This is a genomic window from Levilactobacillus fuyuanensis (genome assembly GCF_003946395.1).
Lineage (GTDB): Bacteria > Bacillota > Bacilli > Lactobacillales > Lactobacillaceae > Levilactobacillus > Levilactobacillus fuyuanensis.
In genome coordinates this window covers 1-57671 of sequence record NZ_RHNZ01000009.1, presented here as the reverse complement: position 1 = coordinate 57671, position 57671 = coordinate 1, and the positions used below count along the sequence as shown (strand labels likewise).

Annotated in this window: 55 protein-coding genes, 2 tRNA genes and 1 other annotated feature (1 of these 58 running past the window's edge); of the genes, 14 read left to right on the top strand and 43 right to left on the bottom strand. The window is 48.8% G+C overall.

Annotated features, from left to right (window positions below; genetic code table 11):
- From EKM73_RS06470 to ezrA, 6 genes are all read right to left on the bottom strand, one after another.
- Positions 1-119, bottom strand: the 5' end (the start) of a protein-coding gene (locus tag EKM73_RS06470; RefSeq protein ID WP_125701156.1) for a bifunctional folylpolyglutamate synthase/dihydrofolate synthase. Its footprint begins 1201 nt before the window's first position; the window shows 119 of its 1320 coding nt (coding positions 1-119); its start codon is at positions 117-119; its stop codon lies off the left edge, out of view.
- A gap of 484 nt (positions 120-603) precedes the next feature.
- A complete protein-coding gene (locus EKM73_RS06460) occupies positions 604-3270 on the bottom strand; it encodes a valine--tRNA ligase (protein ID WP_125701154.1) in 2667 nt (888 codons plus the stop codon).
- A gap of 125 nt (positions 3271-3395) precedes the next feature.
- Positions 3396-3608, bottom strand: a binding site (T-box leader).
- Positions 3609-3631: 23 nt separating this feature from the next.
- The gene (locus EKM73_RS06455) at positions 3632-4141 is read right to left on the bottom strand and encodes a thiol peroxidase (RefSeq protein ID WP_020088375.1); all 510 of its coding nucleotides are present in this window, start codon (positions 4139-4141) and stop codon (positions 3632-3634) included.
- Between the two features lie 298 nt (positions 4142-4439).
- Positions 4440-5657 (bottom strand): tRNA uracil 4-sulfurtransferase ThiI, encoded by a 1218-nt coding sequence (gene thiI / locus EKM73_RS06450; RefSeq protein WP_125701152.1) that lies wholly within the window; start codon positions 5655-5657, stop codon positions 4440-4442.
- 20 nt (positions 5658-5677) lie between these two features.
- The gene (locus EKM73_RS06445; RefSeq protein ID WP_125701151.1) at positions 5678-6823 is read right to left on the bottom strand and encodes a cysteine desulfurase family protein; all 1146 of its coding nucleotides are present in this window, start codon (positions 6821-6823) and stop codon (positions 5678-5680) included.
- A gap of 450 nt (positions 6824-7273) precedes the next feature.
- Positions 7274-9007, bottom strand: coding sequence for a septation ring formation regulator EzrA (gene ezrA, locus EKM73_RS06440; RefSeq protein ID WP_125701150.1), 1734 nt, complete (start codon positions 9005-9007; stop codon positions 7274-7276).
- A gap of 187 nt (positions 9008-9194) precedes the next feature.
- On the opposite strand from ezrA, the gene EKM73_RS06435 reads away from it, so the two are divergent.
- Positions 9195-9665 carry a GAF domain-containing protein gene (locus EKM73_RS06435; protein WP_125701149.1) on the top strand — a complete coding sequence of 157 codons (471 nt, stop codon included), beginning with the start codon at positions 9195-9197 and terminating at the stop codon, positions 9663-9665.
- Positions 9666-9863: 198 nt separating this feature from the next.
- The gene (rpsD, locus tag EKM73_RS06430; RefSeq protein WP_020088380.1) at positions 9864-10469 is read left to right on the top strand and encodes a 30S ribosomal protein S4; all 606 of its coding nucleotides are present in this window, start codon (positions 9864-9866) and stop codon (positions 10467-10469) included.
- Positions 10470-10882: 413 nt separating this feature from the next.
- Here the strand turns inward: rpsD and EKM73_RS06425 are convergent, their stop codons facing one another.
- Together EKM73_RS06425 and EKM73_RS06420 are read right to left on the bottom strand one after the other, a co-directional pair.
- Positions 10883-11374, bottom strand: coding sequence for a DUF2335 domain-containing protein (locus EKM73_RS06425; RefSeq protein ID WP_125701148.1), 492 nt, complete (start codon positions 11372-11374; stop codon positions 10883-10885).
- Positions 11331-11579 (bottom strand): hypothetical protein, encoded by a 249-nt coding sequence (locus EKM73_RS06420; protein ID WP_125701147.1) that lies wholly within the window; start codon positions 11577-11579, stop codon positions 11331-11333. The genes EKM73_RS06425 and EKM73_RS06420 overlap by 44 nt, the downstream gene beginning before the upstream one ends.
- A 197-nt stretch (positions 11580-11776) precedes the next feature.
- Between EKM73_RS06420 and EKM73_RS06415 the strand changes: the two genes are divergently transcribed.
- Positions 11777-11977 (top strand): hypothetical protein, encoded by a 201-nt coding sequence (locus tag EKM73_RS06415; protein ID WP_125701146.1) that lies wholly within the window; start codon positions 11777-11779, stop codon positions 11975-11977.
- 66 nt (positions 11978-12043) lie between these two features.
- On the opposite strand, the gene EKM73_RS06410 is transcribed toward EKM73_RS06415, so the two are convergent.
- Together EKM73_RS06410 and EKM73_RS06405 are read right to left on the bottom strand one after the other, a co-directional pair.
- Positions 12044-13090 carry an AI-2E family transporter gene (locus EKM73_RS06410; RefSeq protein ID WP_125701145.1) on the bottom strand — a complete coding sequence of 349 codons (1047 nt, stop codon included), beginning with the start codon at positions 13088-13090 and terminating at the stop codon, positions 12044-12046.
- 88 nt (positions 13091-13178) lie between these two features.
- Positions 13179-13778, bottom strand: a complete 600-nt coding sequence (locus tag EKM73_RS06405; RefSeq protein ID WP_125701144.1) for a DUF1054 family protein — start codon at positions 13776-13778, stop codon at positions 13179-13181.
- A gap of 76 nt (positions 13779-13854) precedes the next feature.
- On the opposite strand from EKM73_RS06405, the gene EKM73_RS06400 reads away from it, so the two are divergent.
- From EKM73_RS06400 to EKM73_RS06385, 4 genes are all read left to right on the top strand, one after another.
- Positions 13855-14307 carry a YueI family protein gene (locus EKM73_RS06400; RefSeq protein ID WP_125701143.1) on the top strand — a complete coding sequence of 151 codons (453 nt, stop codon included), beginning with the start codon at positions 13855-13857 and terminating at the stop codon, positions 14305-14307.
- 18 nt (positions 14308-14325) lie between these two features.
- Positions 14326-15600 carry a replication-associated recombination protein A gene (locus EKM73_RS06395; RefSeq protein ID WP_125701142.1) on the top strand — a complete coding sequence of 425 codons (1275 nt, stop codon included), beginning with the start codon at positions 14326-14328 and terminating at the stop codon, positions 15598-15600.
- Between the two features lie 401 nt (positions 15601-16001).
- On the top strand, positions 16002-16289 hold the full coding sequence (locus tag EKM73_RS06390; RefSeq protein WP_125701141.1) for a hypothetical protein: 288 nt from the start codon (positions 16002-16004) through the stop codon (positions 16287-16289).
- A 96-nt stretch (positions 16290-16385) separates the two neighbouring features.
- The gene (locus tag EKM73_RS06385) at positions 16386-16865 is read left to right on the top strand and encodes a universal stress protein (protein WP_125701140.1); all 480 of its coding nucleotides are present in this window, start codon (positions 16386-16388) and stop codon (positions 16863-16865) included.
- A 114-nt stretch (positions 16866-16979) separates the two neighbouring features.
- Here EKM73_RS06385 and EKM73_RS06380 read toward each other — a convergent pair whose 3' ends face one another.
- From EKM73_RS06380 to glyA, 22 genes are all read right to left on the bottom strand, one after another.
- Positions 16980-17837, bottom strand: a complete 858-nt coding sequence (locus EKM73_RS06380; RefSeq protein ID WP_125701139.1) for a helix-turn-helix transcriptional regulator — start codon at positions 17835-17837, stop codon at positions 16980-16982.
- A gap of 351 nt (positions 17838-18188) precedes the next feature.
- Complete coding sequence (locus EKM73_RS06375) at positions 18189-19808, bottom strand: glycerophosphodiester phosphodiesterase (protein ID WP_125701138.1); 1620 nt, start codon at positions 19806-19808, stop codon at positions 18189-18191.
- 86 nt (positions 19809-19894) lie between these two features.
- Entirely contained in the window at positions 19895-21037 is a 1143-nt protein-coding gene (locus EKM73_RS06370; protein WP_125701137.1) for a D-alanine--D-alanine ligase family protein, read from the bottom strand.
- Between the two features lie 85 nt (positions 21038-21122).
- The gene (locus tag EKM73_RS06365) at positions 21123-22094 is read right to left on the bottom strand and encodes a DUF2785 domain-containing protein (RefSeq protein ID WP_125701136.1); all 972 of its coding nucleotides are present in this window, start codon (positions 22092-22094) and stop codon (positions 21123-21125) included.
- Positions 22095-22344: 250 nt separating this feature from the next.
- A complete protein-coding gene (locus tag EKM73_RS06360) occupies positions 22345-23196 on the bottom strand; it encodes an SPFH domain-containing protein (protein WP_125701135.1) in 852 nt (283 codons plus the stop codon).
- A 490-nt stretch (positions 23197-23686) separates the two neighbouring features.
- The gene (locus EKM73_RS06355; protein WP_125701134.1) at positions 23687-23989 is read right to left on the bottom strand and encodes a glycine cleavage system protein H; all 303 of its coding nucleotides are present in this window, start codon (positions 23987-23989) and stop codon (positions 23687-23689) included.
- 17 nt (positions 23990-24006) lie between these two features.
- Positions 24007-25212, bottom strand: coding sequence for an FtsW/RodA/SpoVE family cell cycle protein (locus tag EKM73_RS06350; RefSeq protein ID WP_125701133.1), 1206 nt, complete (start codon positions 25210-25212; stop codon positions 24007-24009).
- A gap of 94 nt (positions 25213-25306) precedes the next feature.
- A complete protein-coding gene (locus EKM73_RS06345; RefSeq protein ID WP_125701132.1) occupies positions 25307-25531 on the bottom strand; it encodes a DUF2969 domain-containing protein in 225 nt (74 codons plus the stop codon).
- A gap of 12 nt (positions 25532-25543) precedes the next feature.
- Positions 25544-25837, bottom strand: a complete 294-nt coding sequence (yidD, locus tag EKM73_RS06340; protein WP_125701131.1) for a membrane protein insertion efficiency factor YidD — start codon at positions 25835-25837, stop codon at positions 25544-25546.
- A gap of 33 nt (positions 25838-25870) precedes the next feature.
- Positions 25871-26875, bottom strand: a complete 1005-nt coding sequence (mreB, locus tag EKM73_RS06335; protein WP_125701130.1) for a rod shape-determining protein — start codon at positions 26873-26875, stop codon at positions 25871-25873.
- Between the two features lie 239 nt (positions 26876-27114).
- Positions 27115-28422: a UDP-N-acetylglucosamine 1-carboxyvinyltransferase gene (murA, locus tag EKM73_RS06330; RefSeq protein WP_125701129.1), complete on the bottom strand. Its 1308-nt coding sequence runs from the start codon at positions 28420-28422 to the stop codon at positions 27115-27117.
- 30 nt (positions 28423-28452) lie between these two features.
- The gene (locus EKM73_RS06325) at positions 28453-28680 is read right to left on the bottom strand and encodes a DUF1146 family protein (RefSeq protein ID WP_020088401.1); all 228 of its coding nucleotides are present in this window, start codon (positions 28678-28680) and stop codon (positions 28453-28455) included.
- A 406-nt stretch (positions 28681-29086) separates the two neighbouring features.
- Entirely contained in the window at positions 29087-29506 is a 420-nt protein-coding gene (locus tag EKM73_RS06320; RefSeq protein ID WP_020088402.1) for a F0F1 ATP synthase subunit epsilon, read from the bottom strand.
- 13 nt (positions 29507-29519) lie between these two features.
- Entirely contained in the window at positions 29520-30935 is a 1416-nt protein-coding gene (atpD, locus tag EKM73_RS06315) for a F0F1 ATP synthase subunit beta (RefSeq protein ID WP_020088403.1), read from the bottom strand.
- 22 nt (positions 30936-30957) lie between these two features.
- On the bottom strand, positions 30958-31857 hold the full coding sequence (locus EKM73_RS06310; RefSeq protein WP_125701128.1) for a F0F1 ATP synthase subunit gamma: 900 nt from the start codon (positions 31855-31857) through the stop codon (positions 30958-30960).
- A 30-nt stretch (positions 31858-31887) separates the two neighbouring features.
- Positions 31888-33429: a F0F1 ATP synthase subunit alpha gene (gene atpA / locus EKM73_RS06305; protein WP_125701127.1), complete on the bottom strand. Its 1542-nt coding sequence runs from the start codon at positions 33427-33429 to the stop codon at positions 31888-31890.
- A 30-nt stretch (positions 33430-33459) separates the two neighbouring features.
- Positions 33460-34002, bottom strand: a complete 543-nt coding sequence (atpH, locus tag EKM73_RS06300) for an ATP synthase F1 subunit delta (protein WP_020088406.1) — start codon at positions 34000-34002, stop codon at positions 33460-33462.
- A complete protein-coding gene (gene atpF, locus EKM73_RS06295) occupies positions 33992-34507 on the bottom strand; it encodes a F0F1 ATP synthase subunit B (RefSeq protein WP_020088407.1) in 516 nt (171 codons plus the stop codon). The genes atpH and atpF overlap by 11 nt, the downstream gene beginning before the upstream one ends.
- A 48-nt stretch (positions 34508-34555) precedes the next feature.
- A complete protein-coding gene (gene atpE, locus EKM73_RS06290) occupies positions 34556-34768 on the bottom strand; it encodes a F0F1 ATP synthase subunit C (protein WP_020088408.1) in 213 nt (70 codons plus the stop codon).
- Between the two features lie 35 nt (positions 34769-34803).
- Positions 34804-35523, bottom strand: a complete 720-nt coding sequence (gene atpB, locus EKM73_RS06285; RefSeq protein ID WP_125701126.1) for a F0F1 ATP synthase subunit A — start codon at positions 35521-35523, stop codon at positions 34804-34806.
- 393 nt (positions 35524-35916) lie between these two features.
- Entirely contained in the window at positions 35917-36552 is a 636-nt protein-coding gene (upp, locus tag EKM73_RS06280) for a uracil phosphoribosyltransferase (protein WP_125701125.1), read from the bottom strand.
- Between the two features lie 93 nt (positions 36553-36645).
- Positions 36646-37887 (bottom strand): serine hydroxymethyltransferase, encoded by a 1242-nt coding sequence (gene glyA / locus EKM73_RS06275; RefSeq protein ID WP_125701124.1) that lies wholly within the window; start codon positions 37885-37887, stop codon positions 36646-36648.
- A gap of 216 nt (positions 37888-38103) precedes the next feature.
- On the opposite strand from glyA, the gene EKM73_RS06270 reads away from it, so the two are divergent.
- On the top strand, positions 38104-39906 hold the full coding sequence (locus EKM73_RS06270; protein WP_125701123.1) for a DUF5776 domain-containing protein: 1803 nt from the start codon (positions 38104-38106) through the stop codon (positions 39904-39906).
- 213 nt (positions 39907-40119) lie between these two features.
- Here EKM73_RS06270 and EKM73_RS06265 read toward each other — a convergent pair whose 3' ends face one another.
- From EKM73_RS06265 to EKM73_RS06250, 4 genes are all read right to left on the bottom strand, one after another.
- Positions 40120-41136, bottom strand: coding sequence for an L-threonylcarbamoyladenylate synthase (locus EKM73_RS06265; protein ID WP_125701122.1), 1017 nt, complete (start codon positions 41134-41136; stop codon positions 40120-40122).
- Positions 41137-41167: 31 nt separating this feature from the next.
- Positions 41168-42010, bottom strand: coding sequence for a peptide chain release factor N(5)-glutamine methyltransferase (prmC, locus tag EKM73_RS06260; protein WP_125701121.1), 843 nt, complete (start codon positions 42008-42010; stop codon positions 41168-41170).
- Positions 42003-43088 (bottom strand): peptide chain release factor 1, encoded by a 1086-nt coding sequence (gene prfA, locus EKM73_RS06255; protein ID WP_020090414.1) that lies wholly within the window; start codon positions 43086-43088, stop codon positions 42003-42005. Before prfA ends, prmC begins: the two co-directional genes overlap by 8 nt.
- 174 nt (positions 43089-43262) lie before the next feature.
- Positions 43263-43847: a thymidine kinase gene (locus EKM73_RS06250; protein WP_125701120.1), complete on the bottom strand. Its 585-nt coding sequence runs from the start codon at positions 43845-43847 to the stop codon at positions 43263-43265.
- Positions 43848-44053: 206 nt separating this feature from the next.
- Here EKM73_RS06250 and EKM73_RS06245 point away from each other — a divergent pair, with 206 nt between their 5' ends.
- Together EKM73_RS06245 and EKM73_RS06240 are read left to right on the top strand one after the other, a co-directional pair.
- Complete coding sequence (locus EKM73_RS06245; RefSeq protein WP_125701119.1) at positions 44054-45403, top strand: Mur ligase family protein; 1350 nt, start codon at positions 44054-44056, stop codon at positions 45401-45403.
- Positions 45400-46104, top strand: a complete 705-nt coding sequence (locus tag EKM73_RS06240; protein WP_125701118.1) for a type 1 glutamine amidotransferase — start codon at positions 45400-45402, stop codon at positions 46102-46104. The genes EKM73_RS06245 and EKM73_RS06240 overlap by 4 nt, the downstream gene beginning before the upstream one ends.
- A 464-nt stretch (positions 46105-46568) precedes the next feature.
- Here EKM73_RS06240 and EKM73_RS06230 read toward each other — a convergent pair whose 3' ends face one another.
- From EKM73_RS06230 to EKM73_RS06220, 3 genes are all read right to left on the bottom strand, one after another.
- Positions 46569-47579 carry a serine hydrolase domain-containing protein gene (locus tag EKM73_RS06230; RefSeq protein WP_125701117.1) on the bottom strand — a complete coding sequence of 337 codons (1011 nt, stop codon included), beginning with the start codon at positions 47577-47579 and terminating at the stop codon, positions 46569-46571.
- Positions 47580-48062: 483 nt separating this feature from the next.
- Positions 48063-49904, bottom strand: a complete 1842-nt coding sequence (locus EKM73_RS06225) for an ABC transporter ATP-binding protein (protein ID WP_125701116.1) — start codon at positions 49902-49904, stop codon at positions 48063-48065.
- A complete protein-coding gene (locus tag EKM73_RS06220) occupies positions 49897-51630 on the bottom strand; it encodes an ABC transporter ATP-binding protein (RefSeq protein WP_125701115.1) in 1734 nt (577 codons plus the stop codon). Before EKM73_RS06220 ends, EKM73_RS06225 begins: the two co-directional genes overlap by 8 nt.
- A gap of 169 nt (positions 51631-51799) precedes the next feature.
- Here EKM73_RS06220 and EKM73_RS06215 point away from each other — a divergent pair, with 169 nt between their 5' ends.
- A complete protein-coding gene (locus EKM73_RS06215) occupies positions 51800-52129 on the top strand; it encodes a hypothetical protein (RefSeq protein WP_020090429.1) in 330 nt (109 codons plus the stop codon).
- Positions 52130-52268: 139 nt separating this feature from the next.
- Here EKM73_RS06215 and EKM73_RS06210 read toward each other — a convergent pair whose 3' ends face one another.
- The 3 genes from EKM73_RS06210 to EKM73_RS06200 form a co-directional block, all read right to left on the bottom strand.
- Complete coding sequence (locus EKM73_RS06210) at positions 52269-52475, bottom strand: hypothetical protein (protein WP_125701114.1); 207 nt, start codon at positions 52473-52475, stop codon at positions 52269-52271.
- Positions 52476-52575: 100 nt separating this feature from the next.
- Positions 52576-53421, bottom strand: a complete 846-nt coding sequence (locus EKM73_RS06205; protein WP_225421323.1) for a GGDEF domain-containing protein — start codon at positions 53419-53421, stop codon at positions 52576-52578.
- Positions 53422-53475: 54 nt separating this feature from the next.
- Complete coding sequence (locus EKM73_RS06200) at positions 53476-53700, bottom strand: diguanylate cyclase (protein ID WP_125701112.1); 225 nt, start codon at positions 53698-53700, stop codon at positions 53476-53478.
- A gap of 286 nt (positions 53701-53986) precedes the next feature.
- Here EKM73_RS06200 and EKM73_RS06195 point away from each other — a divergent pair, with 286 nt between their 5' ends.
- Positions 53987-54664, top strand: a complete 678-nt coding sequence (locus EKM73_RS06195; protein WP_125701111.1) for an EAL domain-containing protein — start codon at positions 53987-53989, stop codon at positions 54662-54664.
- 372 nt (positions 54665-55036) lie between these two features.
- Positions 55037-56776 carry a SpaA isopeptide-forming pilin-related protein gene (locus EKM73_RS06190; RefSeq protein WP_125701110.1) on the top strand — a complete coding sequence of 580 codons (1740 nt, stop codon included), beginning with the start codon at positions 55037-55039 and terminating at the stop codon, positions 56774-56776.
- A gap of 503 nt (positions 56777-57279) precedes the next feature.
- Here EKM73_RS06190 and EKM73_RS06185 read toward each other — a convergent pair.
- Positions 57280-57352 (bottom strand) — tRNA-Gln (locus EKM73_RS06185).
- 180 nt (positions 57353-57532) lie between these two features.
- Between EKM73_RS06185 and EKM73_RS06180 the strand changes: the two genes are divergently transcribed.
- A tRNA-Glu gene (locus tag EKM73_RS06180) sits at positions 57533-57606 on the top strand.
- Positions 57607-57671 lie beyond the last annotated feature (65 nt).

Genomic DNA, 57671 nt, shown 5'->3' with positions numbered 1-57671 from the left:
TTTTCCTGCGGGTCACCCAGAATGTGCATAAACTGCCGCATCCGGTCCAGTGTCGGCTTCTTCTTGAAGCGGTCCCGACCGTGAATGAACTGCAGGGCTTCAGCATACGTTTCTACCAAAATGAAAACCTCCCGCTTGCGTCACTGTTTCTTAGTGTAGCAGATTTCCCCAGAGTGTGGAAGCAGGCGTCTAGCCGGCGAGCATTAACGCTATCAGGTGGAAAATCCCGGGCCTGGATTTTGTACCTGATGGGGTTAAGCGCAACTGGCTGCCTGCTGGAACACGTTTCGGCTATGTTGTCGATAATACAAGTCATTGTGGCCCCGTTATCTTCACCTACAATGGCGTCACAACAAAGCTATCACTTGCCAGCAAAGATTATCATCCTACTTACAAATAAACCGCAACTATTAGTTCAATCAACTCATAGCCTTAGATAAGCGCCCCAAGGCATTAAGAAACGTTAAACATCTCGCAAACACTGACACCAATTCCAGCATTTTTACATTAGTAATCAGTGTAGGCCTATTCTGTAACGCTGACCGCAAAAAAGTCACCACTCCCACACAGGAATGATGACTTCAGTAAAATCAGATGATTGTCTTACAGTTGAGCCTTAATATCAGCTAAACGTTGTTGCGTTGCTTCCAGCTTCTTTTGGTTATCCGTTTGCTTGTCGCGTTCGGCATTAACCACGTCTTCTGGTGCGTTGGCAACGAAGCGTTCGTTGCCTAACTTCTTGGTCGCGCGTTGCACTTCGGCCGTGAACTTGGCAACTTCCTTGTCCAAGCGAGCGGCTTCATCGTTCAGGTCGACCAATTCGGCCAGTGGTACGGAAACTTCGGCACCGGTGATAACGGACGTCATGGCCAGCTTAGGTGCGGTCAAGTCAGCACCAATTTCAAAGTCCTTTGGATGAACGAACCGGTCGATAAAGTCGCGGTTGTTTTCAAAGACGCTTTGTAACTTGGCATCGCTAGTCTTGATCTGCAGGTCGATTGGCGTGGACATTGGGGCATTGGCTTCGGCGCGAATGTTCCGGACAGCCTTGATCAGGTCGATCAGACTCGTCATGTCGCTTTCGGCTTCGGCATTGGTAAATTCTGGGTGATCTACTGGGTAAGCGGCAGTCACTAAGGACTTGCCATCATGTGGCATGGCTTGCCAGATGGCTTCGGTCACGAATGGCATGATTGGTTGGAGCAGACGCAAGGTTTGGTCTAAGACGTAGGCCAATAAGTCTTGCTTAGTCGCCTTGGCAGCTTCATCGTCGCCGGTCAGAACTTCCTTACTCATTTCAATATACCAGTCACAGAAGTCGTTCCAAATAAAGTTGTACAGGGAACGGCCGGCTTCACCGAATTCGAACTTGTCGAACATTTCGGTGACGTGGTTGACCGTGTCATTCAAACGACTCAGAATCCATTTGTCGGTCAGGTCCCACTTGTCGGCTGCGGGAACCACTGGCTTGGTGCTTTCACCCAAGTTCATGATCACGAACCGACTGGCGTTCCAGATCTTGTTGATGAAGTTCCAAGCGGAATCCATCTTGTCGTAACTGAACCGCACATCTTGGCCCGCCGTTGAACCGGTGGATAAGAACCAACGCAAGGCATCGGCACCGTACTTGTCGATGACGTCCATTGGATCGATCCCGTTACCCAGAGACTTACTCATCTTGCGACCGTCTTCGGCCCGAATCAACCCGTGTAAGAGTACGTGTTTGAACGGCCGCTTACCGGTAAATTCAAGACTTTGGAAAATCATCCGGGAAACCCAGAAAAAGATGATGTCATAGCCGGTAACCAAGGTGTCGGTTGGGAAGTAACGCTTGAGGTCGGCGCTATCTTCGTTAGGCCAGCCCATCGTAGAGAATGGCCACAGGGCACTGGAGAACCAGGTGTCCAACACATCGGGATCTTGTTCCCAGTTTTCGATGTCCTTAGGGGCTTCTTCGTTAACGTAAACTTCGCCGGTCTTCTTGTTGTACCAGGCTGGAATCCGGTGACCCCACCAGAGTTGACGAGAAATAACCCAGTCATGGACGTTTTCCATCCATTGCGTGAAGGTATTTTCGAAACGTTCTGGCACGAAGTCAACCGCGTTGTCGCCCTCTTGGTTCTTGATGGCTTCTTCAGCGAGTGGCTTCATCTTCACAAACCATTGGGTGGACAGCCGGGCTTCGACTTGAACCCCAGTCCGCTCTGAATGTCCAACGGAGTGGACGATTGGGTCAACCTTGATCAGCAACCCTTGGTCGTCCAAATCAGCAACCATGGCCTTCCGGGCGTCGAAACGGTCCATACCAGCGTACTTGCCGGCGCGGTCGTTCATCGAAGCGTCTTCGTTCATGGTGTTGATTCGTTCGAGGTTGTGGCGGTTCCCAACTAAGAAGTCGTTAGGGTCGTGGGCTGGCGTAATCTTAACCATCCCCGTCCCAAAGTTGATGTCAACGTATTGGTCGGCAATGATCGGAATTTCACGGTTGGCCAGTGGCAAGATAACCTTCTTGCCAACTAAGTCCTTGTACCGATCGTCATCTGGGTTAACGGCAACGGCCGTGTCTCCCATCATAGTTTCAGGCCGTGTCGTGGCAATTTCGATGTAGTGCTTGCCATTAAACGTGTCATCTGGGTTAGCAAATGGATATTTGACGTGGTAGAAGGCACCCTTGTCGTCCTTATGAATAACTTCGATGTCGGAGAGTGCGGTCCGGGCTTGCGGGTCCCAGTTGATGATGTATTCACCGCGGTAGATCAGGCCCTTCTTGTACAGAGCAACGAAGACCTTCTTAACGGCGTCGGATAAGCCATCATCTAAGGTAAAGCGTTCGCGGGAGTAGTCCATGGATAGCCCCATCTTGGCCCATTGCTTGTGGATGGTTGCGGCGTATTCGTCCTTCCATTCCCAAACCTTGTCGATGAACTTCTCACGACCGAGGTCGTAACGGGTAATACCTTGTTCACGCAGCCGGGCTTCAACCTTGGCCTGCGTGGCAATTCCGGCGTGATCCATCCCTGGAAGCCAGAGCGTATCAAACCCTTGCATCCGCTTTTGCCGGATGATCATGTCTTGTAAAGTGGTGTCCCAGGCGTGGCCTAAATGCAACTTCCCGGTAACGTTTGGTGGGGGTAAAACGATGGAATAAGGGGTGGCTTTCTTGTCACCACTAGGTTTAAAAACATCTTCGTCTAACCAAGTTTGGTACCGGCCGGCTTCAATGGCGGTCGGGTCATACTTGGTAGGCATGTCGGTTTGCTTGTCTGCCATATGAATCAATTCCTTTCTTTTCTCTTACTGGCTAACTGTCAATCACTTAACGTTCAGCTTCGTCTTTCACAACAACGACAACTAAGTTAACTGTCGGTGAACACAAAAAGACTCCTCATCCTAAAAATTAGGACGAAGAGTCTTCGCGGTACCACCTAAATTGGGCGTTTATGCCCCACTTAACTTCTTTGTTAACGGAGAGTGCTCCGGTCGGGCTTACTTTTGGTTCAGCCCAGCAGCTCACAAGCTACGTTCACGTCAGGTAATTCACCGGTTTCCAGCATTCCCGGCTCTCTGAGCAATTTCCTCGACGCTACTGACTTGTTCAACGCTACTTTTACATAGTCTACGCAATTTTGGCCTAAAGGTCAACACGTGGGACTAATTTTTCCAAAGCCTCAATGGCTTCCAGATAGTTCGGTTCGTCGGATTGTTCGGTGACGATTTGCCGGTAAACGATCTTACCCGCGTCATCGATAATCCAGATAGACCGGGCCAAGTTACCCAGGTTAGGAACGTACAGACCCATTTCGTACCCGAATGATAATTCTTCATCGGATAATAAGTCAACGTTTTCCACACCCTGAGCGGCACACCAGCCGGTCTGTTCAGCAATGGAATTGTTTGAGATCGTGCAGAACTTAGCTGCTGGATAATGGTCCGCCTGTTGGGTGAACTTCCGAGTTTGCAATGTGCAAACGGGCGTTTCAAGATCCGGGACAACACTGATCAAAGTTACTTTTCCAATCAAATTTGCCGTTTTAACTTTGACATTGTTCTGATCAAACACTTTAAACTTTGGTAACTGATCTCCAACCTCTGGCGGCGTGCCAGAGAGAGTCATTGTACTGCCGAGCCGTGTTACATCCACGCAGATCAACCCCTTCAAAATATACATCGGTACTATACCGATTGCTGGTTCAATTATCCCGCAACATAGGGGGTCATGACAAGCGTTTTGCTATAAAATCATGAAAAACTCACGTTTGGTCCCTCGGTTGGTCTAGAACAGCTCTACTTGTACCCTGGCTAAGTTGCGACAGCGCTTGCTGGACGGCCATTTACCTTCATCGTACCCTCTTAGCAACAATCTCACGACTACTGACCAACATAGACCACTAAAAAACGCCCCAAGCAATCTGCTCAGAGCGTTAAGTCTTAATTTGAGATTAAAGTAATTCTGCGAAAACGTCTTCGTTTTGATTCAGGTAGTTATCGCCTGGGCGAATTTCTGAGATGACAATGCCATCGAGAGCTTCCTTCATCAGGCCTTCAACGTCAATGTACCCTTCGTACTTCCGGGACTTTTCCAAGTCGGGATGCGTCTTAGGTGCTGGTGGCGTGAAGATGGTACAGCAGTCTTCGTATGGCAGAATGGAAAGATCGTAGGTGTCGATGTCCTCGGCAACCTTGATGATTTCCGTCTTGTCCATAGAGAGCAGTGGCCGCAGGATTGGCATGGAAGTCACATCGTTGATGGCCGCCATACTTTCCAACGTCTGTGAGGCCACTTGTCCCAGGGATTCACCGTTGAAGATTCCCTTGGCATGCCGCTTTTCAGCAATCGCCGCCGTCAGCCGCAACATTAAGCGCCGTTGAACCGTCATCAGGTAACCTTCGGGAACTTTTTCCTTGATGGTTTCCTGAATCTTGGCAAATGGCACCTGAATGAATTGAATCCCACCAGAATACCCAGCCAGCCGGGCCGTCAGTTCCTTGGCCTTAGCTAAAGCTTGTTCTGACGTGTATGGCGGACTGTAGAAGTGAACCATATCGATCTTTACCCCACGCCGCAAAGCGTAGTAGGACGCTACTGGCGAGTCGATTCCCCCAGAAAGCATCATAACGGCCTTACCACCGGTACCGACGGGTAACCCGCCGGCCCCTTGAATGGTTTCACCGGACAGGTAGACCCCGTTCATCCGGACTTCGACCCGCAGTTCCAGGTCGGGGTGCTTCATCTTAACGGTCAGTTCAGGAATGGCTTCCAGCAACGTACTCCCCATGATTTCGTTCATCTGGTAAGTGTCGTATTGAAATTCCTTGTCTTGCCGCCGAGTGTTGATCTTAAAGGTCATCCCTGGTTTGAAGACTTCTTTGACCATGGCGATGGCCGTCTGCTTGATCTCGTCGATGTCCTTAGCGACCTTGACCGAAGGCGAGAAATTTTCGATCCCAAAAACGCCCTTCAGTCGCTTCATAACGGCATCTGAGTCTGCCCCATTTAAGGTGACATGTAAGCGGTCGTGTTGTGCTTTGACTTCGATACCTTCAAAGGTGCCGAGTGCCTTACGCACGTTTTGGCCAAGCTGCTTGATGAAGTCTTTTTTATTCTTACCCTTCGTCGATAGCTCGCCGTAACGGACCATGATTTCGCTGTATTCCATTGCGCGACCCCTTTCGTAAATTAATTTAATTTTGCAAATTGTGTGTAGAGTTCGTCAAACACACGGTTGAATTCTGTGGCTTCCGCCATGGTGTTGTGTTCATCCAAGGAGATCCGTACGGCACTGGTTGCAATGCCGTCGTCGACCTTCATGGCTTGTAACGTACTGGATTCAACGTGCTTCTTGGAAGAGCAAGCACTGGTCGTTGAGATGTAAATATCGTGTTCCTCGAAGGCGTGAACGATGGTTTCCCCACGAACACCAGCAATCGCAAAACACAGAATGTGGGGTGCGAAGACGGGCAGGTCCTTGGAGAAAATCGTCACGTTCGGGAAGGTTTCCACGTGATGCAGAATGGCCAAACGAATGTCGCGTTGGCGCTTCACCTTGTCGGCTTCACCATCAAGCAACAACCGTAAGGCCTTAGCCATTGCGGCGATAGCGGGCAAGTTTTCAGTCCCGGAACGCAGGTTACGTTCCTGACCCCCACCAGCCATCAATGGGGCGATTGTCCGGCCTTGGCGTTTATACATGAACCCAATGCCCCGTGGTGCGTGGAACTTGTGGCCTGAGAAGGTCACGAAATCCACCCGGTCATTAAAAATCTTGTCGGCCAAGCCCTTACCGATTCCCTGAACGGCATCGATATGCCAGTGAATCCGGGGAAAGTCCCGCAAGACGTCGGCAATTTCATCGAGCGGTTGCACCGCACCAATTTCATTGTTGACGGCCATCGTGGACACCAGAATCGTGCTGGGTTTAATTGCGGCACGCAGGTCGGCTGCGGAGACCCGGCCGTTTTCATCAACGGGCAAATAGGTGACTTCAAAGCCATCTTGCTTCAATTGTTCCATGGAATTGTGAACGGCAGGATGTTCCACTTCGGTCGTAATCAAGTGGTTCCCGAATTCACGTTTGGCCATGGCCGTCCCCTTGATGGCCCAGTTATCGCCCTCGGTACCGCCGCTGGTGAAGAGGATCTCACTCAGCTTAGCACCAATCAGGTCGGCAATCTGCTGTCGAGACTGTTCCAACAAGTTAAACGCCTGTTCACCAAACTTGTGCAAACTTGAGGGATTACCCCAGTAATTCGCGCTTACCTTTGCATAAGTATCGACCACTTCGGGCGCTGCCTTGGTGGTCGCACTGTTATCAAAATAAATCATACTGAACCCTCTTATCCGTTTTCTATTGGTTCGACTCCGATAGAAATTCTTTCTCATTATAAACACAATCGTTCTTTCCCACAAGCCCCTTGCTTGGAAAACTAGTGAACGTTTGACCAAACGAAGGGTGAAAACTGTCGTCTGCGGCGGCCAGAGATTCTGCCGCTATGGGGAACGCCTGCAGCCAAAGTACGGGCTTCCGGCTCGGCTTGAAGCCTCGCTAGGATCTCGCGAGTCTCCAAACGCGTCCCGCGCTGTAAGCCCGGGGAAAACCAAGCGCCCGGACTAACACCGCCGTCACAGCCGGCGCCATCTCTGGCCGCCTCCGACTAGGCTAATTTTCATCCTTCGCTATTACCGTCAATCTTCCACCGAATTATCGCGTAGGCCATTAAAAAAAGCCACCATAACGGATTTACACCGTCACAATGGCTTTCTCAATTATTCAAATTACTTGGCGTCGTCCGTGTCGCGCTTGGGCTTTTCTTTACCTTTACTTTGGTAGTAAGCATCTTCCAAGCGTTTGTAGGAACCGGGTTCCACTTCGTCCAATACAGTGGCGATGGTTTCCAAAGCTTTAGCGTACTGGTGCTTATTCTCGAACAAATCGGCCGCTTCCTTGCTGGCAGTGGCGACATTCTCATGACTGGTCTGGTAGCGGTTGGCGTACTGTAACAACTGTTCCGCCAACTCGGAGCTATCGATCAGATCATCGGTCTTCTCTTGTAGCGTGTCCAAATCAGTCTGAATGATCAACAATTGCTTGGTGATCCGTTCCATGTCGATCTGGGGCTGATCCATATCCGTTGCTAGTTGGGCCACCTCGTCACGGACAACGAAGAAGTAGTCCAAATAAGTTTGAGGAATGCCCGGCAGATTTAAGTTCTCAACTTGCCGCCGCAAACTATGTAGATCAAAATCAAATTGTTGTAAAGTATCTCTAGCCTGCTTCTCTTCATCGGCAAGTCCAGCGACACTCTTCAGAATATCGGACTGTTGCTGTTCGATCTGTTCCAGGTCCTTTTGTTGCTGTTCTTGGTGAGCCAGCACTTGTGAGTACGTGGCCGTGTTACCGGTTAGGTCCTGCATATCGTGTTGATAAATACCATCGATGCCCCGCAACTGTTCGTTGAGTTCACGCGCCGTTTCAATTTCTTGGTGATCCAACGTATAGTTTTGACTCAGCCGGTCGAGTTCGGCCATCAGTGCGTGGCTTTGGTTCTGCGCGTGGGCAATAAACTTTGCGACACCATCCAGATTGGATTCAACCGGTGACTTGGCATCAATTTCCGTTTGCATCAAATCATAAATACTGTCGATTTGCGTGGCAATTCGGTCATTGACCACTTTGGCATCGTCAGGCCGCAAATCGCCTAGCGTATCGAGGTTGGCGCTGATGTGATCTTCGATAGTGCTAATCATCTCGGGAACGTTTTGATCACCAAAATGATAATTCTCAGCACTCAATTGTTGGTACCCACCCCGAAGTTCCTTGACTTGGTCGGGGAAGACGACGGTCAGATCCTTGTACAGAGGTGGGATAGCCTTGATTAGATCTTCCAATACTGCCGTGTCATCGTGTAATTGATTCAATACATCGGCAGCCCGTTGATGGTCCCCTTCCTGCGTTAACCGTGAGAAGGTGTCAAAGTTATCTTCCAATTGACTCAGTTGTTCCTCTAAGCCATCGATGCTGGGGCCAAAGGCGAAGTTCTTGGCCAACAATGTCTTCCGCAAGCCTTGATACTTCTGCTCCAATTCCTTCACAGCCGCCCGATGTTGCTTATCGACTTCTTGAAGATGGGTTAGCTGTTCTTGCACGGACTTGATCAATTCGTCGGTCTGGTCGACTAAGGTCGTGGCCTTGGTGAGGTTTTGTCGCAATTGAATCAGATTGACGCCTCGTGAGTCACTCAAGAGTTGGGCCAACTGATCATCGATTCGGGTAAATCGGTTCTCGGTAATTTCGGAAAAATCAGACTGCAAATTTTCGTAGTCCTCTAACGATTGTCCAGTTAGGCTCAATTGCCCCACCAACTTCAGCTCATCCTCTAGCGGAATAGCTTCCATCGCTTCCTTTTTCGTAGTTAGCGTCGCGACCTGTCGCCGAATCCGTTGCTGGTATACCAACAAGCCAATGTACGCGGCAATCGCAAGTATGACGATTCCTATTAGCACAATCATTATGACCCCATCCTTCATCAACATTTCAACGTTTAAACGAGTTGTAAAATAACTCGGTTCACTTTATAATTTAATCTAATCTTGATTATAGCATAAGTGACGCACTGGCTTCACTACGTTTTCATGATTCTCTTAACCTTTCTGACTATAATCAAATAATTAATATCAAAACAATGGAGGCCTTTTCATGAGTGACCGTATCAATCCTTTAATCACCGAACAACTTGACGCCCTCCTATATGAGGAAACGAACCTTGTGGCGAACCTCGCCAACGCATCTGCCCTACTCAAGCAAACCCTGACGGATGTTAACTGGGCCGGCTTCTACATGTACCAGCCTGAAACGGACGACCTAATTCTGGGCCCCTTTCAGGGTAACGTTGCCTGTGTCCACATCGAAAATGGTCATGGTGTCTGCGGCACTGGCTTAGCCACACAGGAAACCCAACTGGTCGCCGACGTCCACGAGTTTGCCGGCCATATTGCCTGTGACTCCGCCAGTAACGCCGAAATCGTGGTCCCCCTCACCCTGAGTGACGGAACCAAACTGGGCGTCATGGATATCGACTCCCCTACTAAGGGCCGTTTTACCCCTGAAGACCAAGAAGTATTGGAAGAATTCGCGCGCGTTTTGTTAAAACACATTGACAAAGCCTAGTGCTTCTAGTTATACTGGTGTTTGTGTAAAATAATGCAGCGATAAGTGGTAAGCTCGTCAACAGATTGTTGCCGTTCGATTGGTTCAGGAAGTAACCTGCGGCTGCATACGGTGAAACCTGCAAAGCAACCTGCACGAATACTAAACTTATATACAGCTTATTTTACTCCAAATAATATTTTATTGGAGGAACTATCTATGTCTCGTTACACTGGCCCAAGCTGGCGTATTTCCCGTCGTTTAGGGGTATCCCTTTCCGGCACTGGTAAAGAATTAAACCGTCGTCCTTACGCACCTGGTGATCATGGTCAAGGTCGTCGTCAAAAGTTATCTGAATACGGTACGCAATTGCGTGAAAAGCAAAAGCTCCGGTTCACTTACGGCATGACTGAACGTCAATTCTACAACTTGTTCAAGCGTGCCGGCAAGATCTCTGAAGGTACCCATGGTACTAACTTCATGATCTTACTCGAACGTCGTCTTGACAACATGGTTTACCGTTTAGGTTTGGCAACGACTCGTCGTCAAGCTCGTCAATTGGTTAACCATGGTCACATCACGGTTGATGGCAAGCGCGTTGACATCCCTTCATACGAAGTCGAAGTTGGCCAAGTTATCTCCGTTCGTGAAAAGTCTAAGGACATGGCTATCATCAAGGGCGCTGTTGAAGCCGTTGTTGGTCGTCCACAATACGTCCAATTCGACGCTGACAAGCTGGAAGGTTCCCTTACCCGCTTCCCTCAACGTGAAGAATTAGATGCAGAACTCGACGATTCTCTTATCGTTGAATACTACAACCGTTAAGATTAACTTCTTGATTGGTTTGAAGAAGTCTCGCCGGTTGGCGGGGCTTTTTTATTATGGATTTCATTTTTTAAATACTACCCGATTACCCCATGCGCTGTGGGAGATTTATAGGACAGCGTCAAGGATTATAGAAGTGCGTACCTTCTTTCTGTGGAAGGTGTTTTGTTCGCATGAAAATCACGCCTTCGCTATCAAACGGTGAAGTATGCTGCTTGACGGAATTCCTTTGCCATCCAAGCTCGCCAGTTTGCTGAGCGGTCAGTCGATTCCTGCCAGATTTTTCTATAAGAGTGATGCTAAGGATGAGTACTTTTAAGTTCTGGACATCCCCCTTTCCCCAGTATAAAAATATGCACCATACATTCTAGCTATTAATCACAACAAAGAATGCACGATGCATACAAAATTATTTAATTATCTTTATCACTTTTATCAGTTGAAATATCATCCTTGCCTGACAAAGCATTAACCTGATCGACGAGACTTCCTAAAAACACTAAGAATCCCCCTGCCCCAAATACTATCCCAATAATTCTGTGACTATGCATAATTAGGACAAATGAACCAACTAGCAGTAAAATTGTCACAAGAACTAAACTACCTAATGTAAACCATGCCAGACGTCCTCGGCGTGCCTGTCGCTTTGTTTCTAACTCGCGACGATGCTGGGACTCTTGAACGCCATTCTCAATAATCTCTTTTGCTGCCCCTGGATAAAGTTTTTCATATCCTTCAAGAATTGCTGGATGAGGTATAGGACCAGAATACATTTCCATTGTGGCAATGATTTTCTCTTGGTCCTCAGAAGGTAAGTTCTCCAGCTTATCAAGAATATCAGTTCTACTACCAACGTTATTTTTATCGCTTATCTTTGACTGCTTGTCTGGTAAGCTTTCTGTCATACTTGACTACCCCAAATTCTATGTCTTTACCAATCTTTTTCCAATCATTGGCAATCGCTTGCTGAGATGTCTGATTCTTTTGTGAACTTATGGTACGATTGGTAGATACTGAAAAACCTTTGGCGATTGATCTTATCACTTTTAACGTAACCAAGTTCGTTGCTTTAGTTAGGGTGGAAACACGAAACGAATTGAAATTTTGCATACATGATTTCTCCTTACAATTCCTAGTTTATTTGATTAAGATGTTATTAGCAAGTTAAGTATTTGATAAACAGCTAAAATATTATTCCCCATGTAAATAGCATTTGCATACATTTATTTAATAAGGTCATCATTGAAGCGCCCAACCATGCAGATCGGCGTTAAAAGCTGCAGAACCTACATATTGGAGGCTTCACCATGCCCATTCTGAATCTTGTCATGAGCCTATCATTGGTTTTAAACATTCTGCTTGGCTTGGCCGTCATCGCCTTGCTGGTCGTCTTTGTTCTGTGGCTTCGCGACCGTCATAGCAAGACGCCAAAGGTCACCACTAAAACCCTTGCCTATTACGCTGGCCTACTTGTGATTTTCGTTATTGCCAAATTAGTCATGCATTAGTCGCAAATGAATAAGCTCCGCATCCCCTACTTACTCGGGATGCGAAGCTTATTTTTTCACTTAAATTTAAGACTTATCAGACGTCGTTGGTAACGTCTCTGGTTTCGACTTCAACTGCACGTCGAACACGTCCAGGAAGAACGCCACCAGTGGCATCCCCACAATCAGTCCCCAAGCGCCGAAAATCTGTTCACTCACAATTAACGTAATGAAAGTCACGAAGATTGGCAGGTTGGTGGCATTGGCCATTAACCGCGGATGTAAGAAGTATGATTCGAACATGTGAATCACGACAACCAGCACTAATACCTCGATAACGCGGATCAGACCACCCGTAACAAAGGCAATGATCACCAGTGGAATCATCGAGATCAAGACCCCGGCCACCGGAATCAAGCCCAGGAAGAAGACCATGATCCCCAGAATCAGCAAGCTTGGCATCCCAATCAACCAGAGGCCCAACACCATCAGAATGGTATTGATCGTACAGATAATCAATTGGGTTTCAATGACCGTCCCGAAGATTTGGACGAACTTTAAAACCAAGTTTCCCATCGGCACGAAGAGTCCGGCAAACCGGCTCTTGGTAAAGGCGTGCACGAACCGCTGCAACTGTGCCTTAGTCAGGTTAAAGATAAAGCTGAAGAAGAACGCCAGAATCACCGTTTCAACACCGGAGCTGAAACGTGACAACTTCACCATCCCACTGGACAGCATCGCCTTACCATTGCTGATGACCGTTGCATTTTGCGTCAGATTTTTAACCAACTTAGTCAGCGACGACTCCAACTGCGGATACGTCTGGACTAATGAATTCAGGGTATGCGGCAGGCTGGAAGCCTCGGACACCAATGGCGGAATGATCTGACCGAATGCTGCAGCCAGGATTACCAGAAACAACAGATAAACCAGCAACGTTGCCAGCAGATGATGCAGATGCAAGTGCCGTTCGATTCCCACGATGGCCGCATTGCCTAAGTAAATGAAAATGATGGTGAACAGTGCTAGTGACAGGAATCCCCGAGCACACCACGCAATGATGATCAGTAAGATCAATGCCCCGTAGTAGGCCGTCAGTGGACTCTGCCACCACTTTTTAAGTATATTTATCACAAAAATCCTCCCCGATTATGCAAGCTAGTTTTAAGACTACCCGTCCCCCGTGGGGAATGCAACCAGCCCCACTAGTTTTCTGAAACAATTACAGTCGAATCAACTGGTCATAAATCGGCAACAGCGCAGTCACATCATCACGAATCACCTGGGCCTGCACGGCTGGTGTCAATGTGAAGAAAGTATCCCCACGCAGATAATTCCGCCCCACCTGCCACTCGGCATGCCGCTGTGTCTGCGTAGCCATTAACTCTTGGTAACTCCCCCGCGTCAACGGTACGCCCGCATTCTTATTGGTATGATCGCCACCGCATTCAAATCCAGCCGGCAACTGCAGCACCAAATCCCCCTTCAGACGACTCAGCAATGCCTGTCGTTCCTTGGCCTCTTGCAACACCGCCAGCCAGATAAAGAACCGGTCGTCCCAAAAACCAATCTCAATATGCGGTAACATCTTGTACCCCCGTTTGGACGTGCTGAAAGCTACCCAAGTATCGGTCGGTGGATTCTTCGTCCGACGTCGATGCTGAGAAATGTGGTCATAGATTGGCATACTTAATTTAGCAAAGACTGGCGCCAAATCGGCCACCGTCGCCGTAAACTTGGGGTCAATATACGTCCGAATTTTACCCAACCGGCCCGGCAACGTCTGATCGTCAAACACGTGAAAATCCTGGTCTTGATACATGATGAGTCCCCCTCACTGAAAGTCACTTTGATTCCATGGTATACTAACAACACTAACTTGAAAAGAGGGATTAGACATGGCTGAACAGAGTCAGATGGACAAGCATTTACAAAATTCTACCTTTGGGGTACCCAAAGTCAATCCGGATGAGCAGCGCCGCTACCTAGGCACCTTCCGAGAACGGGTGTCATTGGCCATGACCATCGATGAGGTCAACGACCGGAATAATCTGGACGCCTTCATCACTGAGATCACGGCCCATCCTGATTATCAAATCATCCTGAACGGTCACATCGAGCAGGCCGACCTCGCGCCTTACCTGAAGTTGGCGGCCCAACACAATCTAAAATTTACGATTCGTAACGATATTTTCTACGGAATGGCCGCCGATGACTACGGCTTGATTGTTGCTAGCGACCATGCTATCAATGACAATCCCGTCACCCTGGCTAAGAAGTATCCTAACCAGGCCCACACAGACACCGAAACTCAGAAGAAGTCCCTGTTGGATAAACTCCTGGGCAAGTAACGAAAGGAGCTTCGTTTTTTGGCACAACCACTTGCTTACCGCATGCGACCACAGCGTTTAGAAGACGTGGTCGGCCAACAAGACTTGGTCGGCCCGGGCAAGATCATTGCTCGGATGGTTGCGGCAAAATTACTCTCATCCATGATTCTCTACGGACCGCCGGGTACCGGGAAGACCAGCATCGCCAGCGCAATTGCTGGATCGACCAAGTATGCCTTTCGTAAGTTAAACGCGGCAACCGACTCCAAGAAGGACCTTCAAGTCGTAGCGGCCGAGGCCAAGATGAGCGGCACCGTCATCCTCCTGCTAGACGAAATTCACCGACTGGATAAGACCAAGCAGGATTTCCTGCTCCCCCACTTGGAGAGTGGTCGGATCATCCTGATCGGTGCGACCACCGAGAATCCCTACATCAACATCAACCCAGCCATCCGGAGTCGAACCCAGATTTTTGAGGTCCACCCGCTGTCCCTAGACGACATTGAAACGGCCTTACACCGCGCCATTACTGACAAGGAACGGGGGCTGGGCGAGCTTCCGTTGGACATTGACGACGATGCCTTCCACTTCATGTCAGGTGCAACCAACGGTGATCTGCGGAGTGCTCTGAACGGCCTCGAACTTGCCGCACAGTCGACACCACCTGGTGATGACGGCCGTATTCACATTACGCTTGAAGTTGCCGAGGCCTGCTTCCAGCGTAGAGCTCTGGTTGGCGACAAGAACGGGGATGCCCACTACGACGTGATTTCGGCCTTTCAGAAATCCATTCGGGGAAGCGACACTGATGCCGCCCTCCACTATCTGGGACAACTGGTGGCTGCGGGTGACCTGCCCTCAATCTGTCGTCGACTCATGGTAATTGCCTACGAGGACATCGGCATGGCCAATCTGCCAGCCGCTGCTCGGACCGTCCAGGCGGTCACCGCGGCCCAACAGCTGGGCTTACCCGAAGGTCGGATTCCGTTGGCCGACGCCGTCATCGAGCTCTGTCTGTCGCCCAAATCCAACTCTGGCATCACCGCGATGGATGAGGCCTTGGCGGACGTCATGAACGGGCACAACGGCGCGGTTCCCGACCGGCTAAAGGACGCTCACTATGCTGGCGCCAAGAAACTGGGCCACGGCACTGCTTACCAGTTCCCTCACGACTTTCCAAATGACTGGGTCAAGCAACAGTATTTGCCGGACACACTGCGGGACGCGCAGTACTACCACCCCAAGACAAACGGTCGTTTTGAAAGCCAACTGGCCGAACAATATAACCGTTTGCGCCGAGCCAATCGAACGTAACGAATTGAATTTTTTATAAAAATATGCTACTATACAATTGGTTCTAAGGTGTACGCGTTGTCTCACTACAAGTTGCCGAACAAGTAATTATAAAACGGGATTGCCTACGGGCAGAGAACATGACACGCCTTTTCACTTGGAAGTCAGACGCTCTGCCACGCTCTCCCCCCTGCATTTGTCATCGCGGGTCAACATGACTAGACAATTAACGGCACCACTTAGATCATCAAAAGCATTCGTGCTTTGAGGGCCATTCCATTGAATGGCCCTTTTCTTTTGGTGTCAGTGTGCTATTCTAAATAGATTGACGGCCGTCCTGCCTTTTCAAGCGTGACGCGTCATCACAACCTAAGACGTAACAATAAAAATACAAATTCCCAAAAAACTCAAGGAGGCCCCTCATGGTCATCACGATTCTCATGATTTGCTACACCCTACTCTCGTTCGGTATCGGCTATTTTGCTTTTAGCCATCGCCAACGGCCCTTCCTGGTCTTTCATCCAGAAGAATTTCCCAATCTAAGCCGCGTTCTTGTCATCTGCGGATCGATTCTCATGGTCATCGGGGTGCTGGCAGCCATTGCCACCATCATGAATAATACCATCTTTATTTCACTGACCTTACTAGCCGGGGTCATCGCAATTATGACTTTCCAACTGATGCTTTTGCATTGGTTTCCAAAGCGGTAACCGTTTCCAAGTTTTCCACCTTTTTTCACCATATTGCTTTTTATTTGGCGTTAAATAACGTATGATAAGAGTATAAAGTAATGAGAGGTGAACAATATGTTACAACAATACAAGCACATTTTAGTTCCAGTTGACGGTTCATACGAGGCCGAATTAGCCTTCAAGAAAGCGGTCGCTGTTGCTAAGCGTAACGATGCTGATTTACATCTCGTTCACGTTGTTGATACGCGGGCTTTCCAAAATATTTCCAGCTTCGATACCAGCATGGTTGAACAAGTTACGGAAACAGCGAAGAAGACACTGGACAAGTACGTGGCCGATGCCAAAGCCGATGGATTAGAAAGCATCGACTACGCCATCGAGTACGGTGCGCCAAAGACCATTATCGCCCGCGACGTTCCACGAGACAACGACACTGACCTTATCATGATCGGTGCAACCGGGTTAAATGCGGTGGAACGGTTACTCATTGGTTCCGTGACTGAATACGTTACTCGGACCGCTGTCTGCGACGTTATCGTCGTTCGGACCGACCAGAACAATCGGCCAGCTAAGAACACGAAGTCTGAAAGATAATTACAACACTATTTAAAACCAAGTACCGTCATCCTTATGGGTGGCGGTACTTTTTTACTGTTATTATCTTCCCAAAAAGCCGGCAGGCCCTACGACCTGTCGGCTTCAATTTACTCAGTCAGTTAACATTGTGCCAATCTGAGGCGTCAATCGTTCTTGCAAGGCCACGTTATGCGTCACCAAAGCCAGAGTCCGGGCAATCACCAGACTACGTTTAGCAGCGGCAGTTGCCAGCAAAGCTTGCTCTGCCTGCCCTTTTAGCTCATACAAGACATCAATTAAGTATAGCGACGTTTGGTGCTTGACCGCGCGGAGTGCTGCCTCAACATTTTCGATCACCATCTGGGGTTGATCCAAATCGAGGTACATCTTAGCGATCCGGTAGCGCGCCCAGATCATCCGCTGGAAGTTCTCTTCATCGTGCCACTCAAATTCGTCTAGATAGTTACTAGCCGCATTCAGATAGTAACGGGTCTTGTCCAACTCCTGTCGCGCCATATAAGCATCCGCCATGCCGACGTTACCCACAATTGCGTAAAGGTCCCACGGCATCCGGTGAGAACGATGTAATAATAAATTAAAATGAAAGATTGCTTCATCCGGTCGTTGCCGAGCGCCCATTTCGATAAATCCGCGATAGTAATGATACCGCTCGCGGTCAAAACCGTTCTGAACGTTGGTCATATTCATTTTGGCCAGCATCTCGGCTGCCAACGAATAATCTTCCCGCCGAACAGCTTGTGAAATACCACTGAATTGTTCATCTAATCCACTGCCAAGCCCCGACAAAACATCGTTTAATGAAATATTCAATCGCCGACAGATCTGTAAAATGATCTTAATGCTAGGCAACTTATCTTTCTTTTCCATCAAACTAACGGTTGCTTGGGTGCAGATTCCTTCAGCCAACTCCTGTTGCGACAAATTCTTCTGTTTCCGGTATTGTTTAACTTTATTCCCTAATAAACGCATCTCATCTCTCCCTACGATTCGTAACGTTAGGTAGCTGTCAACCGATAAATCCGAACATTACGCAAACGTCATCAACGCCGGTTCCCCGACCATAAATCATAATAGGCGTTAATATTCATCCCCTGGTAATGACTGGCCAGACTCGGCCTCTTTATCTTAATTACCATGATAAGTGATTCATTGGGAATTACAAGCATAATGCTAATTTATTAAGGAACTTTAATCTGTCTATACCATTTTATCATTTAAAAATAAAAGAATTAATAAACAGCCGCAATTGGTCGTATATTAATTCTTTAATTGTTAATATTATTCGTACTTTTAGTAAGCAGTTACTTCTTTAACGATTGGTTAATAGCTATAAATAAAATTCTGGAGCACCGCCCAGCCTTGACGCTGCGGTGACTGTTGTGTGACCGCCCGCAACCGCCGCAATTCATTGGTAATCTGGCCGTCCGCCCCTAGTGCCCACATCCGCGTCATCTTTGCCCGTGAATCCGGCGTCCAAATGTAGGCCGGCACCCCCATCTGATGAGCCGCCACGATGAATTGCTGGCTAGCCGATATCTGCTGGAAGGAATAGAAGTCCGCCGGCACCGACTGCGGCGCTACCCAGTTAAAGGGCAGAATGTAGCCAACCTTCAATTGGGGCTCCCGACACCGTAACTGAGCTACGACTCGGTAATCCAGGGAATGAACGACATCGTGATCTCGAATCAATCGCGGCCCGTACTGCTGCGCAAATCGCTTGGCCATCCCTGCTGAATCCTTCGGTGTTGTCTTGAGCTCAACCATTAGCGGCTGATTTAGCCGTTCTGCGGCCCGTAGATATGCGGGCCACCCTGCCAACTGCGTAGATTGCCCATTCTCGTGAACTGTCAGCCGTTCCAGCTGGCGAAGTGTCAACTGATGAGGCGTAACGTTTCGCGCTGCGAGAGCCTGCAAATTTTCATCGTGAAGCACGACCCACCGGTGATCCTTGGTCTCATGCAGATCCATCTCCACGTAGGTCGGATGCTCCCGACTCACGTGTCGCAGAGCCGCGATGGTATTCTGGACTCCCCACGCGTGATCGACACCCCGGTGGCTAATCAGAGCCGTCGTCGCGAACTGTGGTCGTTGCGTCATCGTCTGCTGAACAATGGCCCCGGCTAAGCCCAAACAAACCACACCACCGATAATGGGCCACCAACGCCGATGACCCTCACCAAAAGCAGGCATGAGTGATAACTCAGGCTGGCCACACCAACTCCACACGACCGTGAGCACCCCCAGGATACTGGTCACGGCAAAGAGGATGAGGACACCCGCCAACGAGGCCACCAGTAGCAGTCTTGCCAGTTGCGGCGAAGCCTTACTACCGACAACTGCATTGAGTCGAACCAAGCCCTCGCCGATTGCCCACCAACCAAACGTCAACAGACCGCAGATCAAGAGTCCCCCGGCCATTTGGCCCATCGTCCCCGGCCGCTTCAATTGCGGTGTCAGGCGCTGAAAGTGTCGCGGGCCCCACAACAGCAGGTAACCGGCTAGAAGTAGATAAATAAGGGCGGCCACTAGCACCACTGGTCGCCGGTGAAGTGAAACAAAGTTGACCCAGTTTGCCGCTAACGGCAGCCGAACGAGAATCCGGCTACTCAGGCCCCACGACCCCAGCGGTAATGCCAAGATGGCTACGCAAAATTCCACCACTAGCCAGTGCCACTTGTATCGCCAGACCAGTAGCCAACTCGTTTGCCAGTCAGGCATCGGCGTACCAGTAAATAAACGGGCTAACTGCGTAAACTGCCCTGCAATTGCCACTATCAAGGCCACAGCAGCCAACACCAAGCCGACCGACCATCCCGGACGCTGACCACACCATCGCACCAGTGCGAACAATCCGGCTACCATTTCCCAGCCGAGCAACATCCCTGGCGTTAATATTCCCACACGCCAGCTTCTCACCAGACGGCGTCCAAATCCTCGCAAAACAACGGCCTCCCCTTACACAGTCACGAACCAACAAAAAAAACCGGTATGAAACGTCTCCGCTCCATACCGGTCATCAGTAAAATCTACTTTTTCGGCTTGTAAGTTGATGCAGCCGAGTCATTATCTAACGGAATGAAATCGTAAGCCAATTCATCTTGATACTTGAATTCTTCCAAGGCCAGTTCAATCAAACGGTCAATTAAGTCCGCATAACTGATACCGGAAGCTTGCCACAGTTGTGGGTACAAGCTGATGTTGGTGAACCCCGGTAAGGTGTTGACCTCACCGACGTAAGGCACGCCATCCTTAGAAACCAAATAGTCGATCCGCGCCATCCCTTTTAAGCCCAGGGCAGCGTATGCTCGCAGACCCATCGTCGTAATTTCCGTCGTGAGCTCAGCTGGTAATTCAACTGGCACTTCGAAGGTCACACCACTGGCATCAACGAACTTGTTGTTGTAGTCGTAGAACACATCGGATTCTGGCACCCGGATAGCACCCAACTTGGATGCTTGGGGATGTTCGTTACCCAAAATGGAAATTTCGACTTCCTCGGGACCTGCAATCGTTTCTTCAACCATTACCTTGAAGTCATAACGGAAGGCATCAGCGACACCTGCGTTAAATTCTTCTTCGTTTCCGGCTTTATGAATACCGACTGAGGATCCTTGGTTGGCAGGCTTGATGAAGACGTTTGTCCCCAACTTTTCTGAAACCGTGGCGTAATCGTAGTCGTCGCGGTTTTCAGGTGTGATGACCACGTACTTCGTGTTCCGAATGCCGTGGGTCGTCAGAACCTGCTTCGTCATATCCTTATCAAAGGCCGTCGCTGATGCCAAGACGCCACTTCCCACGAAAGGCTTTTTCAGTAAGCGGAAAAGCCCTTGGATCGTACCGTCTTCACCCAAGTTACCATGAATAATTGGGAAGAAAACATCAATATCCTTTGCTTGAGATAAATTCCAAATGGGTGCCAATGGGTTCGTAGCGTCTACTTGGGTTTGTTCTTCAGCAGCGACTGTTGCCTCATCTTCACCATCAAAGACGCGCCGGGAAGCGGCATCGCTTAAAACGAAGCCATCACGCGTCAGTAAGAATAAACTAACGTTGTAACGTGACTTGTCCATTGCGTCATAGATGTTGTGGGCTGAACGCTTTGAAACGTCATGTTCCGAAGAATTACCACCGAATAATAGACCTACATGTAACTTTGTTTTTGTATCCATTTTGTCACTCATCCTATCGTTTATATTTCGGTTAGCCTACAGTATACCATTTCTCCAAAAAATTGAATATATTTTTCGGTAAATTTCAGCCTAAAAAATCGATAGTTGAGTTTAAATATTTCTTGAGCTTCGGACTGGTATCATTTCTCAGACGGAGGGCATCGGACAACCGCTTGCGGTTAAAGAACTGATTCCAGCCAGCCAGGCTATCCGGTCGCCGACGACGAGCCACAGCCAACCGCCACTGCTTCAGGGCGTTCAGTAGCGCCGTCTCATACAACGGATGCCGATTGGTCAACGTCACAAAGTAGTTGGCCATCCGATCATTTTCCCCATAGATCAGCGGTGTCGTCAGGCGCTTTAGACGTTCAATCAAGGTCATCAGCAGGAAGAGCTTGTCGGCTCGCGGCAAAATATCCGTCTCCGCCAACACTGTCAGCAGATCAATAATTGCGGCGTAAGCGTGCGCCCATCCCTGCTGATTGACAAAGCCTCGGGTATCGGTCTCCAGACAGATGTAGGTCGCCACCTGATTAACTAGGTGGTTGTAGTCCAACATCCCCTGGGCATCGTTCTCCGCGACAAAGTGAAGCGCGACCGCCAGTAAGGAAGCCGACCCGGCCCGGCCAAAGACGGCCGCGTTGGTGGGTTCAAGAATATGACTGAACAGGGCTTCGTCACGACTCAGGAAGTTAACCAAGGTCACCATGTCGTTAACGCCCAAAGCATTTTGCTGCAACGCATCGTAAACGGTAAAATTAATCCCGTTATACCGAATAGTAGGATTAGGTGACGCCAGGTGGTGAATCAGAAAGTCCAAGTCCTTGAGTGAAATCTCCAACGGCTGATTCTTTTCGAGCCGGCCGCGCAGGGTATTCAGGAGTTCCTCGATCCCATCCTGATCATCGGGTAACGTGACGGGGGTGCGTCGCCGCCGGTGGATACCATCCATCAATTGCCCCAGCCGCGGCCCCAGGGACTGGAAAACCGTCCCATTCTTTAACTCTTCGTTCAGGGTCGCGAGTTGCTGCTGCAACTCCCCTATCTGTTCATCCATCTTGTTACCCTCCAGTGATTTTTCTTTCTGCTTCCTGTGAATAAGCTTGCCGGTAATTATCGCCTGCGGCTGTCAGGGTTCCGCCTGCTAGGACTAGTGGTATCTTATAAAACTCGCCACCTAAAAAAATCACTAAAGTGTCCTGTCCAGTAATCCCTGCCGAAACGATTCAAATGTTTTCTAAATTCATTAGCTTCTTGAGTAGACTAAGTCAATTTTATCCGCAGACATATCATTTAACGACAATTCATTATGACTCTATTTTACCAGTATTAATGACCGGTTGGGATCCCCGTTCATTGATGATGGACACCATCATGTTGTTAATCAGTTGTAATTTTTGATTGTCGCTGAGTTCCAAATCGGTTTCATTGGCCAAGCGGCTGATAGCCCCCTCAGTAATCGATACGGCCCCTTCCACGATAATCTTCCGAGCGGACAGGATAGCCTGTGATTGTTGCCGCTGCAACATTGCTGAAGCAATTTCGGTGGCGTAGGCTAAGTGCGTCAAACGGGTTTCAATAATCTTGACTCCGGCCACATTCAACCGTTCCTGTAATTCTTCCGTTAAATGGTTGGAAACCTCGGTCGGATTGCTCCGTAACGTCAGGGCCTCGCCATCGCCAAAGTTATCGTAGGCGTATTCGGAGGCCACGTGGCGGATAGCTGATTCACTTTGAATCTCTACGAATTGTTCGTAGTCTTCCACGGAGAATAAGGCCTTACTGGTATCGACAACTTTAAAGACGATCACCGCCGCAATTTCAACGGGGTTCCCCTGGAGGTCGTTGACCTTCAAGATGGCACTATTGAAGTTCCGAACTCGCAGTGAGACCGTTGACTTATTTGTTAGTGGCACCGTTAAGTACAGGCCGGCCTCTCGAATCGTCCCAATGTAACGGCCAAAGAACGTCAGCACCTTGGATTGATTAGGACTAATAATCGTCAAACTGCTGGCAGCCAAGACGGCTAAGACTAAAATAATAATGGCTAATGGGACCATGATGCCTTCAAAAATCATCCAACCCCCACCGATGAACAAAGCCAGAACAATCAACAGGCCCAAGTAGCCGTTGATGTGAAACACATTCTTTTCTGCCATGTTACTCACTCCATTTCTATAATAGCTACTTCCATTATACCCGACTCGCAGGCAAAGGCCTAAGGAACCGGTTTCAGGGGTGGTGGCATGGTGAAGTTAGACATGATTAATCTTGGTCACCGGAGATCAGACCTGTTCTGGCAACCAAACGGATTGGCAACCACGCCAGTTGAACCAGTTTTGCTGATCTAGGTAAGTTCATCATTGTTGCCTAGCCGCAGGAGGCCAGGGGTGACGGTTGCTGTGACGACGGTGTTACCCCGGGCGCTTACTTCTCCCCGGGGTTACAGCGTGGGACGAGTTGGGAAACTCGCATGAACTTCGCGAGGTTCCCAACCGAGCCGGAAGCCCGCCCTTCGGCTGCAGGCGATCCCCATAGCAACCAGAACCCCTGGTAGCCGGAGGCGGTAGTCACAATCATGGGCTTCCCCTAGAAAACGCAAAAACCGGTTCAACTCCACGCGGGGCCGAACCGGTTCGATCACTCTAATTAAGCTTCTTGGACGTCCACAAACCAAGCGGCGTCAGTATCGCTTCCGTTTAAGGCATCGAAGTCGCTAGCTAACGCTGGGTTAACGGCGGCAACTTTACCAGAAACTGGGCTTTGGATGTCGGAAACAGCCTTATCAGCTTCCACGCTCAATAGGTTTTCACCCTTCTTGACCGTGTCGCCAACTGCAGGTAACTTGGCGAATTTGATGGTGCCTAACTCGTCTTGCCCTTCAGTGGTTAAACCAATTCGGGTGCCATCAGCAACTGATTTTGTCCAAAAATACTTTACCATTTCAGCCATATTATCTGATCTCCTCTTTATTTAAATGCGTCATTACGACTAAACATATAACTCTTATAATGATAACGCATCGACATGATTAAGCCAATTCCGATGAGGTTCCCAATCAGAGCTGACCCCCCTTGACTAACAAACGGCAATGGAATACCGGTCAGTGGCAGGAGCCCAATGCTCATCCCAATGTTTTCAAACACGTGGAAGAGAATCATCATGATAACCCCAGTGGAAATGTAGGCGTAGAAGACGTTCTTGGTATCGAAAGTCACGCGAACCATTTGATAGATCAACAGGAAGTACAGGAAGATCAAAATACAACCCCCGATGAACCCGAAGTTTTCACCGATCACGGAGAAAATCATATCGGATTCCCGAACGGGCACGTAGACGTGCGAGACATTGAATCCGGTCCCAAAGATACCCCCGGACCCAATCGCCTTCATACTTTGCCACAGCTGATACCCGTTGTTCGAGGTATCTTGTGAGGGGTGTAACCAGGTGTCAACCCGGGAGAATTGGTAGGCTTGAAAGCCAATCTTCTCCAAGATCTTTCGCCCGGCATCGGTGGTAACCAGCGCCAGCGCGGTTCCCCCGACACCCCCGACAATCGCAAACGCGGGGGCAATGATCTTCCAGGTAATTCCGGAGACCAGTAAAACCCCACCTACGATGGCGAAGAACACTAGCATGGTCCCGAAGTCATTTTGTAATTTCAACAGGACGGCTACCGGTAAGGTCCAGAGAATCAGCTTTCCGATCAACACCCAGTCCGTCCGCACCGTGTGCAGTGGATTCTGGTTGTTATGTTCCGTTACGACCCGCGCCAACATCAGGATGAAGGCGGGCTTCATAACTTCGGATGGCTGGAAGGTCAACGACCCGATGGCAAACCAACTCCGAGCACCGGTGTTGATATAGTACGCCCGACTGTAGAAAATCAGCACGGCCGCCAGCAGGAAAATTCCCAGCCCATATAGCACCGGCGCCACCTTCCACAACTGTTCGGAGTCGAATTGCATGATGATAATGATGGCAACCGTCCCAATAACGTACCAGACTAACTGTGAGACCACAGCAGATGTAATACTCGTGGCACTACTATCGTGGGTCGCCGCTACATAGATGGATGCTAACCCAATCAGGGCTAACATCAGGACACAGAAGATAATTCCCCAGTCGATCCGGGAATCCGTCTCGGTCCGTTGTTCTGTCGCATTCTTTGCCACAATGATTGCTCCTTATTTCAAACTAAGATACTCCTAAGTATAAAGGCCGCAGTGAATTTAAACGATTCACTGCGGCCAACTTTACTAAAAATTATTAACCGCGATGCAGGTGGTAGTCCCGTAAGAGCAGTTCGACACCTTCGTCGACCGTCTTTGCACGGTAGACGTCACCGTCATTGAGCTGCGCTTCAAAGCGGTCACCATCTGGCTTAACCGTCCCAATCGTCTCGTCGCCGATCTTTAAGATAGACATCGTTTCGCCTTCTGGCAATTTTTGTTCATCAACTGTGACTTGCACTGCTTTTTCTCGTTTACTCATGCCAACTCTCCTTTATTTAGTGGGGGAATTTTTATCAAGGCCCATTTCCTTGCGGTAAGCTTGTTCGGCCGCGAAGTTCCGGCGTAAGGTAAAGTGATCCGGTACGGGATCAACGCCGCCGCGGACGAAGGGGTGACAACGCAGGATGCGCGCCAGCCCCATCAGGCCGCCCTTAACTGCACCATGCTTGGTTAACGCCTGTAACATGTAATTCGAACATGTCGGGTAATACCGACAGGTCGGCGGAAACAGCGGTGAAATGAACCGTTGATAACCACGAACCAGCTTCGTCAGTAACCATTTCATCGCGATGCCCCCTCCTGTGTTAACCACAGACTGTTAGTTATTTTCCTTAGCAGTCTTGGTATCCATGTGCTCCAGAAGCACTCCAGCACCCTTGGCCACGTTATCCAGTGGATCTTCGGAAATGATGACTGGTACCGTCAGCTTTTCTGAGAAGAGCTTGTCGATCCCATCGAGCAAGGCCCCACCACCAGTCAGCATAATCCCGCGGTCGATAATATCCGCAGCCAACTCTGGCGGTGTCGTTTCCAACACGGACATAGCAGCAGACACAATCTGGTCAACGGAATCGTGGATGGCCAATTCAACTTCAGTAGCGGTAATCGTCGTTTCAGTAGGCATTCCACTGACAGAGTCCCGGCCACGAACATCCATGGTCTTTTCATCATTACCGGGTTCTGGGTAGGCCGTCCCAATCTTAATCTTGATGGTTTCAGCGGTCCGTTCCCCGATAATCAGGTTGTGGTGATGCTTCAGGTAGTTCACAATTTCAGTGTTCATCCGGTCACCAGCGACCCGAATTGATCGGCTAGCCACAATGTCCCCTAGGGAAAGGATGGCAATGTCACTCGTCCCCCCACCCATATCGATGACCATGTTACCGCTAGGCTTGAAGATATCCATTCCGGCACCCAAGGCAGCGACCTTTGGTTCGTATTCCAGGTAGACCTTGGCCCCACCAGATTTTTCGGCAGCCTGAATAATGGCCTTCCGTTCAATCTCGGTGATGTTCGTTGGGGCACAGATCATGATGTTAGGCTTGGATAGGAAGCCCTTCACACTTAATTTATTGATGAAATAGGAGAGCATGGCTTCAGTGATATCGAAATCAGAAATGACCCCATCCTTCAAGGGACGAATAGCCCGAATGTTACCGGGGGTCCGGCCAACCATTCGATAAGCTTCGGAGCCCACCGCTAATACCTTGTCAGTCTTCGTATCGATTGCAACGACTGATGGTTCATTTAATACGATACCTTTGCCGACCACGTAGATCAAAACGTTCGCAGTCCCCAAATCAATTCCAATGTCTTTCGCCATACTTATGCGTCCTCCTGATTTTTAATGCCAATTTTCAACATTTCATTATAACATAATCTCCGGCAACTCTAAATGGTTTCTCGTGCTCCGGCGGGAACTAAACAAATTGTTAACGTTTCGTCCCCTGATTTCACCATCCAAATTGCCGCGAGCTTCTTTCGGGTCAAACAGGTGCTGACGCGTGCCAACGCCCTTGGTGATAATAAAAAGGTGGCCACAAGTGCCACCCGAAATAAGTTCTAATTTTTGACGTGCGTGTTCTTTAAGACCACCGTGTCGTCTTCTGGGAAGTCGACCCGTTTGACCTGTGCTCCCAGAGCCGTCAACTTCTTGTGGAAGTCGTAGTAGCCCCGATCAAGATACTTCAAGTTCGTTACTTGGGTGTACCCGTCAGCAATCAAACCAGCCAAAACCAACGCTGCGGCTGCCCGCAAATCGGTAGCAGCCACTTCAGCACCGTTGAAGTCGGTTGGACCATGCATCACGACTGTCCGCCCGTTGATTTGGAACTGGGCATTCATCCGGCGTAATTCTTCCAGATGCATAAACCGATTTTCAAAAACAGTTTCGGTCATCGTGCTCGTCCCCTCAGCAGCCAGCTGTAAAATGGTCATTTGTGGTTGCATGTCGGTTGGAAATCCAGGATATGGCAAGGTTTTGACATCCGTTGGCAATAACTTTTTTGGACCAACGACCCGAATACCAGCGGCTTCTTCAGTCACTTGTACGCCCATTTCCTGCAATTTAGAGATTAAAGGCTTGTTATGTTCAACAATACCGTCCTTGATTAGCACGTTACCCTGAGTCAATGCCGCAGCGACCATGAAGGTCCCCGCTTCGATTCGGTCCTGAACCACATTGTGTTCCGTTCCGTGCATCTTCTCAACACCATCGATCCGCAACGTTTCCGTCCCGGCACCACGAACATGAGCCCCCATCTTGTTCAAGACGTTAGCTAAGTCCACGATTTCTGGTTCACGGGCAACATTATCAATCACAGTTGTCCCCTGCGCAAGGCAGGCGGCCATCATGATATTTTGCGTTGCGCCGACACTAGGAAAATCTAAGTAAATATGTGTTCCCTTCAATTGATCAGCGAAGGCTTCAATGTAGCCGTCATGCTGTTCAATCCGGGCGCCTAACGCTTCAAGCCCCTTTAAATGTAAATCAATCGGACGTGTCCCAATCGCACAACCACCTGGTAATGCTACCCGGGCATGACCTAGCCGTGCCAACAGCGGGCCCATCACAACGATAGATGCTCGCATCTTGGAAACGTATTCAAATGGTGCTTCACTTGATACTTGGTGGGTCGCATCGATGGTAACTTCCCGCCGCTCTTCGTTAAAATCAACGCGCAGGTTCAGGAAACGAAGGACCTTATTCATCGTATATACATCAGATAAAACTGGAACATTTGCTAAGTGGGTGAGTCCATCTTGACCCAAGATTGAGGCTGCCAGAATTGGCAAAACCGCGTTCTTTGCGCCTTCGATATTAACCTCACCAGTTAAGCGGTTCCCACCATGAACGATAATTTTTTCCATGGGATACCTCCAAAGAATTTTCGGGCTTGCCTATAGTAAATAGCCCAGATTACGAACATTATTGATGAAGTCCAGAAAGAACGAGCTGCAGCCGTACCCTATCGCTACCGACAACATCACGATAACGACCCGTGCCTGACGGGGGTACACCGACATTAGTCGTTCAATGTGTAACGCCGAGATTGCCCAAAATGCGAGGGCGATAAACGTCAAATGACTAACGATCGTTAGAATAGCTTGCAACCCTAGAAGTTTCATTAACTCAATCCTTTCTAAACATTCTCACCAACTATAGCATAATTTTTCGTGCTTGTCCTTGAAATTCCAGCAAAATCGGCGTTTGTAATATTACATTTGCTTTTATTAATAGCTATGACTGAACAAACTATAAGTAATTGCAGTGAATGACGTTTCCAGGGGGAGGCTTTCATTTAAAATTATAGAGTAAACGGCTCTGATTGCTAATTATTGGCGGAGCATGCATAAAAGGCCAATTCGTAAATTCCGAACTTTAGCTCCGCCTATCACCTAGACCAATCGACTACTATCTGGTCTAGACACTAGCTCTAGCGCCTATGAAGTCAAAGACCAATTTGAATTTTAAGTAAACAAAAAGGCAATTCCCGTTAGTGAGAATTGCCTTTTTTGACATGCATTAGTGTGCTTAATGGTTGGCGACGTTAATTCGGTTGATGGCCCGCCGCAAAGCGACCTCAGCCCGTGCCAAAGTGTCATCGTCATGAGCTTCTTGCGCCTTTTTAATGGCAGCTTGAGCCCGATCACGAGCACTTTCGGCCCGACCGACGTCAATATCGTCTTGACGTTCCGCACTGTCAGCAACAATGGTGGCAACATTGTCGGAGAATTCTAGGAAACCACCGTTAACGGCAATTTCATCCTCTTCACCATCATGTTTAACCCGTACTTCGTCGACTTCCAAAGAGGAAATGACGGGCACGTGATTGGGCATGATCCCGAGTTGACCCAACTTAGTCTTAATGACCAAGAGTTCACCATCGTTTTCATAGACCCGGCCATCTGGGGTTACGATACTAACGGATAATACTGATTGATTATCAGCCAATTAGAATCCCTCCCTAGTTGTTGGCAACGGCAGCGTTCATTTGCTTAGCCTTTTCGACAGCGTCTTCGATAGCACCACAGTTCCGGAAAGCATCTTCTGGTAGGTCATCATACTTACCATCTAAGATTTCCTTGAAACTCCGGACAGTATCTTCCAACTTAACATACTTCCCATCCATACCCGTAAACTGTGAAGCAACGGAGAATGGTTGTGACAGGAAGAATTGAATCCGCCGAGCACGGTTAACAATCGTTTGTTCTTCTTCGGAAAGTTCATCCATCCCTAAGATAGAGATGATATCTTGCAATTCATGGTACCGTTGCAAGACGTGTTGAACTTCCGTAGCAACGTCGTAGTGTTCTTGACCGATGATTTCAGGGGCCAAGGCAGTAGACGTTGAAGCCAATGGGTCCACGGCTGGGTAAATCCCTTGTTGCGTCAAAGCACGTTCCAAGTTAGTCGTGGCATCCAAATGGGCGAAAGTCGTGGCAGGAGCAGGGTCGGTATAGTCATCGGCAGGCACGTAAACAGCTTGGATAGAGGTAATAGACCCCTTCTTCGTTGACGTGATCCGTTCCTGTAACTGACCCATTTCAGTAGCCAACGTTGGTTGATAACCAACGGCTGAAGGAATCCGACCCAAGAGGGCAGAAACTTCAGAACCGGCTTGCGTGAACCGGAAAATGTTATCAATGAAGAGTAGCACATCTTGGCCCTTAACATCACGGAAGTATTCCGCAATGGTCAAACCAGTCAGGGCAACCCGCATCCGGGCACCAGGAGGTTCGTTCATTTGACCATAAACCATGGCCGTTTGCTTTAGAACCCCTGAACCTTTCATTTCCCAGTACATATCGTTACCTTCACGAGTCCGTTCACCAACACCGGTGAAGACGGAAATCCCGTTATGGCCTTGAGCAATGTTATGGATTAATTCTTGAATTAAAACGGTCTTACCAACACCGGCACCACCGAACAACCCAATCTTCCCACCACGAACGTAAGGTTCGAGTAAGTCAATAACCTTGATACCCGTTTCCAGGATTTCAGTCGTAGGGTTTAATTCGTCATATTTAGGTGCATCACGGTGAATTGGCATCCGTTCTGCGTCTGGTCCAAATTCGGCACCGCCGTCAATAGGATTCCCCAGAACGTTGAACACCCGACCGAGAGTGTCGTCACCGACAGGAACAGAAATAGAAGCCTTAGTGTTTTCTACTTCCATACCCCGGCGAAGACCATCGGTACCGTCCATGGCAATCGTCCGCATAACCCCGTCACCTAATTCCAAGGCAACTTCGGTTACAAGGATACTACCATCATCTTTTTTGATGTTAAGGGCGGTGTTGATGTCAGGTAATTCATCATTCAGTGGGAATTCAACGTCAACAACAGGTCCGATAACTTGAACAATTTTACCAGCACTCATTATTCGTTAATTCCTCCCGTCATTAATTATTTAAGGCTTCCTGACCACCAGTAATTTCGGTGATTTCAGTGGTGATTGCTGCTTGTCGTGCACGATTATAGTGCAGTTGCAACGTCCCAATCAAATCATCGGCATTATCAGTGGCTGATTGCATCGCGTTTGAACTTGATGCATGTTCGGAAGTCTTCGCGTCCAAGATTGCACCGTAAACTAAGCTTTCTGCATATTGTGGCAGAACGACTTGCAACACTTCTTCTTCAGAAGGTTCAGTATCGTACTCAGCAGTTAAAGGTGCAGCTTGCGTATCGTTTGCCGCATCAGTCGACAAGGTTTCCTTGTCAACTGGTAACATTTTTTCAGCCCGAAAACGGGATGAAATCCGGTTTACAAAGTGGTTGTAGCACACAAAGAGTTGATCAAACACCTCATTGTTAAACATCGTGGTAACGGTCTTAACGATTTCCCGAACTTCGTTAAATTCAGGCACATCGCTGACCCCACGGTATTCATAAGCCACATTGATGCCACGGTTCCGGTAGAAGTCAGCACCAGTTCCCCCAACGGCTAACACCATGTAGTCGTCAGGATTTGGTGTGCGTTCACTAATGAACGTATTGGCTTCCCGGAGCACGCTACTATTATAGCTACCCACCATTCCACGATCGGAGGTGATCACTAAATATGCGGTTTTCTTTACTGGACGGTTCGACTGTAGGCTACTTGAGGAATTATCTAACAGATGAGACTGTGAAAGATGCATAACGACAGCCTTAACCTTCGAAACATAGTCTTGGTAGCCGACTGCGTGTTTCTGAATCTTATTTAACTTCGCGGTCGAAACCATGTGCATTGCCGCCGTAATTTGACGGGTTGCTTTCGTGGAATTAATTCGACGTTGGACGTCATGAATTGATTCAGCCATTATTTCTCACCATCCTTCCTTCAAGTAATCTTAATTAGCCGTGTCTGCCGCCGCGTCATCGGCCTTAGCAGTTGGTTGGAAAGTTGCATCGAATTCAGCAATAGCCTTTTCGAGGGAGTCGCCTTCTGGCAAGTTCCCAGTCGTGGTAATTGTGTCTTCGAGATCCTTATGGCTGGCATCCATGTAGTCGAACAACTCGTCTTGGTAACGCAGAACGTCTTCAATTTCGAGCTTGTCCAAGTGACCATGAGTCAACGCAAACAAGATAATAACTTCCTTGGCAACCGGAACAGATTCATGCAAGCCTTGCTTTAAGACTTCCACGGTCCGTGCACCACGGTCTAGTCGAGCCTTGGTTGCAGCATCCAAATCAGAACCGAATTGGGCGAAGGATTCAAGTTCACGGTAGGCAGATAAGTCCAACCGCAACGTCCCAGCAACCTTCTTCATGGCTTTGATCTGAGCGTCACCACCAACCCGGGAAACAGAAGTCCCGGCATCCATAGCTGGCCGAATCCCAGAATAGAATGAATCACTGTTCAGGAAGATTTGACCATCGGTGATGGAAATAACGTTGGTTGGGATGTAAGCAGAAACGTCCCCGGCCTTGGTTTCGATGACAGGCAAAGCCGTCATTGAACCGCCACCCAGTTCGTCACTTAACTTAGCAGCCCGTTCCAGCAAACGAGAGTGGGTGTAGAAGATATCACCAGGATATGCTTCACGACCTGGTGCCCGCCGTAAAATCAGAGAGAGTTCACGGTAAGCATCGGCTTGCTTAGTTAAATCATCGTAGACGATCAGAACATGCTTGCCGTTGTGCATGAATTCTTCACCCATGGCAGCACCGGCATATGGTGCAACGTACAACATTGGTGCTGGTTCGGAAGGACTAGCAGTAACGACGATCGTGTAGTCCATAGCGCCGAATTTTTCCAGCGTAGAAACTTGTGCACGAACCGTAGAAGCCTTCTGACCAATAGCAACGTAGATACAGATCATGTTTTGACCTTTTTGGTTAATGATCGTGTCGATGGCGATGGAGGACTTCCCAGTCTTCCGGTCACCGATGATCAATTCACGTTGTCCACGTCCAATTGGAACCAAGGCATCAATGGCTTTAATCCCGGTTTGCAGAGGTTCACTAACCCCTTGCCGTTCCATAACACCAGGTGCTTTGTGTTCGATTGGCCGCGTCTTGTCCGTGGAAATGTCCCCTTTACCGTCAATTGGCCGGCCCAGTGGGTTTACAACCCGACCGATTAATTGATCGCCAACGGGAACTTCCATGATTCGTCCAGTACGCTTAACGGAGTCGCCTTCAGTGATTCCAGTAAAATCACCCAAGACAACGATACCAACGTCACTGGATTCGAGGTTTTGGACCATCCCATAAACCCCGTTATCAAACAACAGCAACTCACCTTGCAAAGCGTTGTTCAGGCCGTGGGCCCGGGCAACACCATCACCAACGTAAGTAACCGTACCAGTTTCTTCAACTGAGATTTCATCCTTGTAGCTTTCTAATTGTTGTTTAATTAGAGCACTGATTTCCTCAGCTTTAATGCTCATGAAAGTTTCACCTCTTTATTACCGAATTCGTTATGCAAGCAGTTGCTGCCGTAAACGATTGATTTTTGTTCGTAAACTACCATCAAGAACCGTGTCAGCAGCCTTAACGATGACCCCAGCGATCACAGAAGGATCGACCTGACTACTCAAGATAACCTTATCGGCCCCTACACGTTCTGCGTAGGTTTTCTCGATTTTCGTCTTTTGATCATCAGTTAAAGGTACTGCCGTTGTGACTTCAGCGTAAACCGTGTGGTTAGCCTCATCATACATGGCCTGGAATTGATCGACGATGTCGACCACGTTTTCCATGCGACCATAGTCATATACCATTTGAACAAAGTTCTTGATATATGGCGATGCGTCTTTCAGTAACGGTTGTACTAAAGCCTCACGTTCAGCAACCTGCAGGCTAGCGTCTGAGAGCAAAGTGCTCAATTGCGGGTTGTCCTGGAAGATACTGCGAAGTTCTTTAAGCTCTGTAAAGCCTGACTCCAGTTGGTCTTTTTCGGACAACAGTTCATATAATGCTTTTGCGTAGCGCTTAGCTACAGTTGCCCTATTAAGACTCATGTTGCTTCCCCAACCCTTCGATATAAGAATCAATGAGTGCCTTTTGATCGTCAGCTTTCAATTCTCGTTGAATGATCTTGGAAGCAATCTCAATAGATAGGTCCGCCACGTCATTGCGGGCATTGACCAGGGCATCTTGGCGTTCTTGCTCGATGTCCTTTTGGGCATTTTGCTTCAACGTCTGTGCGTCTGTTTGAGCTTGCGTTACGATTTGTTCACGCTGTTGTTGACCATTGGTCTTGGCATCGTTCACAATCGTCTGTGCTTCAGACCGAGAACTAGCTAACGCGGTTTGACGCTTCTGAACTAAGTCAGCAGCTTCATTCCGAGAGCTTTCAGCTGAGTCAATATCATTACTGATCTTGTCAGCCCGATCTTGCATCATCTTGGTCACTGGCTTCCAAGCCAAGACCTTAACGATCCACATTAATAGTAAGAAACAAACGACGTAGAAAATTGAATCACCAAAGTAAAGCCCTGCGCCAACCACTAAATGTGAGAGCATCTATTGACACCTCCTTCTACTATCAGATATAAACATCATTGTGACTAACTACTTGTTCATAACCATCAAAGCAACAACGAAGGCAATGATAGGCATGGCTTCGATAAGCCCAACCCCGATGAACATGTTAGTCCGTAATTGACCTGATAGTTCAGGTTGACGGGCCATACCTTCTAGCATTTTGGAAATAAGAATACCGTCACCAACACCACCACCAATAGCGGCTCCGGCCATAGCGATACCAGCTGCAATAGCTCCCATAATATTTGTTTCCTCCTTAAAATTAGATAAGTACTTTATTCCTCAACTTCAAGCTTTTGAGAAATGTAAACTGAAGACAACGTAACGAACACGAAGGCCTGGATTGCTCCCAAGAAAGCTGAGAACCCTTGCCAAGCCATTTCAAGTGGTACAGCGACTATCATCGTTGCGATGCCATGTGAAACCGCAAGCTTCCAAATTATCCCCAAAAGCATTTCGCCAGAGAAGATAACCCCGAAGATACGTAAACCCAACGTTAAGAAGTTCGTGAATTCTTCAAAGATACTGATAACTATCCAGACCTTAAAAGGCTTCATGTAATTTCCGAAGTGGGTCTTGTAACCCAATTTACTTACCCCTGCAAATTGCGCAAGCATCAACGTCATTAATGAGAAAGTCAGCGTCGTAATTGGATCCGACGTAGGACTCCGGACGATGGTGGCACCGTTCGGCAACGAGAGATTGATAAACAATCCCAATTCGTTTGACAAGAACAGGAAGATAAATAAAGTGAAACCGTACAATCCAAAACCACCAATTTCCTTGGTAGGAATGGACCCCTTCAAAATTCCGTTGGTAAAATCAATCAGCCACTCCAAGAAGTTTTGCCCCTTGGTAGGCTTCATGGCCAAATGTCTGGAAGTAAAATAAACCAGGGCAACAACAAGTAAAAAGACAACCGTAGCTGACACAATGTTGGCCGTGCTAAACGTTAATCCCAGAAATTGGAAGGTCGAAACTGGACCATCATTCACCGAATATCACCTCTTTTCAACACTATATGGACGCGGTTTCTCGAAGGTTTCACCCAACATTTTCATTAAGTTTTCTTTCGAGAAATGCGGAATAGTGAATGAAGCGAGCGCTCCATTCAAATACACTGGAAATGATACCACCAATTCAGCTAAAAAACAAAACAATTTTTTACAGCCTAAACATTATTCAGGACTTGGATAAAGCTTAGTGCTGAAAAGGATAGTAACCGGTTTCACAGTCTACTTGCGTGCGCAATCAGCTCCATAATAAATTCGGGTTGTCAAGCCTCTTTTGAACAAATGCGTCCGGTCAAGCCGAAAACCCTTTCGTAGTGCCGAACAAATTCTACAAACAAATAAGAGACTCGGCCCTAAGCCGAATCTCTTTAAAGTTTACTTTGTCCCAAACAAACGATCACCAGCATCGCCCAAACCTGGTACGATGTAGCCATCTTCGTTCAAGTGGTCGTCCAAAGCAGCCGCATAAATATCAACGTCCGGATGGGCTTCTTGCAGGGCTTTAACCCCTTCTGGTGCAGATACTAAGCACACAAACTTCATGTTTTTTTCGCTAGCGCCGCGCTTCTTTAAGGCATCGATGGCCATAATTGCTGATCCACCGGTAGCCAACATTGGATCCACAATAAAGATTTGTCGTTGATCAATGTCTGACGGCAGCTTAACGAAGTATTCATGGGGCTGCAAGGTTTCTTCATCGCGATACATCCCGATGTGGCCAACCTTAGCAGCGGGGATCAACTCTAAGATCCCATCGACCATACCGATACCAGCTCGTAAGATTGGCACGATTGCCACTTTCTTACCAGCAAGTTCCTTGGCGGTCATCTTAGCCACTGGCGTCTCAATATCCTTATCCTGTAATGGCATGTCGCGTGAGACATCGTAAGCCATTAAGGTCGAGATTTCATTAACTACCTCGCGGAAACTGCGGGTGCCACAGTTCTTATTCCGAATAATAGTTAACTTGTGTTGAATCAACGGGTGGTCGAGTACTTGAAACTTCCCCATGAATAAACGCTCCTTTATGATTTCTTACAATTGTACCATTATCTACGCTACCAGAACGGATTAATTTTTAATGAAAACGTTTTTTCATGAAATTTATGGCAGTGCGGTTAAAGGATGTGCCTGCGTCAACTCGTGAACCTGAGCCTCCACCTCGGCTAATACCGCGTCATCATTAGGATTCAAGATTGTCTTCACAATCAATCGGGCCACCTCACGACACTCGTCCGCATTGAAACCGCGGGTTGTGATTGCCGGCGTTCCCAGCCGAATTCCGGACGTCTTAAACGGACTGAGCTTTTCGTTCGGAATGGCTTCTTTGTTCGTCGTAATCAGAACGCTATCCAGTAGCTCCTGTGCCTGCTTTCCGTTGAGATCCGTGGCAGACAAGTCCAACGTCATCAAATGATTATCTGTCCCGCCAGAAACCACGCGAACCGTTGGCAATTGGTTGAATTCATCAGCCATTGCCGCAGCATTCGTGATAATTTGTTGGGCATAATCCTTAAAGTCTGGTTGGAGGTCTTCAAAGAAGGCGGCAGCTTTCCCGGCAATAACATGCTCTAATGGTCCCCCCTGAGTTCCTGGGAAGACGGCAGAATTGATCCGCTTGGCATTCTCGGCTTGTGATAAGATCAAGCCCCCACGTGGGCCCCGTAACGTCTTATGGGTCGTAGTCGTGACTACGTCGGCAATGCCGACTGGACTAGGATGCAACCCAGCCGCTACCAAACCCGCAATGTGGGCCATGTCAACCATCAGATAAGCGCCAACTTCATCGGCAATTGAACGGAAGGCGTTCCAGTCAATGATTCGAGAATAAGCTGAAGCCCCGGCGACGATCAACTGTGGTTTTACTTTCAAAGCCAAGTCGCGAATCATGTCGTAGTCCAGGAGTTCCGTCTCAGGATTCAAGCCGTAACTGTAGGCTTCGTAAAGCTTACCAGAGAAGTTGACCTTGGCACCATGCGTTAAATGGCCTCCGGCATCCAGACACATCCCCAAGATAGTGTCGCCAGGCTTCAAAAACGCCGCGTAGACGGCCTGATTCGCCTGTGACCCGGAATGAGGTTGGACGTTGGCATACTCGGCGTTAAACAGCTTCTTAGCGCGATCAATGGCTAATTGTTCGACGACATCAATGTACTGCGTGCCACCATAGTAACGTTTGCCAGGGTAACCCTCGGCGTATTTGTTGGTCAGCACTGAGCCTTGAGCCGTCCGAACGGCATGACTGACAATATTTTCTGAGGCAATCAACTCAATGGTATCTTCTTGCCGGTGTTCCTCATTAGCAATGGCCTGCCATAACGCTGGATCTTCTTCTTTAAAATTCAATGGCGATCCCTCCTGAACTGTAATTAGGTTAATTCTACCAAATTTTTTGAGTCTCTGGGGAAAGTTTGGTCTATTTATCTTTTTATAATTACCGTCACCTATTAAATGAGGCCCCGAACGATTCCGTTTGAAGATTTCTATTATCGAAGATGTCATCAGTTCACCCCTGAACAGTGTTACACTAATCTATAAATAAGCAGAAAATGAGGCGATCAAATGACTATCAAGATTCGCCGGCTCATTCTTACCGGTCTTTCACTCGTATTAATTGGCGGGGTATTGTCCCCGACCGTCGTCCGAGCGGCAACTACCGATTCGGTGGCAACTACTTCTGATCCCAGTAACACCGATACGGCCGTTACCTTCGACGAAATTCAATTACCCTACATTTTAATCACGGATAGCCACGGAACCACGACTAAGGTTCCCTGGTATTCCGAATTCAAGACTCAGGTTAATTCTCGAGAAAAAATTCTCAAAAGTGATGAAAATGGGAACATATTTGCCAATGAACTAATCAAAGATGAGCCAACTCATCCCGAAGCCTCAAATGATGCTTCGACCCTTATCAATCTGGCAGAGTCTGGCGTCACACTGAATTCCGGTGACAAATACGCCGATTACTTGCTGTCACAAGGCATGTATCCAGGAGCTAAATCTAGCGCTGATATCACTACCGCCTACGAGACTTTGGCTTACGCTTATACTTGGTTATTCGCATCGGTTGCCCGAGCCCATCTACATCAGACCAACTATACAACCATCGACAAGGATTACACTAGTAATGTTTTGCCAACACTTCTAACAGAAGAAAACATTATTGGTAGTAATCAAGTTGGCATGTTTAAAAGTATCATGTCTGATGAGAACACCTTTAATGGCGAGATATCACCTTTATTGCGCGAGACCGTTGAATTCCATTTGGAAAGTCTCACAGTTGATCAACTGGCTCAGTTAGACCCCACCGCCTCCAAAGATGCCGAGACTAAGTTACTGCAAACACCGATGACTGATCTCGTCACGAAGCAAGCCGATGGGTCTTTATTAGCCGATGGTCTCTTAACTGATTCTGCCCTGCCAAACGCCTACGTGCTTAAACGTGCGGCGGACCAGCCTGCGACTACGGCTACCAGCCAGCCCGTCACCGTCCACTACGTCGATGACCAAGGCAATACCTTGAAGCCAGACAAAACCTTAACGGGTTCACTTGGTGATGACTACAAAACGGAACCTCTCAGCATCGATGGCTATCAGCTTCTGAATACCACCGGTGATGAATCTGGTAAATTCACCAGTTCTGATCAAGCCGTCACCTACACGTATCACAAGGTTGCGGCCGATGTGGTAGTTAAGGACAGCGTGGTCTACGCCACCAAGAAGATTGGCCTCTACGGGTCCCCAACTTTCACTAAGAAAGCTCTCAAAACCACGTACGCCAAGAAGGCCCGGATGAACCGACCGATGTTCAAGGTCATCGGCACCGCGACGTCCCAGAACGGCGTCAAGCGCTACAAAGTTACGGACCTCAACGGTAAAGGAGCGACCGGCTACATCACTGCGAATGCCAAGTTTGTTGCGCCACTCTACTATACCAAGAATCGAACCGAAGTTACGGTGATTAACCCTGGTGGCCTCAACGCCTATACTAAAAAGTCCCTGACTGGTAAAAAGACGCACTACAAGCAAGGGCAAGTTCTCAAGGTGAAAAAGATTGTCAGCCACAACTTGACCACCCGCTTCGTCCTCAACAACGGGAAATACATCTCCACCAACAAGAAACTGGTCACTGCTGGCAAGTATACGATGCCTAAGCGCGTCCAAGCTAAGACGGCGATCAATCGTTACGGTACGGCTAACCTGACGAAGAAGAACCAACACTTCGCCAAGATGACTACTTTCACTGTTACGGGTTGGGCCTACTCCAACGCCAACAATTTCCACAAGGGTGATACCCTACGGTACAAGGTCGCCGGTGGTTATATCACCGCAAATGCCAATCTTGTCAAAGAACTCAAATAATTTTAGTTTCTATTCATAACTTTCGATATCAAATCCTAAGGTCAAGACGTCAATGTCTTGACCTTTTATTTATAAGTTGGTCCGGTCAAATTGTGAGTTGCTTCCTTTTCCGGCAATGATCCAAAAATGGCGTCCAACCCGATTTGATTGGACGCCATCATACTTAATATTTTAAATTAAACAGGCAATGGCCTAATCGAACAACCAAGTCCCCTACTTCGTAAAGTGCTGTTGTCCAGCAGACTTGTTCAAGCGGTTCATGTACGCCGCCCCTAAGCCTTCGGCCGCAAAGCCCTGTGCCAGAATCCCCGTTACTGGGGACTCCAAATCATAGTGCCGGAGCCCAGCAAACAACAGATGACTGGCACTGTTCATGTCGGCTCCTAAAGAGAAGGGTTCCGTATTGGCTGGTAGATCTTCGCTAGCCAGCGTGCGGTCCAGGGCCATCACGCCAATCGTGCCGTCCTGTTCGGCTGCCCAAGCCAATGCGGCAGGCCAGTCGGCTTCATCGTCCACGATTGTCACCTGAGCGTTCGGCGCATAATGTTTGTACTTCATCCCCGGCGCCTTCGGAATCTCACCCTTACCGACCTTGTGGTGGTTGGAACGCACCGTACCGATAACGGCCTCAAGTTGTTCTTCGGTCACACCACCCGGACGCAAGATCGTTGGGATTTCCGTCGACATATCGAGTACCGTTGACTCCACCCCAACCTTGGTTGGCCCATCGTCCAAGATGCCGGCAATCTTGCCATTCAGGTCATGGTAAACGTGTTTGGCCAATGTTGGGCTCGGCTTACCAGACGTGTTAGCTGATGGTCCCACTAAAGGCACTCCAGCCGTCTTAATCAGATCCAGCGTGACCTGATTATCTGGATTACGAAAGGCAGCGGTCGTCAGGCCACCTGTGACGGCCTTGGACAACTTCCCTGGTTGTAATTCAAAGATCAACGTCAGTGGCCCAGGCCAGAACGTCTTGATCAACGCTTCAGCCTTAGCCGACAGCGGTTGCGCGTATTGCTTAACCGTCTCTTCGCCGGTCACGTGGACGATCAGTGGATTGTCGCTTGGTCGGCCCTTCGCCAGGTAAACCTGCTTGACCGCGGCTTCATTGGTCGCATCCGCCCCTAGGCCATAGACGGTCTCCGTGGGAAATGCAACCAGCTCGCCAGCCTGAATGGCAGCGGCCGCTTCATCGATTTGATTTGGTTGAAAAATCTTGGTTTCCATAAACTTTCTCTTCTCTCCCATCGCAAAAAAACTAAAGTTGCACGCGAACCATACGATCATGGCCGTTGATGTCCGTTCGCACCGTCACCGTGGCCGTTGGCAAGGCCGTCTCAAAGATGGTCTTGACCGCAGCACCCTGGCGATACCCGATTTCAGCAAAAAATTGGCCACCTGGTAACAAATAGGTTGCCAGTTCCGCAGCGAAGCGTTGGTAAAATGCCAGACCGTGGTTCGCTGCGAACAACGCCCCTTCAGGCTCATAGCGTTTGACCGACTCATCCATCACGTCGACCTCTTCACGGTCAATGTACGGCGGATTCGACACGATCACGTCGAAACGCTGACCAGCGACTGGTTCAAACAGATCGCCCGTCACGAAGGTAACGGGTGCGGCTAGGTTTTTAGCATTGGCCTGAGCCACCGCAACGGCCCCCGCAGAGATGTCGCTGGCCGTGACCGACCAAGCCGGTTGTTCCGCCTTGAGCGACACTGCAATGGCGCCGCTCCCGGTGCCTACGTCCAGCACCCGCAGTGGTGTCGGCGGCGTGACATCCAGAATCCAAGCCACCAACTCCTCAGTCTCCTGCCGAGGAATCAGGGTTGCGGCGGTCACCTGAAAATCACGGCCGTAGAAATTAGCGCGACCTAAAACGTACTGTGCCGGTTCGCCGTTTGCGACCCGGTCCAGCTGTTGCTGAAACGTTTGGCTTTCCGCTGCTGGCATCACTGCTCGGTAGTTTTGTACCAACTGAGTAAACGTCCACCCATGAGCTTCCGTCAGCAAGTACTGGGCAGCGCTACTATCTTGCCCAGCCGCGGTCAATTGCGTTTGCCCTCGGCGGAGTGCTTGTAGATAAGTCAGTTGATTAGCCATTGTTCTTTAAATCTTCAAGCTTAGCAGCTTGATCGGAAAGAATCAGGGCATCGATAATGTCATCGAGTTCCCCGTTCATGACCCGGTCCAGCTTGTTTAGAGTCAGGCCGATACGGTGATCGGTCACCCGGTTTTGTGGGTAATTGTAGGTCCGAATTCGTTCTGAACGATCACCCGTCCCAACGGCTGACTTCCGTTCTGCGTTGTAGGCACTTTCCTCTTGTTGCTTGTAGTAGTCGTAGACCCGTGCCCGCAGAATCGTCATGGCCTTGGCCCGGTTTTGTTGTTGGGACCGTTCGTCTTGCATGGCCACCACGATACCCGTTGGCAAGTGGGTCATCCGTACGGCAGAAGACGTCTTGTTAATATGCTGTCCACCGGCACCAGAAGAACGATAAACGTCGGTCCGGATGTCCTTGGGATCGATATCGATGTCGACATCCTCTTCTTCGGGCATGACACCGACCGTCGCCGTACTAGTATGCACCCGACCAGCAGATTCCGTAACGGGAACCCGTTGTACCCGGTGTGCCCCGTTTTCGTACTTCAGCTTGGAGTAAACCTTGTCACCAGAAATCATCATGACAATTTCCTTGAACCCACCGACTTCGGTTGCGTTCTCGTCAACGATTTCGATCTTCCAGCCTTGGCGTTCAGCGTACTTGGAGTACATGCTAAAGAGGTCAGCAGCAAATAAGCTGGCTTCATCCCCACCGGCGGCCCCATGGATTTCCATGATGATGTTCTTGTCATCGTTAGGATCCTTAGGCAACAGTAAGACCTTGATGTCTTCTTCGAGCTTTTCTTTCTGTTCGTTGAGATCCTTCAGCTCTTCCTTGACCATGGCATCCATGTCATCGTCGAGCTTTTCGCGGAGCATCTCATCGTCATCCTTGATCTGTTGGGTGACTTCTTGATATTGGTGATACTTGTCGACAGTTTCCCGCAGCTCCCCTTCTTCTTTAGAGAGGGCCATGAAGCGTTGCGTATCCGCAATGACTTCAGGGTCACTGATTAATTCATTCAGCTCGTCGTAGCGATCGGCTACGGCTTGGAGCTTGTCAAACATTTCATCCATTCGATTAACCTCGTTTCAGTTTTGATGATGCTTATTTATAAATTCAATTGGGGGTACCGCCGCTCTAACGACCGACACACCCCTACTTCTAGCTAAGCCAGCTTACCACATCTGACGGGACACGCAATGTTTTTTCACGATTGCACGCCCGGACAAGTGACACCATAACGGTGACTACTTGCCGATCCGATCCATTGGCGGGTTGAAATAGTGCCGCCGGCAGACGGGGTAATACGCCTCGTTACCGCCAATTTGGACCTGTTCGCCCTCGTAGACTGGCTTGCCGTCGTGGAAGCGGAGATTCATGATGGCCTTCTTGGTACAGAACCAGCAGATGGTCTTCATTTCTTCGATTTTGTCCGCGTAAAGCATGAGGTACTTGGAGCCCTCAAACAATTCGTTTCTGAAATCATTCTTCAGACCAAACGTCATGACTGGAATCTTTAACTCGTCCACGACCTTGGCCAGCTGTAACACGTGAGCCTTCTTTAAAAACTGGGCCTCGTCAATCAGGACACAGTTGGCGTGAGCGTCAATTCGCTTGATTTCGTCGTACAGGTTGGTCGTCTCGAAGATCGGATGAGCTTCTCGCTTGAGCCCGATGCGACTGGCGATGTAGCCGACCTCGTCGCGGGTGTCCAAGCCACTCGTCATAATAATGACCCGCTTATGTTGTTCCTCATAGTTATGGGCGACCTTCAAGATTTCAATGGTCTTCCCACTATTCATTGCACCGTACCGAAAAAATAGCTGCGCCACGTTATTCCCACCTTTTTGACAGTTTCCATCTATTATAGCTGATTAGGCCGGAAAATTCGACCGTGAGCCGACCAAAGTTCTTGGGATTTTGTCAAAGTTCAGGCTTAGTCCTCCCCTAAACACTAAAAGAATGCTAAAATTAAGGCTTGAATATTAAGGAACCCGACATTAAAAAAATCTTGTCGCGATTAAGGAGCGAAATATCCATGTCATTAAGAAGCGGCTTTGCCACCTTCGCAGGGAAATCCTCTTACTGGTTTCTCCACACGTTTCTTCACGGGGGCAGTTCTCTGCCCGGTAAGATTACGCTGAAGCTGGACCCCAACATTTTACGGACGCTGGGCGCTAAGTACGACGTCATCGTCATCACCGGTACCAACGGGAAGACCTTGACGACGGCGCTGACAGTCTCCGTCCTCAACCAAAAATACCCGACTATTCTGACCAACCCAACCGGTTCCAACATGGAACAAGGGATCGTCACGACATTCTTGAACGCCAAGAATCCCAAGACTGGCCGGCCCTTAGCCGTGCTGGAAGTCGATGAAGCCAATGTGATCAAAGTCACGCAGTACATCGAACCCAAGGCGTTCGTCTTCACCAACATCTTCCGAGATCAAATGGACCGTTACGGGGAAATCTACACGACTTATCAGAAGATTCTGGATGGGGTCGCCCTGGCACCCAATGCCACGATTATCGCGAACGGTGACTCCCCCATCTTCCACTCCAAGGAATTACCGAATCCGATTGAATACTACGGCTTCGATGATCAACCCGACCAGGATATGAAGGCCAAGCCCAACACGGATGGCGTACTATGCCCCGTCTGTGAGCACATTTTGCACTACCATTCATTGACCTACAGTAACCAAGGGAAGTATTTCTGTCCCAACTGTGGCTTTGAACGGCCAGAACTGACCTACCGTTTAACCAAGCTTGGCGACCAAACACCAACGTCTTCCGAATTTGAAGTCGATGGTCATGCCTTTAAGATTGGCGTTGGGGGCACTTATAACATCTACAATGCCTTGGCTGCTTACGCGGTCGGTCGCTTCATGGGTGTCGCCCCCACTCAGATTGCCCGAGCCTTCAACGGGAACCAGCAAGTCTTCGGGCGTCAGGAAGTCATCGACGTCGATGGCAAACAGGTCACGATCATCCTGGTCAAGAACCCCGTGGGACTGGATCAAGTACTCCACATGATCGGTACCGACAAGGAGAAGTTCTCACTGGTTGGCCTGCTCAATGCGAACTACGCCGACGGAATCGATACCAGCTGGATCTGGGACGGCGACTTCGAGCAGCTGACGAAGCGTGATATCCCCGCTGTGATCACCGGTGGTGAACGCTACAAGGACATCACCTTCAGACTGAAAGTTGCTGGGATTCCAGATGACAAGCACATCGTAGAACCCGATTTGGAAAAAGTCGTGGCTGAGATCAAGCAGGTCCCAACAAAGCGAGTCTACGTGCTTGCCACCTACACGGCAATGCTTCAAATGCGGAAAATCCTAGCCACTAAAGGCTACATCAAGGAGGGATTGGGCGTATGACATATGAATTAAACGTGGCCCATCTGTACGGCAATCTCATGAACACCTATGGTGACGTGGGAAATATCTTGGCGCTGAACTACTATGCCAAGCAAATGGACGTCCACTTAAACGTTAAGGTCGTCAGCCTGGAGGAAGATTTTCAAGCTGCCGACTACGACCTGGCCTTCTTCGGCGGTGGCCAAGACTTTGAGCAGACCATCGTCTCACAAGACATTCAAACGAAAAAGGCTGAACTGACCAAATTCATCGAATCTGGTGGTCCCGTTCTAGCCATCTGTGGGGGCTTCCAACTGCTCGGCCACTACTACATTGGGGCTAATGGAGAAAAATTGCCTGGTATCGGTGCCCTTGACCACTACACGTTGGCTCAGGACCACAACCGCTTCATCGGCGACATCGTCATCAAGAACCAGGAAACTGGCGAGACCTACCACGGCTTTGAAAATCATCAAGGTCTGACCTATCTGGGCGCTGATGAACGGCCACTAGGGAACGTCGTCAGCGGTAAGGGCAATAATGGCGAGGACGGAACGGAAGGCGCGATTTACAAGAACGTCTACTGCTCCTACTTCCATGGCCCAATCTTGACGCGGAACGGTGACATCGCAAAGCATTTGCTGATTGCCGCGCTCAGGCGCAAGTTCCCCGAGGCTGATTTCAGCCAGCAGGAAGCTTTACCGATTCCAGCAACCTTCTAGTTCTGGCGCGGTTAAGAACTGTCGCCTGCGGCTGTCAGGGATTCTGCCGCTGTGGGGACCGCCTGCAGCCAAAGAACGGGCTTCCGTCTCGGTTTGAAACCTCGCAAGGTTCATGCGAGTTTCCAAACGCGTCCCACGCTGTAAGGCCGGGAAGAATCAAGCACCCGGTCTAACACCGCTTTCACGGCTGGTGCCATCCCTGACCTCCTCCGGCTAGGCTAGTTTTAACCCCCGCGTCAACTAACCTGTAGCGCTGAATTATCGTCTTTCCACTTATTCTATAACACATAAAAATTGCGTTGCATCAACGTTTATCGTTGGTTCAACGCAATTTTTGATTTCTATGAGCAGATAGCTATCTATTTCCACGAAACTCCTGTAGAGTTCGAGATTAAGCTTAGCCTACTTGGAATTTTTGCTTTAGCTTTTGCGTAAATTAAAAGCTGGTTAAACCGCAGGCGACCCTATTTCTCAGCCAAATAGGTGCCAATCACGGCATTTCGCTGATCCAGATACGGCAAGTTAGGGGCCACCGGATGCACGCGATTAGTTAGGAAGACCATCGCCTGTTTGGCTTGCTGATCGATGACGAGATACGTTCCGGTAAATCCTGAGTGCCAGATAACGCGATGGGCAGACGGCCACTGTGACGCTGTCAGCGCCCAGCCCAGTGAGCGATTGGCCTGACTAGTTGGCGTCCAATCAGCCGTCAGCCGGTGAATCCACGTTGGCGGCAACACACTCGCCACCTTTTCGGGGTACAGATAGGCCTGACAGAATGTGGCCAGGTCACGAGCCGTGCTAAATAGCCCCGCCGACCCACAACGCCGCTGCAATACGTACCCCTTGGGATCGTGGACGGCGCCGCGAATTAAGCCACGCTCACGCGTCACTGCTGTCGGCACACATTGGCCGGCATCTTGCGGGGTAAACGTGCTGTGCATCATGCCCAATGGCGTCAATACACGGTGTTGGGCGGCAACCTGGATTGGCTCGCCAAGTATCCGTTCGACGATCCAGCCCATGAAAATATAATTAACGTCCGCATAGACCATCTTCCGGTTGAAGGTCGGTCCCACGTGTAATCGCAGGAGTGCCGCCGTCAAATCGGGTGCCGCCAACTGATTACGGTTGGGAATATAGCCAACGATGCCGGACGTATGCGTCAACAAGTGACGAATCGTCACCCGCCGATCCTGCCACGCCGGTAGCCAGTCGCTCACACGATCGGACAGTCGCAACCGCCCCTGCGCCAGGAGCTGTAGCGTCACGCTTAACGTCCCCACGACCTTGGTCAACGAGGCCACGTCATAGACCATCCCAGGCCGCAAGATTTCTGGGTGCGGCACCAGCGCCGCCTGACCCATTTCACCGGTCTCAATCCGATCGCCATCGATAAAGGCATAGCTGACTCCGGGCACAATCCCATCGGTCAACAACCGCCGCAACGCCGCTTTCGTTTGTGGATACGTCATTCCTACCGCCTCAACTTTCTCTCTACATTCATTCTACCCCGGAACCGACCACACCGGCCACTAGATTGTAAAAACTTAACGGATTGCTTCCCAATCTTATCACCGAGAAACGCAAAAGAGGCCGCGGACATTACTGCCCACAGCCCCTCTCACTGTAAAGTCTCTAAATGTTTATCCTAATCTAGACAACACTCGCAGACAATCTGCTGGGAACCAAACGGTGCTAAACCCTGCTCCCATATTGCCACCCAACAGTTCATGAGCCGAAGGTGGCCAGGAATGCAGCCAGCCGTGACAGTGGCGTTAGACCGGGCGCTTGTTTCTTCCCGGCCTTACACCACGGGACGTGTTTGGAAACTCGCATGATTTTCGCGAGGTTTCAAACCGAGCCGGAAGCCCGCCCTTTGGCTGCAGGCGGTCCCCACAGCAGGCGGAATTTCTGGCCACCGAGGCGGCTCCACTATTGGTTACAATACACAGTCCTTAAGCCAAGTTGTTGCCGGCGAATTGACTGTTATAGAGGTCGGCGTAGAAACCATCGGCCGCCAACAAGCTGTCGTGATTCCCCGTTTCAACAATGTGCCCATGATTCATGACCACAATATTTTCCGCGTTTTGAATCGTAGACAAACGGTGCGCCACCACGAAGCTGGTCCGGCCCGCCAATAGGCGTTCCATCGCGTGTTGAATCAGCATTTCCGTCCGAGTATCGACCGAACTCGTCGCTTCATCCAGGATCAAGACATCCGGATCGGCCACGAAGGCCCGCGCAATCGTCAACAATTGGCGTTGTCCTTGGGAAATATTCGTTGCGGCTTCGTTCAGCACCGTGTCATACCCCTCCGGTAACTGGCGAATAAAGGTGTCTGCGTGAGCCGCCTTGGCAGCCGCGTAAACCTCTTCTTCGGTGGCGTTCTCACGCCCGTAGCGAATGTTATCGAAGATGGACCCGGTGAAGAGCCAAGTGTCTTGCAGCACCATTGCGAAATGTTTCCGCAACTCGGCCCGCGCAACACTATTGGTGTTCTCACCACGGTACTTGATCTGGCCAGAACCAACGTCGTAGAAGCGTTCCAACAAGTTAATGATGGTTGTCTTCCCGGCACCAGTTGGCCCAACGATTGCGACCATTTCACCTGGTTTGACCTTCAGATTGAAGTCTTCAATCAGTGGATTCTTAGGATCGTATTGGAAGGCCACGTTATCAAATTCGATGACGTTACCCGCATCAGCCGTGTGCTCTGGTAAGGCAGCATCGGCGGATTCATCCATATCAGTTTCATCCAAGACGGCAAAGACCCGTTCAGCGGACGCAATCGTCGCCTGAATCGTGTTGGTCAGATTGGCCATCTGCGTAATTGGTTGCGAGAACTGGTTGGTATATTGCAGGAAGGCTTGCACGTTCCCCAAGCTAACTTGCCCATTAGCAACCTGAATCCCACCAATAACGGCAACGGCCAGGTAATCCAAGTTCTTTACGAAGTTCATCAACGGGAAGATCAGACTGGAGACAAATTGGGCCTTCCAGGCTGATTGATAATACTTCCGGTTATGTTCTTCAAACTGTTCTTGCGTTGCTCGTTCCCGGTTGAATGTCTTCACAACGGTATGACCCGCGTAAGTCTCTTCAACCGTATCATTCAGCAATCCCAAGTTCTTCTGTTGACTGGCAAAGAAGCGTTGTGACTTTGGCGCCACGACCATGACAACAATTAAACTCAGTGGCACTGAAATCAAGGCCACCAACGTCAGCCAACCACTAATGGTCAGCATCATGTAGAGGACCCCAAAGAACGTCAGAACACTCGTCACCATTTGTGATAGCGTCTGTTGGAGCGTCCCCCCAATGTTATCCATATCGTTAGCCATCCGAGACATCAAGTCCCCGTTGCTGTGGGTATCGTAATAACTGATTGGCAAGTGTTGCATCTTCTGTTTCAAATCACGCCGGAGTTGGTACACGACCTTCTGGGCAATCCAGTTCATGATCACCTGTTGGATCACGTTGAAGACCGCAGCGGCGGCGTACATAATTCCCACGACCAGCAAAATTTGGCCAATTTTGTCAAAGTTCACTGGTAAGCTGTGAATCGGGAGCCCCGCCTTTAACTCGGCTTGGCCTTTCAGAACCCCTTTAAAGAGTTCCGTGGTGGCTTTCCCTAAAATTTTAGGGGTTTTAATTTGTAAAACAACGGCAATCGCGGCAAAAATTAACACAATTATAATGCCTGGAATCCAGCGGCCCATGTAACGGAAGAGCCGAATCGTCGTGCCCCAGAAACTTTGTGGCCGTTGTTTGGTTACAGATCCACGTCCATTACGCATCGACGACTTCCCCCTTTCGGAGTTGTGAGTCCAGAATTTCTTGGTACGTCTTGTTGGTAGCCTTGAGTTCATCGTGTGTGCCTTGACCCACGATCTTCCCACCATCGATGACTAAGATTAGGTCGGCATCGGCAACAGTGGAAACCCGTTGGGCGACAATAACCGTAACCCCATTCTGAACCTGTTCATCCTTCCGCAGATCTTGCCGCAGTAAGGAATCCGTCTTAAAGTCCAAAGCAGAGAAGGAGTCGTCAAAGATATAGACACTGGCGCGCTTCAAAATTGTCCGCGCAATGACCAGTCGTTGCCGTTGTCCACCGGAGAAGTTATCCCCGTCCTGTTCAACGGTTGCGTCCAAGCCGCCCTCTTCTTTAACAAAATCACTGGCTTGAGCCACATCTAAGGCATGCCAAATCTGCTCGTCTGTGGCGTCCGGCATCCCGTAGACCATGTTGCTCCGAATTGTTCCAGAGAATAGCACGGCCTTCTGTTGCGTAATCGAAATGGCCCCGTGGATGTCGTGTTGGCTCACGGCGGTCAGTGCGGTCCCGTTCAGGCGGATCTGCCCACTCTCGGGATCGAACAACCGTGGAATCAGATTAACCAGTGTAGATTTCCCAGAACCGGTCCCCCCGATTATGGCCACCGTCTGACCGGCCGTCGCACTGAAGTTCACGTCAGTCAGCGCCAATTCTTCGGCACCGGTGTAACGGAAGTTCACGTGGTCAAAGGTCAGGCTGGCGGCTTCATCCGTTAAGCTAGCGGGTTGGTCGGCATCGGTGATCTTTGATTTCAAATCCATGACTTCGTTGATCCGTGCAGCGGACGCTTGGGCCCGGGGAACGAAGACGAAGATCATGGAAACCATCATAAAGCTAATCAGAATCTGCGTGGCATAAGTCATAAACGCCACCATGTTCCCGACGGCCATCGATTGACTCGCAATCAATTGCCCACCATACCACACGATACCAATGTTGGTTCCACTGATAATCAAGGTAATAATTGGGAACATTAAGGAAACAATCATGAATACTTTGATCCCGGTCTGGGTGTAATCTTGGTTAGCCCCTTCAAACCGGTCTTGTTCAAACTGATCTTGGTTAAACGCCCGAATAACGCGGACTCCGGTCAAGCCTTCACGGAACGTCAGGTTGATCCGGTCGATCTTCTTCTGTAAGCTCTTAAATAAAGGCACAGCAAAATACATGATGGCCCCGGTAAAGATAGCCAGTACCGGTAACGCCACCAAGAAGACCAGCGTTAATTTAGGACTCTTGACGTAGGCCAATACTCCGGCCCCAATCAACATAATCGGTGCCATCAACATCATCCGCAGCATCTGCACCATGACGTTTTGAATCTGAACCACATCGTTGGTCGTCCGCGTAATCAGTGAGGCATTCCCGACTGTTTCAAATTCTTCGGTCGAGGAGAATGTTACTTTCTTAAACAGTGATGATCGAATTCGTTGGCCCATCTTCTGTGATTGGGTCGCCGCATAGTACACGTTACCTGCGGACCCTAACACCCCAATAAAACTCAGTAGGAGCATTTTCCCACCGGTCTGCCAGATGTAACCAATGTCGTTCTGCGCAATCCCTTTATCAATAATATCGGAGGTTAGCGTTGGCAACGAAAGATCACAGATAACTTGAATGATCATAAAGCCCACAGCAAGGACCACTGCCCACCAGTCCAAGTGTTTACGGGCAAGTCGCATCATTGAATTTTGGCCTTCTTTCTCTATTTGCTCTCTGGAAACTGTATAAACTACATATGCGATAATTATACTCGCCTGAAATTCGTTTGCAATAACTGATTATCTCTTGGCGAAGCACTGGTAAACCTGTAAATATTTGTTACAATATAGACATCGAAGGGAGAAAAGAACTGTGGCGAGCAACTCAGATTCGATCTATAACGTTTTATCATACATTCACCGACACCAAGACAAGGTTAACTTTATCCCCCAACCCAACAGCAATGTTGTGAGCGTCGGGGTTCCCGATACGGTCCCAGTGGCTAACGCCGATATTTATTTCCCGGAGAACAACCTCCTGGTCAACCGCATGGGTGCTGATTTCCTAGCCAAGAATGGCGACTTGCTGGACGACTTCTTTGAACGGACCAACAGTTCGAAGCTCGATTACCAACAAGTCTGGATTACCACCGGTTACGTCACGAGTGAACACACCTACCTCGTAGAAATGTCATTTGAATAGCGAACCGTCTAGAAAGCCCCGACCAGTGTCGCGGCTTTTTTCGTATCACCAACATCACCCAGACAGACAAAGCGCTCAGAACGTTTGTGTTCTGAGCGCTTCTCAATTATAAATTTTAGATGACACTTGGTAGTCCAGCCTAACTGAACAAGGCATGTGAGGCCCAGACGCCACCACCGATGACCAACGCGGCAACGATGAAGAAGCGGAAGAATGCCGCAAACGCCACGAACACGATAGCCCCGATAAGGAGGGTTCCCACGATACCCAACAGCCAGCCTGCCAAGCCGAACATCAGTCGTAACAATGGGAATAGCAGCAACAATAAGAGTAACAATAAAATCACGGTAATCGCTCCAATCCGTCATGAACCCGCCATGACTAGAAGACTATTTTACACGATAACCGCCCTGTTTTCACGAATTCACGCTCAGTTTAACCAAAAGTTAGCCAACCGTAATCTGTTGCCGACCATTTTGTTTTGAATGATACAAGTTAGCATCGACCCGCTTGTAAAAGTCCAAGGGATTACTGTCCTTCACGCTCAATGCGGAAACACCCACAGAGATTGTGACGTTGATATCCACATCGTTGTACGAAATCGTCAGGTTCTTTACGGCATCAAAGACTTGCTGGGCAACCTCACGGGTCTTATCCACAGCGTAATCTGGGAAAATAATGTTAAATTCTTCCCCACCAGTCCGATACAAAACAATCTTTGGATCGACGGCCTTCAGCGTACTAGCCACGGTACCGGCGACCTGTTTGAGAACTTCATCCCCTGCCAGATGGCCATACGTATCATTAACACACTTGAAGTGATCGATATCAAACATCACCATCGACAAATCAATATCGTGAGCCGTACTGCGGCGGAATTCATAACCGATTGCGCGATCATACGCCGCGAAGTTTTGAACCTTAGTCAAAGCATCCCAGTTAGCCGACTGGAATAAACGATCCTTGATCCGCCGGTCTTTATCTTGAATCTTAAAGTAACCATACATCAACGATACGAGGATCATGTAGTTAATCAACTCTTCAGCGTACGTACTCCAGGGCAAGCTGAATCGTAACTTAACCAGATACCACAGCGGCAACGCGAAACCTAAGGCCACGGTAGCGTAACGGGTAAACGGCCACCGCCATAAGTGGGTACTCTGAACGTAAGAGAATACGTAGAAGACCACAAATAAGCCCGTATAAATCCATGACAGAGGTTCACTAATATTACCATTAAAGAGCATAAACGCGATCCCAGCCAGCACAATCAGCCAGTAAGGAATTCGCACTTGTAGGAAATAAGCGACAAAAATTAATAAAATTAACTGAAAATTGGTGAAGGTCTACGATAAATGGCTGTCACGCACGATAAGCTGTAACGCAAATACCGAGACCACTGCACAAGTTGTCCCCACGGCAACTCGAATATTTTTAATATTAACGGGTTTGTTCTGTGATTCTGCCTTGGCAGTCACCCAATTCAATATTGACCAATATAGGGTAATGACGCCCAAGACGAAGAAAATACTTGTGATCATTGGTGGTACTAACCAAACTGACCAAGTCATCTGATCAATCTCCTTGCTATTCGGTAATTTCCCACGACGGGAAGCGTTATTCGTGTCACGTCAGTAATCACTAAATAACATTGCCAATAATATGAAATAATATACTAGTCTTACTATAATCCAAACCGCTCGATAATGCCACACCTCTTTTTCACTCCAATTGGTTAACCTGTAACACTATAATCGTAAGCCCTGTTTCCTTTCTTTTCACAAAACCCCTATTTTAATTCCGTTAAATAAAGTATGATGGGAACAGACAGACTAAAAAAAGGAGGATCATGAGATAATGTATCGCTATTTTTTACAGTCCCAACTAGATGTTCTAAACAACTCACTTATTGGTTACGAATTGCTGATCCGGCAGCAAGTTGACGGCAAATGGGTCCTCCCGCACAACTTCGAATCGATTCCGATCGATATTCAGGCTGACCTCATTGCACGTACAGCTCAAAAGTTGATGTTAAAGATTGGTTCCGTTTCATTTAACGTTAACCAAAGCCAATTCATCGACCCCACAATTGCCCAAGCCATCATTAAGGCCCAAATTCAAATTTATCCTGTAAATTTGGTGCTAGAGGTCACCGAAGAAGTCACGGATAAGAAAGTTTCCAATAAACAAATCATTGACCAGGTTCACTACTTCGATGAACATGGCATTCAATTAAGTTTAGATGATATTGGTACCGGTATCAATCTGTACGAACATCTAGAACCAATTTTGCCCTATGCGAGCGAAATCAAATTTGCTATGCAAAATTTTCGGCATGAAGGCCGCGAAGCTGAAATTCCGGAAAGCTTAAAATTTTGGAAAAAGATTGCCAAGCAATATAAGTTGCGGTTAATTCTTGAAGGGGTCGAAAACCAAGAAGAAAGCGACATGGCCGATGACTTGGAACTCGACCTGCGTCAAGGTTGGTTCTACGGCAAGCCTCACCTGTTCAAATTAGACGGCGATAAATTTTAATTTGGGCCACCACGTCATTCTACAGAATGGCGTTTTTTTATTGCTTTCATTTTATGAGAATTATTTCCGTTGGCAACCTTTAATCCATCAGTTAAAATGTCCGCTAAATTGCTCAGTACCAGCATTAGTGGCGATAAAATCCCAACAAGTTCAATCGAATCACAACATTAACTTGCGGTTACGTTTGAATCGTGTTGCAACCCCATCCTTTTTTTCTCACAAATCCCCTACTCTATCGGATTGTCATTATAGTAAATACAGAGCAGTGAACGAAGTATCTCGAAAAAAGTATTTCCGACACTAGCAGTTATTCCGATTGATATTTTGTCAACCCGTGCACTGCATGCACTAGTGGATTGGAGGAGGATTACGATGCAAAGAAAAAAAACCAATATTATTATTGGCGTCCTAATAGCCATTTTCATTTTTTTAATCGGCGCTGGTTCAGTCACTGCTCACGCCAGAAATATCGAAGTCTCCGGTTTAGGTGAAAATGATGCAGTCATTACGGACACCAATGGCAAGGTCATTCCCAATGGTAGTGATCTCAGCAAATGGGATACCTACTCGCTTGATTATAAGTGGGGCATTCCGGACGGTGTAAGTATTCAGGCCGGCGATACCGCGACGGTCACCTTTCCTCACACCGCTGTGGGTCGGCGAGATGTGACCTTCCCACTCTATGATGATAGTGGTCGTGAAATTGGAACCTTTTCGATCAAGGAAGGTGAAAATACCGGGACAATCACCTTTAACGATACTTTAACCAGCACGTCGACTAACCGAGGCGGCGAGCTTCACTTCTATGTCAAGGGAACTGAAGAGAATGCCAACATTGGCCTCGATTGGGGAATCAACAAGATTGGCTGGGTTGCTGAACGCAATTCAGATGGCTCACCGGCCTTACTCACCTGGAATATTGCGTTCAATCCCAACAGCACCCATTTAGGCCAAGCTGTGATCACCGATAATCTCGGACCTGGCCAAACCTACGTCCCAGGAAGTGTTCACGCCCAAACTGGGAAGTTTGACGATTCTGGAAGTTTTGTCAGCGACGGCGGATCTATCACCCCTAGTGTCGATGCTGGTAACAGTACAATTATCTTTACTTTTGACGATGTCACAACGGCAGTCAATATGACCTACCACACGAAGCCCGATGTCTCCGGTACCGGTGGTGCCTGGAAGAATAGTGCGAGCCTTAATGGCCAAACTGTCGGCTCTCAAATCGTTTGGGGCGGTAGTGGTACCGGTAACGGCGATAATGGTGGTGATGGTGGTTCCGAAGAAGGCGATTCTGGCCTCGTCAAACTGACCAAGACCGATAAAGCCACTGGCAAAGCCTTGGCAGGTGCCATCTACGAAATTCGAGACGCTGCTACTGGCAAAGTCATTGCAACCAAGACGACTGACGCGGAAGGTACTATTACTTACGGTGGCCTAGCAGCTGGTAACTATCAATTCGTTGAGATTCAGGCGCCCGAGGGCTATGAACTGGATCAGACGCCAATTCCATTTGAAATCAAGGCGGGATCTGCCGCTGAAGTCAGCGTTGCCGCAAAGGATACCAAGTCGCCTGGCACTGCGGGACCCGAAGAACCCGGGACAACCACACCACCGACTAATCCAGAAAACCCAGAGAATCCTGGCACCACGACGCCACCAATTACGACGCCAACTAATCCAGAGAATCCTGGGACGACGGAACCAGCTCCAGAACCAACCCCTTCTGTCAAGCCACCAAAGCCAACTAAGCCGGTAAAGCCTATAAAGCCTGTGAAGCCCGTGAAGCCAAACAAGCCAACGATCCCAACTAAGCCAGTTGTCCACCACCCTGGTTCTAGCCAAGGCAGTGGTAGCGTCATTACTGGCGGTGCTGGTGGCAACATCTCCGGCTCAAGCAGTAGTCCTGCAACTAACGGCTACGGTTCAGGGGCCGGCACTCAAGTGGCTGGAAACGGTGCACCAAGCGCAGCCGCTGGCAAGACCTACGTAGGTAGCACGTTGCCACAAACTGGCGAACGCAAGACCAGCAGCTGGATTCTCACCATTGCTGGAGTTGCCCTGCTAATCACGGCTAGTGGTATCTGGTTCCATCAGAAACGCCATTGATTTAAAGACTAAGCCTGAGGTATAGGCGTCATTGCTTATACCTCAGGTTTAGTTTTTTTGTTAGTGAGAACTGCTAATTTACTTTCCAATAATTCAACGCGCATTTCTAACATGGTATACTGTCAGCAGGAGGTGAGCATGTGAGCAAAAGTAAAAATCAGCCCATTGATTATCAGAAGCGCACTTGGATTGCAGTTCAGGTGGGAATTGCGCTTATAATTGCACTTGTGATTATACGGGCTATCTAGGTAATGCTTTTAAATTCCGCAGATTTTTCCACAAAAGGCAAATGACTCATTCTGAAGATGGCCATAGCCAAGATTCATAGGAGATTTTAGCTGATCTGCAGAGCTGAATGTCCTTTTGAATGTCTTTGGCTTCCCTTTTGGCTATCCTGACTACGTTTTTGACTACGTTTTGCGGTGATTTGTATGTTTGATAAAAACAAAAAAAGCCGCCACATCAACGTTTTCACATTGAGTGACGACTACGAATGTTATCGATTGGGTATACTGGACTCGAACCAGTAAATTACGGATTCAGAGTCCGCCGCCTTACCAATTTGGCTAATACCCAATAAGTCTCGTTGTCGAAACAACTATTTAATATTAACTTGTTTGGATATTAGTGTCAACCAGTTTCCTCGAAAAAGTTCGGCAAACTGTATGAATTCCCATTTTGATGTAATTTTATGCAGAGAATTATTGACAATTTTCTGGGAATAGCGTACATTAGTAATTGCCTAGTTAATGACATTGCCCGCTGGTCAAACTGGTTTAAGACGTCGCCCTCTCAAGGCGGAGTTACGGGTTCGAGCCCCGTGCGGGTGATAATTAGAAACACACTCACATACGAAAAACCACCAAATCGCTGTTAAATCAACGTTTTGGTGGTT

Coding starts and splice junctions, on each gene's coding strand:
- EKM73_RS06460 (WP_125701154.1), bottom strand. CDS start 3,270: ATGGCAGACAAGCAAACCGACATGCCTACCAAGTATGACCCGACCGCC.
- thiI (WP_125701152.1), bottom strand. CDS start 5,657: ATGGAATACAGCGAAATCATGGTCCGTTACGGCGAGCTATCGACGAAG.
- EKM73_RS06445 (WP_125701151.1), bottom strand. CDS start 6,823: ATGATTTATTTTGATAACAGTGCGACCACCAAGGCAGCGCCCGAAGTG.
- ezrA (WP_125701150.1), bottom strand. CDS start 9,007: ATGATTGTGCTAATAGGAATCGTCATACTTGCGATTGCCGCGTACATT.
- EKM73_RS06435 (WP_125701149.1), top strand. CDS start 9,195: ATGAGTGACCGTATCAATCCTTTAATCACCGAACAACTTGACGCCCTC.
- rpsD (WP_020088380.1), top strand. CDS start 9,864: ATGTCTCGTTACACTGGCCCAAGCTGGCGTATTTCCCGTCGTTTAGGG.
- EKM73_RS06425 (WP_125701148.1), bottom strand. CDS start 11,374: ATGACAGAAAGCTTACCAGACAAGCAGTCAAAGATAAGCGATAAAAAT.
- EKM73_RS06420 (WP_125701147.1), bottom strand. CDS start 11,579: ATGCAAAATTTCAATTCGTTTCGTGTTTCCACCCTAACTAAAGCAACG.
- EKM73_RS06415 (WP_125701146.1), top strand. CDS start 11,777: ATGCCCATTCTGAATCTTGTCATGAGCCTATCATTGGTTTTAAACATT.
- EKM73_RS06405 (WP_125701144.1), bottom strand. CDS start 13,778: ATGTATCAAGACCAGGATTTTCACGTGTTTGACGATCAGACGTTGCCG.
- EKM73_RS06400 (WP_125701143.1), top strand. CDS start 13,855: ATGGCTGAACAGAGTCAGATGGACAAGCATTTACAAAATTCTACCTTT.
- EKM73_RS06390 (WP_125701141.1), top strand. CDS start 16,002: ATGGTCATCACGATTCTCATGATTTGCTACACCCTACTCTCGTTCGGT.
- EKM73_RS06385 (WP_125701140.1), top strand. CDS start 16,386: ATGTTACAACAATACAAGCACATTTTAGTTCCAGTTGACGGTTCATAC.
- EKM73_RS06380 (WP_125701139.1), bottom strand. CDS start 17,837: ATGCGTTTATTAGGGAATAAAGTTAAACAATACCGGAAACAGAAGAAT.
- EKM73_RS06370 (WP_125701137.1), bottom strand. CDS start 21,037: ATGGATACAAAAACAAAGTTACATGTAGGTCTATTATTCGGTGGTAAT.
- EKM73_RS06365 (WP_125701136.1), bottom strand. CDS start 22,094: ATGGATGAACAGATAGGGGAGTTGCAGCAGCAACTCGCGACCCTGAAC.
- EKM73_RS06360 (WP_125701135.1), bottom strand. CDS start 23,196: ATGGCAGAAAAGAATGTGTTTCACATCAACGGCTACTTGGGCCTGTTG.
- EKM73_RS06355 (WP_125701134.1), bottom strand. CDS start 23,989: ATGGCTGAAATGGTAAAGTATTTTTGGACAAAATCAGTTGCTGATGGC.
- EKM73_RS06345 (WP_125701132.1), bottom strand. CDS start 25,531: ATGAGTAAACGAGAAAAAGCAGTGCAAGTCACAGTTGATGAACAAAAA.
- yidD (WP_125701131.1), bottom strand. CDS start 25,837: ATGAAATGGTTACTGACGAAGCTGGTTCGTGGTTATCAACGGTTCATT.
- mreB (WP_125701130.1), bottom strand. CDS start 26,875: ATGGCGAAAGACATTGGAATTGATTTGGGGACTGCGAACGTTTTGATC.
- murA (WP_125701129.1), bottom strand. CDS start 28,422: ATGGAAAAAATTATCGTTCATGGTGGGAACCGCTTAACTGGTGAGGTT.
- EKM73_RS06325 (WP_020088401.1), bottom strand. CDS start 28,680: ATGAAACTTCTAGGGTTGCAAGCTATTCTAACGATCGTTAGTCATTTG.
- atpD (WP_020088403.1), bottom strand. CDS start 30,935: ATGAGTGCTGGTAAAATTGTTCAAGTTATCGGACCTGTTGTTGACGTT.
- EKM73_RS06310 (WP_125701128.1), bottom strand. CDS start 31,857: ATGGCTGAATCAATTCATGACGTCCAACGTCGAATTAATTCCACGAAA.
- atpA (WP_125701127.1), bottom strand. CDS start 33,429: ATGAGCATTAAAGCTGAGGAAATCAGTGCTCTAATTAAACAACAATTA.
- atpH (WP_020088406.1), bottom strand. CDS start 34,002: ATGAGTCTTAATAGGGCAACTGTAGCTAAGCGCTACGCAAAAGCATTA.
- atpF (WP_020088407.1), bottom strand. CDS start 34,507: ATGCTCTCACATTTAGTGGTTGGCGCAGGGCTTTACTTTGGTGATTCA.
- atpE (WP_020088408.1), bottom strand. CDS start 34,768: ATGGGAGCTATTGCAGCTGGTATCGCTATGGCCGGAGCCGCTATTGGT.
- upp (WP_125701125.1), bottom strand. CDS start 36,552: ATGGGGAAGTTTCAAGTACTCGACCACCCGTTGATTCAACACAAGTTA.
- EKM73_RS06270 (WP_125701123.1), top strand. CDS start 38,104: ATGACTATCAAGATTCGCCGGCTCATTCTTACCGGTCTTTCACTCGTA.
- EKM73_RS06265 (WP_125701122.1), bottom strand. CDS start 41,136: ATGGAAACCAAGATTTTTCAACCAAATCAAATCGATGAAGCGGCCGCT.
- prmC (WP_125701121.1), bottom strand. CDS start 42,010: ATGGCTAATCAACTGACTTATCTACAAGCACTCCGCCGAGGGCAAACG.
- prfA (WP_020090414.1), bottom strand. CDS start 43,088: ATGGATGAAATGTTTGACAAGCTCCAAGCCGTAGCCGATCGCTACGAC.
- EKM73_RS06245 (WP_125701119.1), top strand. CDS start 44,054: ATGTCATTAAGAAGCGGCTTTGCCACCTTCGCAGGGAAATCCTCTTAC.
- EKM73_RS06240 (WP_125701118.1), top strand. CDS start 45,400: ATGACATATGAATTAAACGTGGCCCATCTGTACGGCAATCTCATGAAC.
- EKM73_RS06230 (WP_125701117.1), bottom strand. CDS start 47,579: ATGACGTATCCACAAACGAAAGCGGCGTTGCGGCGGTTGTTGACCGAT.
- EKM73_RS06225 (WP_125701116.1), bottom strand. CDS start 49,904: ATGCGTAATGGACGTGGATCTGTAACCAAACAACGGCCACAAAGTTTC.
- EKM73_RS06220 (WP_125701115.1), bottom strand. CDS start 51,630: ATGATGCGACTTGCCCGTAAACACTTGGACTGGTGGGCAGTGGTCCTT.
- EKM73_RS06200 (WP_125701112.1), bottom strand. CDS start 53,700: ATGACTTGGTCAGTTTGGTTAGTACCACCAATGATCACAAGTATTTTC.
- EKM73_RS06195 (WP_125701111.1), top strand. CDS start 53,987: ATGTATCGCTATTTTTTACAGTCCCAACTAGATGTTCTAAACAACTCA.
- EKM73_RS06190 (WP_125701110.1), top strand. CDS start 55,037: ATGCAAAGAAAAAAAACCAATATTATTATTGGCGTCCTAATAGCCATT.